Here is a 57,671-nt window from a genome sequence, read left to right as displayed (position 1 = left end):
AAGATCTGCATCTCGAATCGTCGACAGACGATGGGCAATTACGAAGCTCGTGCGGCCATTCATCAATTCCTTCATTGCCCGTTGAATATAGACTTCCGTCCGCGTATCCACGCTGCTCGTCGCTTCATCCAGGATCAGAATCGCTGGATCGGCGAGGATAGCCCGCGCAATCGTGAGAAGCTGTTTCTGCCCTTGCGAGATATTCGATGCTTCCTCATTCAACACCGTATTATAGCCGTCAGGCAGCGTACGAATGAAGAAATCCGCATGCGCTGCTTTTGCCGCACGAATGATCTCATGCTCGGACGCACCTTCTCGCCCATATGCGATATTGTCACGAATTGTCCCGTTGAACAACCACGTATCTTGCAGCACCATCCCGAACATGCCGCGTAAATCACCACGTTTCATCTCCCGGATATCTACGCCATCGATCGTGATCTTGCCATCATTGATTTCATAGAAGCGCATGAGCAAGTTGATGAGCGTCGTCTTCCCTGCGCCCGTCGGACCTACAATCGCAATCGTCTGCCCTGGCAACACATCGATGTTCATGTCTTCGATCAGTACCTCATCCGCCTTATAACCGAATTTCACATGCTCGAATTTCACGATACCTTTCGGTTCATTGACAAGCGTTGGCTTCGCCACTTCTGGCACCTCTTCTTCTTCATCCAGCACTTCGAATACCCGCTCCGCCGAAGCAATGGTCGACTGGATAATATTCGCGATATTCGCCGTCTGAGCAATCGGTTGTCCGAATTGTCTAGCATATTGAATGAAGGCCTGAATATCCCCGATTTCGATAGATTTCTTCGTTACCAGCACCCCGCCGACCACGCAGACCAGCACATAACCAATGTTCGTGATAAAGCTCATCAGCGGCATGATAATCCCTGAAATAAATTGAGCGCGCCATCCTGAACGGTACAACCCCTCGTTTATTTCCTCAAATTTCGCTAAGGACTTCTCTTCGCGTCCGAAAGCTTTGACAATGCGATGCCCGGTGTACATTTCTTCAACGTGACCGTTGAGTTCACCCAGCGATTTCTGCTGTCCTGCAAAATAAACCTGTGACCGCTTCGCGATCATGATCGTTACCAAGAAGCTGAGGGGCAGCGTAATGACCGTAATCAGCGTCAGCAGCGGACTAATCGTCAGCATCATCACAATGACCCCAATAATCGTAATGATCGATGTAATGAGCTGCGTCAAACTTTGCTGCAGCGTTGTACTAATATTATCGATATCATTCGTAACCCGGCTTAGAATCTCACCATGCGTGCGACCATCAAAATATTTGAGCGGCAGCCGCGCTAACTTATCATTCACTTGTGCCCGCATATCAAATACGATTTTCTGCGACACACCCGCCATAATATATTGCTGCAAATAGGAGAACGCAGCACTCACAATATAAAGGCCTGCCAAGATGAGTAGAATGTCCCCGATATACGTGAAATCAATCGAAGCACCCGGTACGTGGTTTAATTTGCCCATCAGTCCTTCGAACAATTTGGTCGTTGCATTCCCCATGATTTTCGGGCTGACAATGCTGAAGACCGTACTCAGGATCGCCGTGATCAATACCGCAATCAACTGATATTTACGCGGAGCCATATATCCTATTAATCGTTTTAATGTGCCTTTGAAATTTTTGGCTTTCTGTACGGGCATACCCATGCCCATACCGCCACCCATCGGGCCGCGTCCGCCATGCTTCTGGCCTCGAGTTTCCTTACTCATGCGATCTCCTCCTCTGACAGCTGTGAGGATACAATTTCACGATAGACATCCGACGTATCCAAGAGCTCACGATGCGTACCGATGCCTGCAATGCGTCCTTCTTCAAGCACAATAATCTGGTCTGCATCCATGACTGTACTGACCCGCTGAGCCACGATAAGTACCGTTGACTCCGTCGTCTCCCCACGAAGCGCAGCCCGTAACTTCGCATCGGTCTTGAAGTCTAATGCGGAGAAACTGTCATCGAACAAATAAATCTCTGGTCTGCGAACTAGTGCGCGTGCAATTGCAAGCCGTTGTTTCTGACCGCCCGATACGTTCGTCCCGCCCTGTGCAATCAAGGAATCGTAACCATCGGTCATCTCACCTATAAAATCACTCGCTTGTGCAATAGCAGCGGCATGCCGCACCTCTTCATCCGTCGCATCCTCTTTTCCGTAACGAATGTTCTCGGCAATGGTTCCTGTGAAGAGCACGGCTTTCTGCGGCACAAATCCGATCTTCGAACGCAGTTCGCTTTGAGTCAATTCCTTCACATCTACTCCATCGATCACCACAGCCCCGCTATCGACATCATAGAACCGCGGCATTAGACTTAGCAGCGTTGATTTCCCTGAACCTGTTCCGCCAATGATCGCAGTTACTTGCCCTGGAGCTGCACGGAAAGATAGATTCGATAATGCTGGCTGCTCGGCCCCTGGGTAACTGAATGTGACATCATTAAATTCGATATATCCACGACGTCCATCGGCGCTTCTACCTTGCGCAGGATCTTCGATCTCCGGCTTCATATCGAGCACTTCATTAATCCGTGCTGCGGATGCCGAAGCACGTGGTATCAAGACGAACATCATCGATACCATCAATAGCGAGAACATAATCTGCATCGCATATTGCAGGAACGCCATCAAATCGCCGACTGCCATATGCCCCATGTCGATACGTCTGCTTCCGAACCAGATAATTGCAATTGACGAGAAGTTCATGACAATCATCATGACTGGCATCAGAAAAGCCATGATCCGATTGACACGGATCGCCGTATTCGTTAAGTCCGCGTTCGCATCGCGGAAGCGTTCCTTCTCAAAGTTGATCCGGTTGAAGGAACGAATAACCCGAATCCCTGTCAATCCTTCACGCAATACAAGGTTCAAGCGATCGAGCTTCTTCTGCATCGCTTTGAACAAGGGAATCCCGCGACTCGCAACTGCGAAGATGGCTAGGGCTAAGATTGGAATAACTACGGCGAGCACCCAAGTTAAATGCGCATCTTTGGAAATGGCCATAATCAGCCCCCCGATACACATCATCGGAGCCATCACCATCATACGCAGAATCATCACGAGCACCGTCTGAACTTGCGTAATATCATTCGTCGTCCGCGTAATAAGCGAAGCCGTACCAATTTTGTCGAACTCCTGCAATGAGAAATTCTCGACATGCTTAAACACTCTGCTGCGCAGCTGACGGCCATACCCCGACGCAACGCGTGCCGATAAATAACTAGCCGTAATCGCACATAAACCTCCGCCCGCAGCAACGAGCAGCATGAATCCGCCTATGCTCATAATGTAATTCGTATCGCCTTTAACAATACCCGTATCCACAATGTCCGCCATCAAGGTTGGCAGGTACAATTCAGATAGAGACTGCAGGAACACGAGCATCAGCACAAACACAATAGGAAGCCAGAACGGCTTCAGAAATCGAAACAACTTGAGCATGCATGGTCATCTCCTAGATCCACAATATTTCGTTATTCTATTTATTAGATGGTCTAATTATATACACGTAAATATTTTCATGTCAACCAACAATCCCACACACTATTTGGAATCAAATTGGACATGAAGATTTGAAAAATATTATATAGGTTGTATACTGCTTCTATATTCTATTCCATCCATTAGATCGTTTTTCGTGAGAGAGGAGCAAGTGATATGAGCCGATTCACTATTAGAGAACCTTGGGTTCGCGAACGTATTCAGGCAGAGCAAGCAAGACCGGCAGATTCCACGTCTGTTACCGAATTGCTGCGCCAGACAGCCTCTTGGCTGCAAAGTAAAGGATCCACCCAATGGAGCGGACTGCTCACGGGTGAAGATGTCCATGGCACCTCCGATGCCATTGCACGGGGCGATGTGTTTATTTTCAGAGATGTCGAGGCGGGCAAGCTGGCAGGTGTCGTTATCCTTCTCACAACGCCAAGCCCTTGGGATCTAGAGCTATGGGATTCCGTAGATGATCACAACACAGCAATCTATCTTCACCGACTGGCGATTAATCGGGATTATGCGGGAACAGGACTCGGCGAAGCCATGATGCGGTGGGCAGCGAACGGCATACACTTCGAGGGTAAAGATCGCATTCGCCTGGATTGCATTGCAACCAACGAGACCCTCTACCAATTCTACAGCAGCCTCGGCTATGTGCACCAAGGTACGCATCCGAATGGTTTTCATTGCTTCGAACAGCATTTACCCACCCTCTAATCATCCTATCCAAAAGACCCGGAGTAACCGTTTGTCACACGATCCCGTGACAAGCTCATACTCACGGGTCTTTTAACTTTGTAGCCTATCTCAGCATTAACCCATTTCCTTGAGCCGGAATATATATGTTATACAGACCAATGCCTATGTGCACAAAAAGGAGGACTGTATGATAACGATCAGTCTTTGTATGATTGTGAAAAATGAGGCGTCGACCATCGGCAACTGTCTGGAATCCGTCCTCGGCATTGCCGATGAAATCAATATTGTCGACACCGGCTCAACGGACGGAACAAAGGACATTGTTCGCCAGTACACAGATCGCATCTTCGATTTCGAATGGATTGATGATTTCGCGGCTGCCCGCAACTACGCCTTCCAACAAGCCACCATGAGCCATATTCTATGGCTTGATGCAGATGATGTACTGCTCGAAGCAGATCGGCAGAAGCTCCTGCAGCTCAAGCAATCGTTAGATGACGACATCCACTCCGTCACGATGATCTATCACTACGCTTTTGACGATCATGGCAACGTCACTGTCGAACTTCGAAGAAATCGGCTCGTGCAGCGACATTGCAACTTCCAGTGGCACGGTCCCGTGCACGAATATTTGGCTGTTCATGGCAAAACGTTGAATAGTGACGTGATCATCACCCATTGCCGCGTGCATCAGCACTCGGATCGCAATATTCGAATTTTTGAGAATCGGCTGGCTCGAGGAGAGCAATTCTCCTCTCGGGATATGTACTACTATGCCAATGAGCTGATGGATCATCAGCGATATGAGCTTGCCGCACAGCAATACCATCAATTTCTAGATACGGGAGCCGGTTGGGTTGAGGACAACATCTCTTCTTGCCTGAAGCTCGCTGACATTTATCATCAACGCAATGAAGAGCAACTTGAACTTCAAATGCTCTGGAAATCATTCGATTATGCCCCGCCGCGCGCAGAAGCTTGCTGTCGTCTAGGCGCATACAAGCTACACCATGACGAGCTCACGCAAGCCATATTCTGGTATACCTTAGCCACCAAATTAACGAAGCCTGAGAGCCTTGGATTTTTCGATGATGCCTATTGGACTTGGATTCCCCACGTTCAGCTATGTGTCTGTTATTATCGCCTCGGTAACTTCGAACTTTCTTATGACCATAATGAGGTGGCAAGGCATTATCGGCCGAATGATGAGAGTATTCGGAATAACAAAGCCATTTTGGAGGATCTCTATGTCCACAATTAGCCCCCCTGCCCCGACTCGCAAGAAATTGCGCATTGTCCAAGTCGCTCCCGATTATTACCCGGTCCCCCCGCTAAAATACGGCGGTATCGAACGCGTCGTTCATACCTTGACCGAAGCGCTAGTCGCAGATGGACATGAAGTCTATCTCTATGCCCCTGCCGGGAGCAAGACGCAAGCCAATCTGATTACCTACGAACATACCGATGCGAATACGCAGTCGATCGCTGCATTCGTCGCCCGGACGCTGCCTTCCTCTGTTGATATTATCCATGACCACACGCATAAATCCGCCGTCGGCATGACACGGCTGCCCGTCCCGACACTCTGTACCTTCCATGCTACCGTCCATAACCCCGTGGATTTCCCTGTCTACGTTAGTCAACACTCCCGTCTCGTCGCGGGCACCGATCAAGGCGAATATGCCTACAACGGTCTTCCTATCGATGACTATCCGCTAGCCGACCCTGCTATGAAGCAGGATTACTTGCTGTACTTGGGCGTGCTCAGTTGGCACAAAGGGATCTTACAAGCCATTGACATGGCGGAGAGCACCGGGCATCGACTCATGATTGCGGGTCCCATCTTCGATGCAAGCTACTACACGACATATATCGAGCCCCGCCTTAAGCGGAATCCGAATTTACAATATATTGGCGAGGTCGGCGGAGAAGATCGCATTCGTCTGTTGCAACAAGCGAAATGCATGTTATTCCCGACCTGCTGTGAGGAAGCCTTCGGTCTCGTCATGATTGAAGCCATGGCTTGCGGGACACCCGTCCTGGCTCTAGCGAACGGGGCAGTACCCGAAGTACTCACAGGCATGCCTGAACTGATCTGCCGATCCATCACTGAGATGCAAGATCGCCTGCGTGAGAGCTGCTTCCCTTCCCCAGAATCACTGCGTGATTACGTGGAACAACATTATTCCAGCACCTCAATGGCCGAGCGTTATCTGGAGCTCTATCAACACGCCATTCATCAATATATGAATGAGCCCGGCGACCTGCAAGTGCTTCATTCTGTATTTGCTACTACGGATGAGAAGATAGCTGCCTGCGGGCGTCTTGCGCACACCTATTATGAGTTCAGTAACCTGGATATGGAACGGAATTATGTCTACCAAGCCTTTGAGCTTGATGCGCCTCGTGCGGAGTTCTGCTGCCGGCTCGGATATCAGTATCTGAAGAGAAACGATCTGAATCAAGCAAGGTTCTGGTATGAACTCGCTCTAAACATCGATCAAATCTCCATCTCTGATAACAATGATGATCCAGAATATGAAGCATGCCGTACTTGGCTGCCGCATCTCCAACTATGTGTCATCAACTACCGGCTCGGCAATCTTGCCCAATCCTACGCGCATAACGAGGCTGCACGGGCCTTTAGTCCGCTAGATCAATACATCCTGAGCAACAAAGAGCTCCTCGAGAATGAACTCAGAAGCATGACCGCAAATACTTCTGCCCCGCCCGTTGCTGAAGCAGATAAGCCTAGCCTATCTCCGGAGGAGCCATCCATCCTTGAATCGCTCGGCCCTGAAGTCGAAGTCGATCTACTTAATGATCGAGGAGAACTCTTTACATTGGCGTTGAAACTGCCTGGGTTTATTGAAGAAACGCTGTGTGCACAAGGGAGCTGGGAGCCCTTTCTTATTCGCAAAATATGTGAATATATGCAGCCTGACGGTGTATTTATCGATATTGGTGCGAACATTGGCTATCATACGTTTTATCTTGCAAGCGAGTTTCCTGAGGCGACATGCCTATGCTTCGAGCCACACCCAACGTTGTATCAGCAGCTTGAGGAGAGTATTCAATTGAATGCTTTTAACCATGTTCAAGCTTTTGAGCTGGCTGTCGGGAATACGAAGGGAAAGATCGATTTCTATATGCAGGATGATTCCTGTTACAATCGAGGCATGTCAGGGATTCTATATCATTCCGAGATGGGGGACGCCGTGGAACGTGTTCAAGTGAACATCACGACACTCGATCAACAATTAGATCAGGCAGCGAAGAAACGTGTGCAGGTCATGAAAATCGATACGCAAGGCCATGAATTCGAGGTCATTTGTGGAGCACTCGATACGATCAGACAATCGAAGCCGGTCATTTTCCTGGAATACCACAGCTATGCCCGCTATAATCTGCATGCCATCATGACGTTGTTACCTCATTACCAATGGTTCAAAATTCAGCCTTGGACAGGGGAAATGGTGACGCTCGATGAACCCGATCCGGCGGGGTATCAGAATGATTATATCGCGATTCCGAAGCATCGCTGCAATCTATCAACATAACGTCCGAGTAAGGCTGGTCATCCTCATTTATTTTTAACTTTGCATCCTCCTTCCGTCTTGTTATGATGGAAATAACTAACATGGACTTTCGGAGGATCAATTCATGCGACTTATTCAGAACGTTACGACGACCTGGAACGAGTGGAATCGTAACATCCGCCTATTCTTTATCGCCAATATCTTATTTCAGATCGGCACGGGCATGTTCAGTGTTCTATACAATTTATATATTCAAGCGCTGGGTTATCAAGATGATATGAACGGGACGATTGTCAGTGTTCAATCCTTAGCTACAGCGCTTATCTTTATTCCGATCGGTCTCATAAGCGATCGTACAAGCCGTAAGTCGCTATTGATCACCGGCGCTCTATTCACGGGGATTAGCTTCATGGGCCGCGCCTTCGCAAGTGGGGAGTCGGCACTCATGATTTATGCCGTATCTGCCGGATTATTCATGGCCTTCTTCCAGATTATCGCGATCCCTTTCCTCGCTGAGAATGCGGGCAAAGAACAGCGGCTCAAGCTGTTCAGCTACTACTCTTCGATGGTTCTCGCAGCACAAGTGGTTGGCAGCATCGGTGGAGGACTCTGGGCTGACGTACTCCAATCTGCGGGAGTCAGTAAGATCTCCAGTTTACAGATTGCACTCTTGACTGGTGGCGTTGCGAGCTGCCTTGCCTTTATCCCGCTTCTGTTGGTCAAGGATTCCGTGAAGCAGCAGGCTGCCATGAAGCCAGATCCGTCTGCCTCGGTTGCAGTTCCACCCGCTCCGCGTGGAGATTGGAAAACGATCAGCAAATTTACCACCGCCCAACTACTCGTCGGATTTGGCTCTGGGCTCGTCGTGCCTTATTTGAATCTCTATTTCACCAATCGATTCGCCGTATCCCTGACCGCCGTCGGTATCCTCATCTCACTTGGACAAGTGATGACGATCATATCGATGCTGATTGGACCGTACCTGGCACAGCGTGTGGGACAAGTGCGCGCAGTCGTCTACTTCCAGATGCTGTCTCTGCCGTTCTTGCTGCTCACAGGCTTCACGAATATCTTCCTCATTGCATGCATCAGCTTCTTATTCCGGCAAGCACTGATGAACGCCGCGAATCCGATTCAATCATCGATTATGGTGGATCGCATCTCAGATGCACGGCGCGGCATCGCGAACTCCATGACACAGACCGCCTTCATGCTCGGCTGGGCTACGATGGGTCCTGTGCAATCGCACCTGCTCAGCACCTACGGCAAGTATTGGGGATACGTCGTGACCTTCTGCATGACGGGCGTGCTCTATATCTGCGCTTCGGCCTTGTATTACTTCATGTTCAGAGAGCGCAAGTCTGAAATAGCGAAGTCCCGCAATGTTCCACGCCTGCCCACTGCATCGAAATAATGCCGCAACACCACGTTCCTATATCCGTTTTCACACAAGACAAGTCGCTTGTTGAACATACGAAAGACCGCCTTCCAGGAAGGCGGTCTTTGACAATGATTTACATGATCACACTGTCGAACGACGCAAGAACAAATACGACAAGGCGGCGAAAATAATCGAGAATGGTATGGTGCGAATCGCTAGGTCCATCGCTGTTTTGTCCGCGAACCACTGGAACACGGCCATCCAGTCCCCGAAATACGTCATATAGAATGAGAATAAACTGCTAAGCAAGAACAATACGATGAATAACGTGAACGTTCCTACTTTTCCGAATCGACGATGGTAGCATGCAATAATGAATCCCCAAAAGCTCAACATGAGCATGATGAAGAAGAACACCAGGAATTGTTGCAAGTAGCTGCCCGCGTACAGATAAGGCAAATGGAAAAATCCTAGCTTCACGCCCCAGCCGGATGTGGCCGCCTCGATCCAGGAGAGCAATGACAGTACGATGGAGAAGACGAAGCTCAGTAGGGTTAATGTGCTCGCTGTGCCGGTGAAATAATCCGATCTCCGCACCCCAAGTCCGAGCGCGAATGGAATCGTCTGAGGTACCACAACAATCCCCGCGACAAGCATATAAACGAAGATAGACATCACCCCGCCGGAGTAGAAGCCCTTCTCCTCTTGGATCAAGCCACCAATGAGTAAATTAACAGAGAAGGAGCCCAGACATATTATCCATGGTAAATACAAGTAGCCAAGTTTATCACGAAGATGCATTTTCATTACACCTATCGAACGATTCATTATGCCTCACCAGCCTTTCTTACCGATCCGCCTGTTAAATAAACAATGAGCTGCTGCAACGATACTGGCGTAATGGTTAATCCAAACGATTCTGCCCGTTTGCGATCCTCCGTGCTTCCGGCTCCCATCACGGTTGCCGTAAGCAGTCCGCCGAAAGGCTCGCGGTGAATCACTTTTCTCCCTCGAATGAACTCCTCCACTTGCGATGTCGTTCCTGCCACAGAGATCGCCTGCCCGCGCAATACTTCAGTATCTTCATTCAGGATCAGCTTCCCTTGGTCGATCACCATCACATGCTCGAGTAGCTGGCTGACTTCGTCTATTAAGTGCGTCGACAGCACCACAGTACGTGGATATGCCGCATAATCTTGAATTAATTGATTATAGAATAGCTCCCGTGCAACGGCATCGAGTCCCAAGTAAGGCTCATCGAAGAACGTAAGCGGCGCACGGCTCGCGAGGCCTACAATAATCCCCACCGCTGACAGCATTCCCCGAGACAATTTCTTCACGCGCCGTTTGAGCGGCAGCCGGAACTCTTCGATCAATTCATGAGCAAATGCCTGATCCCAATTGGGGAAGAACATGGCAGCAACCTCAAGAACGTCAATAACACGATAGTTATCGGGATACTTCTGACTTTCCTTAATGAAGCAGATTTGGCTTAACACACGATTATTCTCATAGGGCTCTTCGCCGAACACCTTCAGCTCCCCACTCGTCTTGAATTGCTGCGCCGTAATCATATGCATAATCGTCGTCTTGCCGGCTCCGTTCCGTCCGAGTAGACCATAGATTTTGTTCGCCTCAATCGTGAACGTCACATCCTTGACGGCTTCGAAATTACCATATACCTTCGTTAATCCCTTTACTTCGACTATACGACTCATGATCCTTTCCTCCCTGTACGAATCATCTCTGCCAACTGCTCGCTTGTAATTCCGAGCTTCTCAGCCTCTTGCATCATAGCAACGACATACTGTTCATAGAATTGATCTTTCCTTTTCTCCACTAATTGCGCGCGTGCACCTGTTGCTACGAACATCCCGATCCCTCGCTTTTTGTATAGAATACCTTGATCTACAAGCAAATTGACGCCTTTCGCAGCAGTAGCCGGGTTGATCTGATAGAACGTAGCAAATTGGTTCGTTGACGGCACCTGCGACTCTTCAGGCAATCTTGTTTCAATAATGTCATCCTCGATCCGTTCTGCGATCTGCATGAAGATCGGACGACTGTCATCCATCGATATCATTTTTATCACCACCAAGTTGGTTCATTACTCATGTAACTAACTATATAAGTAATCAACTCTTTTGTCAATCCTATTTTCCAAAAATAGCCTTAAGTAGTTTGAAAACAAAAAAGAAACCTTCCTTTGGTGACACGGAGGTAACTCTACCCCCATCACTAAAGAAAGGTTTCTTTGTTCTTATTGGTTATCCCTCGATAGTCCAAGCAATATCCGCCATAATCGGCAAATGATCCGAAGGGAATTTACCTGCTAGATGATCGCCTAGAATGCCAAACGTCTGCACCGATACCTGTTCATTGACGAAAATAAAATCAATCGGCGAATCGAATTCAAACGTTGCGTTACGCGTATGCTGGAGCTCTCGAGGGAACATCTGCGCCGCCATCGCTTGACGATCAAATCCGTGGAACGTGAAGTCTGGGCCAAAGTGGCGGTACGCGGACACTACGGAAGCATCCCGCAGCTTCAATAGGCTTCCGTCTTCCTCGCACATGATGCGATACGGCAACGAAGAAGAAGTACAATTGAAGTCACCTGTTATGATGACCGGATTCGCTCCTGCCACTCCTGCAGCCCGCTCGCGCAGCAGATAAGCGCTCTGCTCTACAGCAACAACGCCAACATGGTCAAAGTGTGTGTTCATATGTACGAATTCTGCACCGTCCTGCCGATCGCGGAACTTCGCCCACGTCGTTACTCGTGTGCAAGCTGCATCCCACCCCATGGAACCCGGCTGCTCCGGCTGCTCTGACAACCAGAACGAACCGCTAGTGAGCAGCTCGAACCGGTGCTTGCGGTACAGGATATTAACGAATTCCCCTGCCTTATCACCGTCATCTCGCCCTACGCCTACCAAACCGTATTCCGGAAGCAACCGCTCCAAATCCTCAACCTGATTCAGCAGTACTTCTTGAAGGCCTGCAATGTCTGGACGATGGAAACGAATCATCCCCGCCACCATATGCGCACGCGTCGACCAAGCATTCTCGTCTTGATCCCCATATGCATTACGGATATTGAACGACATACATCTCATTTCGTGCACCAACGCTTGTTCCTTCATGCCTCTTCACCTCATTCATATACTTTAGAAAAAAGAATGATTCATCATATAAAAACAATTCCAATATTGTTACTGTATGCCTCCTCACCAAAAAGTTCAAGTGTGCCTCTTGCACCGTTAACGAAACAGTGTTACGATGTTTGCGTAACATTGTTTTACTGATGCGAGTGAAGGAGGTTTACCCCGATGGAAGACAATCTCATATCTAAAAAAGACCTGCTGGAGCTCACTGGCATTTCCTATGGTCAGCTATATCGATGGAAGCGCAAGGACCTCATCCCTGAGGATTGGTTCATCCGCAAATCTACATTTACGGGACAAGAGACCTTTTTTCCCAAAGATAAAATATTGGATCGGATCGATAAGATCTTGAACCTGAAAGACAATGCATCGCTCGATGATCTCGCAGATCTCTTCTCCCCCAACTTGACCGAGATGGCCTTGTACAGCGCAGACCTGAAGAAACGCAGCATTGTATCTGATGTCTCGTGGCAGCTGCTCACAGCACAGTTCGGGGAGGCAGAAGTACTCACCTATGAGCGATTAATTGCCCTTTATGTCCTGAATCAGATGCTGCAGACCGGTGAAATGAGCCTTGATGAAGGCCGCATTCTACTGCAGGTACTGAATGATCATTATAAGAAATTCGATGGAAAGAGCTGTGACCTAATTTTTATCCGCAAAATGGGGGTTGCGACATTCCTGCTCATCTCAGGCAGCAGCGAAGTGTACCTGGAGGACCATGCCAAACTCGTCCAGCGTGTCGCCCTATCCAACTCCATCGAAGCGCTCAAAACACGATTAACTGAATAGGAGGAAGGTATATGCATGATTATCCAAGCGGCGATATCCAGATCAATGGCATCGCAAGCTCCAACGGTGGCAGCTTCCGCCAAGTCTCCATCGATGGCATGGGAACAATCCACGGCGACGTGACTTGCATGGAATTCAGCTGCAACGGAACCAGTAAAGTCGAAGGAAATTTACGTTCAGAACGTGCCAACATCAACGGCATTGCGAAAATTCAAGGCGCTGCTCATTCCGATAAGCTGCGGATTGATGGCAAGGTTACGATTCAAGGCAAACTCACAGGGGAAGACATCCAGATGAACGGACATATCAAGATCCATGGCAATTGCGAAGCCGAACGATTCGATTCGAATGGTATCTTTATCATTCAAGGCATGCTGAACGCTGATATCATCGAGATTACTGCGCAAGGCGGTTGTTCGGCGCATGAAATTGTGGGCGAACAAATAACGATTAAACATGCAGGCTCTCAGTTCATGACGAAGCTGCTCAGCGTCTTCATGAACACGCATGTCACGGCAACGACCATCGAAGGAGACTACATCTCGCTTGAGCATGCTACAGCAAGTGTCGTCCGCGGCGGCCGCATCAGCATCGGTCCCGATTGTATTATCGAGCGCGTCGAATACAAAGAAGAACTTCATATTCATCCTAGCTCCAAAGTAAAATATTACACCCAGATCTAACGGGAATTCTGACAAAAGGAGGCGAAACCAATGAGCAACAATAACGTTCGAGATCTTCGTATAACGGGCTCTTCTAGTGCCGCAGGCGGTTACTATCGGAATGTCAGCATAACAGGCGAGGTTCAGATTTCCGGTGATATTAGCTGTGAAATCTTCCGCGGCACAGGCGATACGAATGTATCGGGTGCATTCGAGGCCAAAATCACCCGCATCACAGGGACCACTGTCGTGAACGGTGATATCGCAACCGATCGCTTGACTGTCCATGGTGAACTTAAGGCGATGGGCAACGTTACCCTGAACGATGCCAAAATCGGCGGCCATGTCATCGTCAGACAGAACTTAACGAGCGAAGAGATTAAACTTCATGGCCTCATCAGCGTCGATGGCGATTGTGCCATTGACCACCTACGCGGCAAAGGGGCATTCGAGATCCAAGGACTGTTGAACGTTGGCCAAATGGATCTGGATCTTTATTGGCCGTCACGAGCGCGTGAAATCGGCGGTGAACAGATTAACGTGCGTAAACCGCAAGGTATGGCCAGTATGCTGAAATCGCTGCTCGACATCTTCAAAACGCAGCCGGATTCGCGATTAATCGCAGACAGTATTGAAGGAGATGACATTCACCTGGAGAATACGTCCGCCAAAATCGTCCGCGGCAATCGCGTCACTATCGGCAGCGGCTGTGTCATTGAACGGGTGGAATACCGCAGCAGCTACCAACAGGCGCCCGATTCTTCGGTGGAGCAATGCATACAGACATAGATGGCTTCCCAGTAAAGCCATGAACAATATATAACGTGGAGGAATAACCCGTGGTTAAAGGAAAAAATAATTTGGGGCTTGTCGTAACAGCCCTACTGCTCGGCATTCTCATGGCCTCGATGGATAACACCATCGTATCGACGGCCATGGGCACCATCGTCTCCGATCTTGGCGGCATGGATAAATTCGTATGGGTCACCTCGGCCTATATGGTGGCGGAAATGGCCGGTATGCCCATCTTCGGCAAACTGTCCGACATGTACGGACGCAAACGGTTTTTCATCTTCGGACTCATCTTCTTCTTAGCGGGCTCGATTCTATGTGCAACCGCTGAGACCATCACACAACTTAGTATTTACCGTGCTATTCAAGGGATTGGCGGCGGAGCGCTCGTCCCGATTGCGTTCACGATCATGTTCGATATTTTCCCTCCCGAGAAACGCGGTAAAATGGGGGGATTATTCGGGGCCGTCTTCGGTCTATCCAGTATTTTCGGACCGCTGCTTGGTGCATTCATCACCGATACCTTCACATGGCATTGGATCTTCTTCATCAATGTGCCGCTTGGAGTGGTTGCCCTGCTGCTTGTCGTGCTCTTTTATCACGAATCGCATGAACATTCGCGGCAGCAAATCGACTGGGCAGGGGCTACGACATTGGTCGGCTCCATTATCTGCCTCATGTTCGCGTTAGAGCTCGGAGGCGGTACGTATGCATGGGATTCAACGGTTATCTTAAGCCTATTCGCAGGGTTCACAGTCTTATTCATCATCTTCCTCTTCATCGAACGTACTGCCAAAGAACCGATCATCGCGTACTCGATGTTCAAGAATCGATTGTTCGCGTCTAGTACGATCATCGGTCTGTTCTCCGGCGCGGCGTTCATTGCGGCGGCGGTCTATATTCCGATCTTCGTCCAAGGCGTGACAGGCGGTACAGCCACGAACTCCGGCATGATTCTGCTGCCGATGATGCTCGGAACGACGGTCTCAGCACAAGTCGGAGCCATGTCATCGGTCAAATTTGGGTATCGAAAGGTCATGGTCGTATTCATGCTCATCTTCCTGATCGGGATCGCGCTGCTTACGACGATTACGACGGACACTTCTCGTGGCATGATCACGTTCTACATGATTATTACAGGACTTGGGCTCGGTGCCTCATTCTCCGTCCTTGGGATGGCGGCGATTCATCATTTTGATGCATCACAGCGCGGTTCCGCGAATTCTACGATTGCCTTCATCCGGTCCCTCGGCATGACGATCGGTATTACGATCTTCGGCATGGTGCAAAAGAATGACTTCACGAATGGCCTGAAATCCGCGTTTGCCGGAATGGGTTCGGCGCCGCAAGGCATGGATATGCTATCTGATCCACGAGCGATTCTGTCGCCAGAGGCAAGAGGCAGCATTCCGCCAGAAATTCTGGAAAAAGTCACACATGCGCTCTCTTCATCGATTGTACAGACATTTATGTGGGCACTCATTCCGACTGTCCTCGCGCTGTTATTCACCTTCTACATGACGAACGATCGCATGAAGAGCTACCAAGAGCAGGCCGCGGAAGCGAAGGCGGAAGCGGAAGCGAGAGCAACAACCAGCTCATCATCATAATTGAAGACAAGAAGGCACTCCCCAGGGTTCCATATCATGGATCCTGGAAGGAGTGCCTTTATTCATGTCACCTGGATCGATTACAGATCAAACCGCGGGAATAACACATTGTTCTCCAGATGCACATGCTCGAACGTCATCCCTTCCAACTCTTCCAAGCGGGCATAGGTAATCCGGTAGGTCGTACAAGCGTGCTCTGGCGGCGTGAAATCATTCGTGACGAGACGGAGCTGCTTCAGCAGGTTCCCCGCACCATCATGCTCGCCTTCCAGTTCTGCCACGACTGCCCGTGCATCTGCATGCGAGACAGCATTCGCATCTTCTTCTGCTCGAATGATGCTTGGGAAGGAAGTCTCCTCTTCCTTGGCGATATGCGCCTCAAGCTCTGCCCGCAGCTGACGGAATAGCTCTGCCATCTGAACAAGATGCGGTTGATCCCCGCCATGCACATGATAGACGCGCTCCACATTCGCAGCGATCTGTGGCAGTTGGACTCGCAAATATTGATGATGCTTCTTCACAATATATTCAATCAACGCCCGTGAGGACATGTACTGCCAATCCATCCCGATTCCTAGACTTGGTGCAGCCTGCTTCATCGTATTCAGCTGCTCAACAACGGCCGCCGCATCCAATCCACGTTCTTCAGCTGCTTCTTGGATCGGACGGTTGCCACCACAGCAGAAATCAATCTTGAGCCGCTTGAACACATCACTCGCAGCTGGATATTGCAATACCGCATCACGAACGGTCATTTCTTGTGTAATCATAAGGAATTCGCCTCCAGTTCAATAGATCTTGGTTCATGCAAGATCATCATACGACGGAAGACAAAGGGCCATCGTGATCTCAGTCACTCTGGCCCCATTTTCATAAAATCATTTCATAATAATCATTCGCACTAATAACACGGAAACCGCAATCTTCATAAATGCCAAGTGCGCGCGCATTCTCTACTGCCACTTCGAGTTCGAACCGTGTCTTCCCTTGTTCGCGCTGTAACATGTTCATGAGCTCGACAAGAATACGTCGACCATTCCCTTTCCCCCGTTGGAGCGGATTCACACAGAATCCATAAATAAAGGCGCTGCCTTCCTCGAAGGTAAGGCCCAGCTTGCCGATCGGCTGACCCTCAGCTTCTGCGATGTACGTATATTCCAGTGGGCTATTGAAGGTACGTTCTACATAATCCCGCGAATCCGCTTCCTTCATATCGAATCCGTCAACATTAAGCTGAACCAACAGCTCTTTATCCGCTTCTCGCGCAACGCGAAGTTGGACGTTGTTCTCGCTCATGCCACGAACATGAAAGCCACTAAGATCCGCATCCGTTCGCTCACAACGCATCCAGTGCTCAGATACCTTATACTTCGTGCCCCGCGCGACCAGGAATGCTTGCCCCGCAGTAGAACGATGATGATTAATGAAGAGAATATTGGCGAATCCCCGCTGTCTGCACTCCTCCACTGCCGCATCCACAAGCTGTGTGAACATTCCCCGTCTCCGGTAGAGTGGATGAACCATTCCGCTAATTTCTGCCTCCGAAGATTGGAAGCTATAAATGCCTAAGTACCCAACCAGATCGCCATTCTCATAAATGAGAAAATCATTCGTCTCTTGTGTGGGCCGCGTCTGTAAGGATACCCAGTTCAATTTCAGCTTAATTCCATCCAGCGCATCACAGATGTCCGCCAATATGCGGATGTCATGCAATTCTTGCTCGGTCAATCCTTGCCTTTTCCGTATTTCCATCAGGTAAACCCTCCCATCTATTCCCTATTCTACACCTATGGTCAACCCCTTCTGGATTAATCGATGCCATAGACCACAAAGCTTCCCATTGAAAAAGAAGGCTTATCCTAAGCGATATAAATCGCTTGAAGATAAGCCTTCTTCGCTATCCCTCTATACACGCCCAACCGAATTCCCCGTCACGAGCGTCACATAAATCCGTTCATTCTCCACGGATTCGCCTTGCAGCAGCTTAATCAATTGTTCTGCTGCGAGCGCGCCCCATTTTTTCTTCGAATAGTTAATGGTCGCAAGACGAGGCTGCGTATATTCCGATAGTTCGATGTTATCAAACCCGACGATATGAATGTGCTCCCCAATGCGATATTCCGTTGAAGCTACATAGTTGTAGAACCCAATCGCCATCTCATCATTCAGACAGAACACCGCAACAGGTTCTGTATACGCATCGATAATCATCTTCGCCGCATGCTCCCCTGCGGATTTGTTGAAATCGCCGTCGATCACGATATATTCCACCTTCGGGTGGCGATCGAGTGTCTGCTTCGACGCTTGGAGACGTTGTCTAGCATCATAAGATCCCTTCGGACCGTTCACGATATAGATCCTCCGATGCCCCTGTTCAAGCAAATATTCCGTCGCTAGCATTGCGCCTGCCTTATTATCCAACAGCACTTGATTCACGTTCGGATGGCTCAGCTCACGGTCCAGCACCACGATTTTATGTCCACGATCTGCGTACTGCAGCAGCTCTTCACTATTGAACTGCTCATCCAGAATGATGGCACCGTCAATAATCCGCTCCGGCAGCATCCGATGAGATTCCTTTCCACTGCACACGACCAGATCATATTCCTTATCATTCAGAACTTCTTTAATGCCTTGCAGCAGACCGCCATAGAAAGCACCGCTGAATTCAGTTAAGAACACACCGATAATTCGGGACTCCTTCTTCTTCAGAGATCTGGCCGCCGCATTCGGAACATAATTTAATTCTTTGGCGATCACCAGGATTCGAGCACGCGTCTCCTCGGTTACCTTCGGATTCCCATTCAGTGCGTAAGATACCGTTGAGACGGAAACCCCTGCTTTTTTAGCGATATCTTTAATACTGACCAATACATTCGCCCCTATCTATCAAACCTTCCGACTTCACTTAAATTAAATATACCACAAAAGATTGGCGATCACAGTGGACCGCCAATCCGAGCTACATCAATACAATTGTATTCACTTCGGCTTGCTCAGGAGCAGTCGCTCCAGCTAATGTAAAGAAGTGATGAAAAACAATGTGAATACCAAAAAACAAGGGGTATAATAGAGGTATACTACGATTCTTAAATGAAATGTCATCGCTAATGGAAGAGGTGTTATGATGTTGAAATCTCTATGGGACAAGGCTATGAAGAAGGGATTCTCAGTCGAATTGGACCATCCGCCCAAGAACAAACAAGAGTTCCTAGATGAAATTGAACGTTATTGTAAGAAAGAGAATGTAACCTATACGTTTATAGAATACAATAGACCTGCCGTAGTCACGATCGACCAAGTCGTCTATCAATGCCAAGTTGAAAACGCTGGAAGAGCAGGCTTTGTGCTCCATTTCAAAGAAATATAATTTACAAAACGAGCCTTAGAAGAGAAGCTAACGGCTCGTTTTTTCATTGTCTGGGCCTATCATGGATTCTATACATGATTGTGCCTACACTTGCATTGCAATCCCCATCTATAATGGATACTCGCATGATAGAGGTCCGAATTTCGTCTCCCCCGCCTGTTTTAGCGCCAAGTTAATGCAAGAATCCATGATAGCTCTAATATAGACGCGATTTAGGTTATAGTTAATGCTAAAATCCATGATAGCAGCCAACCTACACTGAAGGAGCTCGCTCTTTCACCTTCCACGCACTGCACATCCTGCCGTCACAGCACATATTACTGCGCCACGATCCAATCCACGCCAAACTTCTCAAGCGGTTTGACCCAATCCTTCGGCATATGAACATCGCTAATCACCGTATTCATATCTCGCCATTCCGCAATACGATAGAGCTGGGTAAGTCCTATTTTGCTGCCATCGGTCATGACAATGGATTGCCTGGAATTGCCCATCATCTTACTGACGAGCTGCCCACGTTCTGCATCAAATGCGGTAATCCCCTTGCCCAGCACCATCCCATCGATGGAAATGAACGCCTTATCCGCATGGAACAGATCCACAATTTTCTCGGCGATGGAGCCGGTTATTCGAGAATGCCTCGAATTCACTTTGCCCCCAATCAGATAGATTTCGCCATTGAATAGTTCCTTATTCTTGTATTCAATCAGCTGATGCAGCGCTGGAATCGATATCGTTAGCACCGTCAGGTTATTCTTATTCATCAGAAAATCAATCATCGCAAGCGGCGTCGTCCCGTCATCAATAAAAATGACGTCATTATCCTCCACCAGTGCGGCCGCAGCCTTCCCAATCATTCGTTTCTCCTCGGCATAAATCACTTCGCGTTTGAGATAGGAAGGTTCTTCGCCGAGGAGGTTAATCTTCACCGCGCCCCCGTATACCCGCTTCAACCGGTTCTCGAGCTCCAACTCCTCCAAATACCGACGAATGGTCTCCGAGGACACCCCTAACTTCTGCACGAGCTCAAATGTCTTAACCTGTCCCTCTGCGTTCAACTGCTCTAATATGATTCCTTTACGTTCTTCGCCAATCAACGACAACTGCGAATCCCCTCCGTCATACAACTTATCTCTACACATTATAACTTTAGAACAACGGCTTCGCTATCCAGAACATGAAGAAGGGCGATGCAGGTATTGCACTCGCATCGCCCTTGGCAGACTTATCAATTGTCTACAAGCTTTTCGACTCCACACAACCAACAGCAGATACAAGCCGCTCCATATCGCCGGGATAGACTTCGCCAATATTGCCGATGCGGAACGTGTCCGCGTTGGAGATTTTACCCGGATAGATGACGAATCCTTGAGCTTTGAGCTCCTTATAGAAGTCTTCGAACTTGAACGATGCGTCTGGATAATAGAATGATGTAATGATCGGAGAATGCATTTCATCCGCCAAAAGTGTCTCAAATCCCAGATCCCGCATACCGCGCACAAGGGTCTGCTGATTCTGACGATAACGCGCATATCTTGCTGCAACGCCGCCTTCTTCCTCAAGCTCCAGCATCGCTTCATCAAATGCTCTCACAACATGCGTCGGAGATGTATAGCGCCATTTGCCGCCATTCTGCTCCATATGACTCCATTGATCATACAAATCCAGCGAGAGTGAACGCGCCTGACCTTGGCAAGCCTGAAGCCGGTCGATACGTGCGATGACAAATCCGAAGCCCGGAACCCCTTGAATACACTTGTTCGCGCTGCTGATCAAGAAGTCGATACCGATCTCAGCCACATCCATCGGCACGCCGCCAAAGCTGCTCATCGCATCCACGATGAACACTTTATTGTGCAACTTCACAATCTGGCCCGCCTCCGCAATAGGATTCAGAATCCCCGTGGTCGTCTCACAATGGACCATCGCTACGTGGGTAATCGAAGGATCCTGCTGAAGCATCGATTCCAGATCATCCAAATCCGGAAGAGAGACTTCGCCGCTGTCGAGCACCACCACTTGAACCCCTAGCACTTCAGCCATCTGAACGATCCGTTTACCATAAGCACCATTCGTCAAGACGAGCAATTTGTCCGTGCTGCCCAGTGCGCTTCCGATCACCGATTCCACGCAATACGAACCGCTGCCTTGCAGTAACACGGCAGAATATTCTTCAATACGCTGCGTTGCAAGTGCAACAAGCCGGCGGCGAATGCTCTGTACCAGATCATTATAATCGCGATCCCATGTGCACCAGTCCTTGAGCATCGCAGCTTTGACCCTCTTGCTTGTCGATAACGGACCTGGGGTGAGCAGCAAATACGGATTATCATCTAACAGTTCAGTATTCATATAGTTACGCTCCTCGATTATGAAATGATGGATAGCATCGGTCTGTAACTAAACCAACACCTCAACGGCCTCAGCTTGGGTAATACGTTCGTTAATACGGTCGATTAAGGCTGGAAATTCTCCGATATGCTTAATCACATAATGCGCGCCTGCGGCCTTGAACCGCTCTTCAACCACTTGCATCCGAGCTTCCAGTTCTTCTGCCTGCATATTTGCTACTTCTGCCTCACTCAGCCCTAACTCGCTGCCGCCTTGGATCACGCCTACACTCCACATGCCGGCATTCACGCCTTCCAACACATCGCTGATTGTATCCCCGACTTTGACCATCGCTCCCATCGGATAGATGCCGAGCAGTTCCGCGTTGCGGTAGCACATCCAAGGGTAAGGTCGTCCTGCGAACACATCATTTGGTGTGACGAGTGTATCTGGGAAATAACCTTTGCGTTTCGCTTCTGCCGCGACGATATCCATCATTTCTGCCGTATATCCCGTCGTTGAACCAATCTTAAGGCCACGTTCTCTGAGGTTCGCAACGACTTCCAATGCTCCCGGTACCGGATCGGTATAACGTGCTAAATCTGCGAACAACATCGGCTCAAAATCAGCGTATAGCGCATCGACATCGGCTTCCTCCGGCATTCTTCCGTAGCGCTCCTGCCACAATCCCGCAATACGTTCCATCGCGAGCAGCGCCTTAATATGATCACGCTTCAGCATGCCCATCGGCCCACGCGCTTCTTCGGCTGTAATCTCAATCTCCCACTTCTTAAATACATTGACGAATACAAGCAATGGAGCAAAACAACCATAGTCCACCATCGTCCCTGCCCAGTCAAATATAACGCCTTTTATTTTCCCTTGATACGGTAATGCCATCGCCACACACACTCCTTTTAAATGATTAGATTCGCCCGAAAAACAATTAATACCTATTTTATTAATTTTATTTAATTGTTTTTAGTTGTTTTCACTTGTGTTTATGATCAAATCATAAGACACCACTAGGGTAGTGTCAATTGCCTACAGCCATATTTACGTAATATTCATAATGCCTTGTCCTGGCGCTAAATAACCCCACAAAGTGGTGCTTTGCTGGGGCCCCGAAAACAAAATCCCCTCCAAGCCGCTCACAACGCATAAGAAATCCAATGCGCGTGGTCTGTCAACTTGGAGGGGATATACCTAGGAAAATGATAAATTTTACCAATATTTTGTCAGGTTAATGGAAGGTTTTTTATTTTTAGGTGAGAAAATGTCATGAAAGTAAAGAAGTGTATATCAAAAGTAAGAAAATATCTATTTAGCACGCATGAATCTGTCTCATAGTATTAACTGTGAAGAGGCCTCTTGGAGTGAATGGGCGCCCGGGCAAATCCCATGTACTCGACTTGTAACAACGTAACTATCATTTCAATCTAAGAAATGGGGATGAAAAATGAAACGTAGTCAGGGGCATCAAAGACGAATTTCGTTGTTGTTACTATTTGCGCTAATCTTCTCGATTGTTTTTTCGATTCATCCATCGGTAGCGAAGGCAGAAGGGGATACGCCGCCAGAGGCTACGCAGCCCGGGGATCAACAGACGTTACCCGAAATTCCTAGTCAGCCCGAACCACAACCGGAGCCTTCACCAGACCTTGAGCAGCCACTCGATACCGAAGCCGTTGCTGCCGCTGCGACGGGATATTTTCCACCCAACACCGCAGCATCTGGAAATGTGAAGAATATGGCCTTGTTGTATACGGGATATTACGGCGGTCGAACGACATACGAGGGAAAAGAACTCGGCACATATGACAAAAATACATTATTGCCTTATGTTGCGCACTACAACAGCAGTAACACGATGGACGACACTTTTTTCGACTCATTTCTGTTCCTAGGAATCAATACCCCCGATTATAGAGATTTCGGCGATACAGCGGACTCTGCCAAGTGGACCTATAAGACGGATTGGGAGTGGTACATGAACCGCCTGTTCACCGCCAATCAACAACTCGATGCCCTGAATCAGGCCACCCAACAGGTTGCGACCACACTCAACCAACCAAGTTATAAATCCAAAGTCTATATTATGATTCCTTACCCCAACAGCGAAATCACCAATTTCGGCGATGTCGATAATGACGGCATCAGCGAGAACCTGAATGCGAACCCGAGCAATCTGACCAAGGTCACCAAGTGGTATATCAATACCGTACGAAGCAGATGGAACCAGGCCAATTACAGCAACCTTGAATTAAAAGGCTTCTATTGGTTCCACGAAGATATCGACGTGTACAATCAGGGTGAAGTGAATGCGGTTAATAACACAGGTAACTATCTGCACACCCTTGGCTTAAAATATGCCTGGATTCCGTATTTCGGCGCGGGGCAAAGCAACAACTCGCAGAACTACACCTTTGATTTCACGATTCAGCAGCCTAACCACTATTTCGTTCCGAGTTCAGACTATTCGAGAATGACCGCTGTAACCAACCAAGCTACAACATACAATAAAGGCATTGAGATGGAATTTGACGAAAGGGCGATGCACGACCTCGATTTCAAAAACCGGTTCGATAATTACTTAAAAGCCGGCGCTGAATACGGATATATGACGGGAGCGATCAAGGGCTGGTACCAAGATATCTTCGCGATTTATAACTTCTATAAAAACAAGAACAACAGCGGCATTAACGGCATTTATGACGGTAGACAGATGTATGAAGACATCTACAAATTCACCAAAGGGACGTACACAATTCCGGGCAATTTGGCAACCGGTAAAACGGCCGTTGCCTCTACGAACCAGAGTTCTTCCAACACCGCGGCCAAAGCCATCGACAATTTGCCAGGTACGAGGTGGTCAAGCCAGCAGTATTCAAACAACGAGTGGATCTACGTCGATCTCGGGCAAGCGTATAACGTGAACCGGGTCAAATTGAGCTGGGAGTACGCGTACGGAAAGAGCTATAAGATCCAAGTATCGAACGATGCAACCAACTGGACGGATGTCTATACGACAACGACAGGCGACGGCGGCGTCGACGATATCGCCTTCGCCCCTATAACGGGAAGGTATGTGAGAATGAGCGCAACGGAACGGGGAACGATGTACGGCTACTCCATTTATGAGTTCCAAATATTCGGAGATAGCGTAGGATCTGGCTTAACTGCCAATCTAGCATTGAACAAGACGGCTTCGTCATCCACCTATCAGGATGCCACCTTGACGGCAAACAATGTGGTAGACGGCAACGGAACGACGCGATGGTCCAGCACATTCGCAGACCCGCAATGGATCACGGTCGACCTCGGGCAGACGTATAACGTGAATCGCGTCATACTGAATTGGGAGCTCGCCTTTGGCATCGGCTACAAAATCCAAGTGTCCAACGACGCATCTAATTGGACGGACGTGTACACCACGACAACGGGCGACGGCGGTATCGACGACATCTCCTTTGCTGCGGTTAACGCGAGATATGTCCGGATGTACGGGACGCAAAGAGCCTACTCCTTCTACGGCTATTCCTTGTACGAATTCCAGATTTACGGCAAACCGAATCTAGCGCTGAACAAATCAGCAACCTCCTCTTCCAACGAGACAGCCGCATACACGGCCGATAAAGCGGTAGATGGCAGCCTGACGACCAGATGGTCCAGTCTATATTCCAACCCACAATGGATCTACGTCGACCTCGGACAACAGTACCGCGTCAATAATGTCAAGCTAAACTGGGAGTTTGCTTATGCGAAGGGCTACAGGATTCAGTTGTCGAACGATGGACTCAACTGGTCGGATGTGTATGTGACATCGGAGGGCGATGGCGGCATCGACGACATCTACTTCGAACCGTTAAATGCAAGGTATGTAAGGATGCTCGCGACAAATCAAGGCACCGGCTACTGGTATTCCCTTTATGAATTCGCAGTATACGGCAGCTGATCCACTCGCAACGCGTAAAACCTGATATCGGGTTCTTACCCTAATAACAAAACCAGCCCATGCACGATACACTGTGCTGGGCTTTTTTTAGCTTGTACCCCGTCCCTCTGTATTCATCCAATGGTGCCGCTCGCAAGGCTTCGTTCTACATCGTCTGACCATTATCCACGGTGATGATCTGGCCCGTCAGTGACTTCTGCAGCAGCATAGAGACGATTGACTCCGCAATATCCTCCGGTGTCGATATCCGCTGCAGCAAGATGCTGCCTGCCAACTGATGCATCTTCGCCTCATGGCCTGCCCACCATCGTGTGTCGACTGCGCCCGGGGCAATCGCATTAACGCGGATATCTGGCGCAAGCGCATGGGCGAGCGACTTGGTCAGTCCGTGCACGGCTGCTTTGGATACGGCGTAAGGCAGCGAGGAGCCAAGCCCTGTCGTTCCCGCGACGCTGCCGAGATTCACGATCGCACCCTCTCCATTCTTCTTCATATACGGAGCCACAGCTCTCACCGTATAGAACATCCCTTTGACATTCACGGCGAGCAGACGATCCCACGTCTCATCCGTCACGGCATCCAGGTCGCTCATCGGAAGCTGCGCCGTAATGCTCGCATTGTTCACGAGATAATTTACGTTCCCGTACTTATGCACAATGTTCGCAATCATCTGCTGCACCTCTTGCTCATTGGATACATCCGCTTTGACGGCAATCGCCTGACCCTGATTGTCCCGGATCACTTGGACGGTTGCAAGAGCCTCCGCTTCCGATCTGGAATAGTTCACCGCGACGATGGCCCCTTTTCTCGCAAGCAGGATACTTGTTGCCCGACCTACGCCTGTTCCTCCACCCGTTACTAACACCACTTTATTTTGCAATTCCATCGAGATTCACCGATCCTTTCCTTTCGTTGCTGTCCTTCTGTTACCATCGTACTGCCCCCTAATCTCGTTGTATAATTGTTAGATATCATACTGACTATTAATAAAACTGATACTGGGAAAAGAGGGATTGTCATGGAAAGTCCCGAGCTTCGAATTTTCCAATGCGTTGCCGAGGAATTATCCTTCTCTAGAGCAGCTGATCGATTAGGGTACGTGCAGTCCAATATCACACTTCGCATTCAAAAGCTGGAGCAGGAGCTCGGCGTCCCCCTATTCGAACGCACAAACAAAGGGGTTACGCTCTTGCCTGCGGGCGAGAAGCTGCTTCACTACGCGAACCAAGTGATTAACTTACTGGAAGAAGGTAAAAAAGAAGTAGCTGCGACGCCAGCCCAAGCTGTCCTGCGGATCGGGGCTACACAGACCTTTGCCGCTCAGCGCCTGCCAGTTCTGCTTAGCCGATATAACCGCGACTTTCCGCAAGTACAGATATCCATGAAGACTGGTAATCAAATGGAGTTGCTTCGACATGTCGCACATGGCGAGCTCGATGGTGCGTTCATTAGCGATCAATTCCATGATGAGCACGTCGAAGCCGTCATGAACTGGGAGGAGGAACTCGTACTCATATCGTCATCGAGTGATTCTCATCCGCTGGAACAACCTATTATTGTTAATGCTTTTCCCGATTGTCCATATCGACGACGCTTGCTTGAATGGTTCGATCAACAGGATCAACAGCCTGTGTCTGTCATGGAATTCGATACGCTGAACGCCATTCTGACAGGTGTCAAAGAAGGCATGGGCATCTCTTTATTGCCGAAGAGTGTCGTCCCGCCAGATGTGAGTTGTATTCCTCTACCTGATGGATTGCGCCACGTCGGGATTCAATTTATCGTCAAGCGAACGGCGGCAAAGCCTGAGGCACTTACAAGCTTCATTCAGATGTTGGAAAAGGACAAGTAGCAAAGGCACGTTACGAGGTATTAGAGTTTGCTGCCGTTTGTTACGGATAGATCTCATGAGGATATGACTTCATCCATCTCCTATCTTGGATATTTGCAGCAACTTTCGGACTTTGCATCCTACTTCGTACGCTATCATGGAATCTCGCACTAACTTTCCATCATTTCGCTAACCTTGGCGCCTATTGGGTCGTCTATCCTGCTAGGATCCAACATAGCCCCGAAATCGTGCAGAAACACACCTCCTATCGTGGATAGAATCCATTGTAGCGTGTACTTACTTACGGCCCCCAATACCTCTCCTCTGCTATACACAAAAAAGGCGGTACCCACGACTTCCATCGTAGATACCGCCTTTCTATTCATGTATGGATCTGCGGGCGATCCAACCGGTACAGCTTCGCATACCGCGGCTCCCGCATCAACTCTGCGTGCGTACCTCGCATCGCAACGCGCCCATCTTCGATGAAGATAACTTCGTCCATCAGCTCCACGCCCACCAGATGGTGCGTGATCCAGAGCAGCGATTTGCCTTGCAGCGCACGGAAGATCGTCTGCAATAGATCGCGCTCCGTGCGCGGATCGAGGCCCACCGTCGGCTCGTCGAGGATGACGACGGGCGTGTTCTGCAGCAGCACGCGCGCGAGGGCGATCCGCTGCCGCTCGCCGCCGGAGAACCGCTGCCCGGTCTCGAGCATCGGCGTCGCATACCCTTCCGGCAGCGATGCAATGAGCTGATCCAGCTTGACCTGCCGGGCCACCTGCGCGATCTCCTCATCCGAAGCATCCGCGCGCCCGAGGCGAATGTTGTTCGCCACCGTCGTATCGAACAGATGCGGCCGCTGATTCAGCACCGAGACAACCGAGGCAATCTGCTCCCCATAACGAGACGCGGGAACGCCATTGATATGCACATGCCCGCTATTCGGCACCAGTGAGCCTTGCACAAGCTTGAGCAGCGTCGATTTCCCTGCGCCGCTGCGGCCGATGATCGCCACGCGCTTCCCTTGCGGCAGATCAAGCTGGATATCCTCTAGCGTCCAATTTGAAGCCTGCGGATCGGCAGCGTCTCTTGCCAGCTGCTCCGATGATGGATAACGATAACAGACATCTGTAAGCTGAATATACGCAGCTTGCCCCGCAAGAAGCGGTAATCCTGTCGCAGAAGGATCAACTCCAAGGTCCCCGCCGTCATCTCTCATCTCATTCAGACGCCCGAGCGAATCGCGATACTGCGGAATCTTCTCAATCGCCTCCGAGACCGGCAGAAATGCATCCATCAGCGGGAAGACGACGAGCGTAAACGCTGCGATCAGCGTAACAGTGAACGACCCCTCCGCCGCTTGTTGCCCCGACCAATACGCCATCGAGACGACTGCGAGCCCCACGATACACTGCGCAATGAACATACGTACGCGTGCTAAGCGGCTGAGTGAACGCTCAATCGCCGCTACTCGCTGTTCATCCGCTTCATAGGCTGCGGCAAATTGCGCAGCACGCCCGCTAATCATCCAATCGCCCATGCCAAGCACGGCGTCCGTCAGCTTACGGTATAACCGGCTGCGTTGCTGCTTCATCTGCTCATGCCGTGAATGCGTGATCCATAACGATACACCTGGCAGTACGAAGACGAGAACGAACAAATACAACCCCATCAAGAACGCGAAGCCGATGTCGAACCAACCTAGCAAGACGACTACAGCAATATACATGATGAGTGCGACTACCGTCGGAAATACGGTGCGCAAATAAACATTTTGCAAATATTCGATATCGTCCGCGAGTACCCCAAGCACATCCCCCGTCCGGTACCGCGAACGGATGAACAAAGCTTGCGGTTCGAGCATGCGATACAACCGAACCCGCATCTTGGACAAAATGCGAAGAATCGCATCATGCGAAGCCAGACGTTCTACATAGTGAATAACTGCGCGACTGATCCCGAACGTACGCACTAAGACAACCGGGACATAGACGAGCAGAATATTTTCCGGACGGAGTGCCGATTTCGAGATCAAGAAGCCGGACGTGAACATGAGCGAGCTCGCTGCCAGCACAGTCAAGAGGGACAGTGCAATGACCATGGCGAACCGCCATCCGTGTTGCCGAACGTAAGGACGGAACCACGATTCTTCTCTCACGATATCCCCTCCATTTCTGCTGTCATCAGTCCGTAATAGACGCCGCGCTGCGCAAGCAGCTCATCATGCGTCCCCATCTCAGCTAACCGGCCTTGATCCATCACCAGGATGAGATCCATATCCGGCATCCAATGCAATCGATGTGTCGCGAGGAACACGAGCTTACCCGCGAACAGCGGAAGCATGGTCTCCTTGATCTCCATCTCCGTCTCAATGTCTAGGTGAGCTGTCGGTTCATCCAACAGAATAACCGATCGATCACTTAGAAAAGCCCGTGCCAGTGCAACCCGCTGCTCCTGCCCGCCGCTGAGCTGCCGACCGCCATTTCCGATCACCTCGTTCATGCCATGCGTAAGCTGAGCCACCAGTTCTTGAAGTCCTGCGGCCGCAGTGGCCTCCGCCACCTCTTCATCCGAAGCCTCTGGACGATAGAAGCGCACATTATCTGCGAGCGACATATCGAAAATATACGGGTGCTGCGGAATATACGTCGTCTCTCCGCGCCATGCTGCATCATGTAGCCCCGGGATGTTCACGCCATCCAATCGGAACGTGCCCACATTCGGCTGCAAGAAGCCGCCTAGTACATCGATGAGCGTCGATTTGCCTGCGCCGCTCTCCCCGATGATCCCGATGCGCTTCATGCCTGCAATCTCAAGCGATACGTCCTGCAAGGAACTTGGCCCTTCCACTTCATGCTGAACATTCACATGCGATAACGACAGAACGCTGTCCTTCGTCCATGTGAATCCTACCGGAAGTACCGACACTCCAACCTTCAGCCCTTCCTCCGCAATCATCGCTTGCATGGCCTTCCCGGCTTCTTTCCCTTTGAGCGTCGCATGATAGTCCGCTCCGACCATTCGCACAGGCAAGAAATATTCCGGCGCAAGGATCAGCACGAGCAGCGCAACCTCAAGCCCCATCTCGCCATTAATGAGTCGCAGCCCTAAGCTGACCGCCACCGAAGCAACCGACAGCATTGTGAAGAAATCCAACGCAAAAGAAGAGAGAAATGCCATCCGCAGCGTCTTCATTGTCGCGCTGCGATAGCGATCACTCACCTGTTCAATTGTATCCCCATGGGATCGACTACGGCCGAGGAACTTTAGCGTCTCGAGTCCGCGCAAGGAATCGACGAAGTGATTCGATAGCTTCCGGTAGGTCTCAAGCTGCTTCTCGGTATGCTTCTTCGTCGCAAGCCCAATCAAGATCATGAAAGCGATCAGAATCGGTAACGTCACAATCAAGATAAGTGCCGCTGTTGGATCCTTCACGAAGATAAAGAGGACAATAAGCGCTGGCGTAATCGCCACACCCATCATCCGCGGAACGATCAGCTCCAGATAGGTGCGGAACTGCGTTATGCCGTCGAGCACGAGCGTCACGAGGTTGCCCGTTCCTTCCTTCTTCGCGAACCGAGGGCCAAGCTCGAACAGCTTCTGCAGCAGCTGTTGCTGCAAATCTCTGCCCGTTGTCTCCGCGAACCGATAGGCTATCTTCTGCATCGCAAGACCCGTGATCTGCCGCAATATAAAAGCAAACAGGAACATGGCCATTTTGCCGTACTGTTCCTGCAGCGGTTGGCCAGCGAACAAGGCGGAGATGACCTCCGCCAGCCATGTCGCCAGCAATATAATAGACACACTTTGAACAAGGGTCAGGAAGGCCGTCAGCGCAAGCACCGACTTTGCCCCCTTCAATCCCATTATGTCTTTTCCCATTAGTATTCCAAGTGCTCCTTCTCGTGAACCCGTTTATGAAATACGAAGTAACTCCAAATCTGATAACCTAATACGAATGGCAGCAAGGTTAACGCTACAATCGTCATAACTTTAAGGGAGTACGCTCCCGATGCTGCATTATCAATTGTTAAGTTGAACGCTTGATCAATCGAACTAATCATAACACGTGGGAACAATCCAATAAATACCGATGCGACCGACAACACGATCACCGCACCTGTCATCCCGAACGCCCAGCCGTCTTTTTTTACTTTCATGAAGTAACCTGACAACAAGAACGCAATGAGGCCAACGACGCCGACCGCTGCAAGAATGCCGCCGCGAACTTCGAACACATCCGTCATTGTATATGTCATGATCCCGAAAGCTGCAAGCAATATCCCAAGTGGAATGAGCAGCATCTGTCCGAGCTTACGCGCTCTTACTTGCAAGTCTCCCACCGTACGCAATGTTGTAAACATCAGACCGTGCACGAGGCACAACATTACGACCGTTAGACCGCCAACGAGCGTGTACCCGTTCACCATATCGAACAAGCCAGCTTTCATTTCCATCTGTGCGTCAATCGGAAGCCCTTTGATCAAACCTGCGAAGACGACACCAAGCAATAACGGCGGCAATAAGCTGCCGAGGAAAATAACCCAATCCCATGTCTTTTTCCACTTTTCATGTTTGACTTTACCCCGGAATTCGAACGCGACCCCGCGCCCGATCAGAGCTAGCAATAGGAACACAAGCGGTGTGTAATATCCACTGAACAAGGTCGCATACCAGTTCGGGAAAGCCGCGAACATCGCGCCCCCTGCAGTAATCAACCAGACTTCATTCGCGTCCCAGAAAGGACCGATCGAATTGATCAACACGCGTCGCTCTCCATCCGTTCTTGCGAGCAATTTCGTCGACATCCCGACACCGAAGTCAAACCCTTCGAGGAAGAAGAACCCAATGAACAGCACCGCCACTAGAACAAACCAGAGATCATTAAGTAAGTGCATGTTGCTTCTCCTCCTTCACAACTTGATCGAATGGATCATGGGAATGTTCATCATGGTGATCATCCGGCGCATAAGGCCCTTTGCGAATCACTTTGATGAATAGATAGACAAGAATAATCGCCAGAATCAGATAAATAGTTGAAAAAGCAATGACCGAGAACAGAATCTGCCCCGCACCTACGCTCGGTGAGATACTGTCTTCCGTACGCATTAATCCGAAGACCGTCCAAGGCTGGCGCCCAATCTCCGTCATAATCCATCCGAACGTATTCCCGATGAACGGTAACGAAATGCCTAAGACCATCAAACGCATGAACCATTTGTTCGGCTGCTCCAGCTTCTTGCGCCACGCCAGGAACGTACCATATAGACCCATAAGAATCATCAGGGATCCCGCTCCAACCATGATGCGGAAGCTCCAGAAGGTTGTGCGTACCGGTGGAATATAATTCCCCGGACCATAAGTCGCCTCATATTCTGCTTGCAGTTCTAACATCCCTTTAACTTCACCGGAAAATTTACTATATGACAAGAAGCTCAGCAAGTACGGAATCTGAATCTCCATCCCATTCTCTTGCTTCTTCGGATCGATGGTCGCGAAGACCGTCCAACCCGCGGGATCGCCACTCTTGCCCCACAAGGCTTCACTGGCAGCCATTTTCATCGGTTGCGTATGAATCAAATATTGTGCTTGTTGATGCCCCCACAGCGCCACACCGACAGAGGAAATCAGACCAATAATAATCGCAATATGGAAAGACTTCTTGAAAAATTGCACATCTTGACGCTTCAGCAGCTTGTAAGCACTAATCCCCGTAATCAAGAATGCACCTGTTGCAAATGCACCTAATACCGTATGCGGAAACTCTACGAGCAGCTGGCCATTCGTGATCAGGGCCCAAAAATCATTCATCTCCGCGCGGCCATTCAGAATTTGAAATCCAACTGGACGCTGCATGAATGAGTTCGCAAGCAAGATCCAGAATGCGGAGATAATCGTACCGATGCTAACGAGCCAAATGCAGACCAAATGTACCTTTTTCGATAGTCGATCCCATCCGAAAATCCATAGACCAATAAACGTCGATTCTAAGAAAAACGCGAGCAAAGCTTCGATCGCCAGCGGCGCCCCGAAGACGTCTCCGACGAACCTCGAGTAGTTTGACCAGTTCATCCCGAACTGGAATTCTTGCAGAATCCCCGTAACAACCCCAACTGCAAAGTTAATGAGAAATAATTTACCCCAGAATTTCGCCATGCTTCTGTATTCTTCCTTGCCTTTAACGACGTACATGGTCTGCATAATTGCAATCGTTAACGCAAGACCAATGGATATCGGTACGAAGATAAAGTGAAAGATTGTCGTCGATGCGAATTGTAATCTTGCCAGAAATACAGCATCCATCCGTTCATATCCACCTTTCGATAACATTTTAATTTGGAGGCGAAGGCTCCCCGCCCCACTTCCTTCCTGTATTCTGTCATGGCCTCGAATATTCTAATGTGATTTTTATCACATTATCTCGCGCGAATCCGTTTTCGCAAGGGAACATTCCCGATTTCGTCACACAATGCCCTGAAAAAGACAGAAAAGAAGGTCAAATGCACTTGCATTCAAGGCAGCCCGTCCAAAAATAAAAACTTCATTTTATCATAACAAAACCCGAGTGCTAGGCCTGCCTTATAAGCATGCCTTACACCCGGGTCTCTTTTTTCCATCTTATGCTGAAGATTTCTCCTCAATATCTGCATGTCCTGCGAGTCGATCCAGTCGAGCAATCTGATACCCGTATTCATAGCAAGCAGCTGCGACAATTGATAATCGGCGAGAGCCATCGTCGAAATGAATTTTCTGCATGACCGTCTGGAGGAATTTCTCGTTCTCGATCTCCATCTGTTCGATACTCTCCAGCTCCGGCTTCATTTTATCGTCTAATTTCAACAGGACTAATTCATGCGCTTTCTCAAGCAGCTCCAAATGTCTGTCGAAGGCTGCATTGATTTCCGGCGTTCGTGTGGATTGGAAGTAATGATTATCGATCGTCTCCAGCACTTCAAGCCCTTTCTGGAGCGTGTTCAGCATCTGTTTGTAGACAACAATCTGCCGCGATCTGCGATACTTGGCGCGTTTGATCTTCTTGATTTCTTCTTCGAACAAATTAAATTTATCATGCAAGGACAACATTTCCGTCTCGAGTGCATGGTATTCGGAGCGGAAAGAGGATTCTTTCATCTCATCGGAGATGGCGGTCCTAAGGAGCAGCGACATCCTATTAAAGACAGCATCTATCTGCTTCAAGAACTGTACATTCGGCTTCGGCGGGAAGAACAGAATGTTAATGACAAAAGCCGAACCAATCCCGACGAGCGTATGTAAGAATCGACTTAATGCGAAATCCCATTGCCCAGAAGCTTCCATCACGGCAATGACCGTCACGAGCGTCAGACCGATGGTCTCTTCCATTTTCATCTTCAGACAGATCATAATCACAATAATACAAGTTAAACCAATAATGAGTGGATCATTCGCGAATGCCATGCCGACGAGAAGTGCAATAGCTGCACCCAATGTATTCGTCTGAAGCTGGTCCAAGAAATAACGCCAAGAACGATAAATAGAAGGCTGCATAGCAAAGATCGCGGCAACGGCTGCAATAACAGGCGTCTGGAATCCAAGAAACATACTGATATATAGTGCCATCGCGACAGCAATTCCTGTTTTTAATACACGCGGTCCTAATGCCATGTCGCACCTCCTTCCCTCTGTCAACGTGCTGAGTTCTCTGTACAGCCTAATATTACATGGTGCATCAGCGCGTTGGCAAGTTATGAGAAAACCTCTATCGAGGTACATTCGACGATGAGCGACCGCGTTTAGAGGTGGTTTTTATCGCCAATGTGGTGAGAAAAGGAGGGCTCTCGCCCTCCATCTGCTGGTTCCCTACCTATAACATTACGACAGCTTCTCTTCCAGGTTGCGGAACTGGTTGTTGAACATTCTCGCGTAGACGCCCTCTTCTTGCAGCAATTGGTCATGTCCGCCCTTCTCTGCAATCGAGCCATGGTCAATGACCATGATCGTATCGGCATCTCGAATCGTATTCAGCCGATGCGCAATAATGAAGCTGGTCCGCCCCTGCATAATGTTCAGCAGCGCATCTTGGATATGCAGCTCCGTACGCGTATCGATACTGCTCGTCGCTTCGTCCAGAATCAAGATCGATGGCTTCGCCAGAATCACTCGTGCAATCGCGAGCAGCTGCCGCTGACCTTGACTTAGATTGCCGCCATTCTCCGAGAGTACCGTGTCATATTTCTTCGGCAGCCGCTGAATGAATACATCCGCATTCGCCATGGCAGCTGCCGCCCGAATCTCTGCATCCGTCGCATCCGGCTTGCCGTACTTAATATTATCCTTAATCGTACCCGAGAATAAGTACGTATCCTGCAGCACGAAGCCAAAAGCGCGTCGTAAGCTATCTCGCGTGTAATCCCGAATATCTCTGCCATCAATCAGGATACGCCCGCCCGTCACGTCATAGAACCGCGTAATCAGGTTCACAATGGTTGTCTTGCCCGCACCAGTTGGTCCAACGAGCGCCGTACTACTTCCTGGCTCCGCCTCGAAGCTGACATGACTCAGAATGGGCACATCCGGGCGGTAACCGAATTGCACATCTTCGAAGACGACATGTCCACTCGGATTCCGCAATTCAATGGCTCGCGGTGCATCCTCGGGCTCCTCCTGCTCATCCAGCACCTCGAAGACACGTTCCGCACCCGCTACACCCGATTGAAGCACGTTGAATATATTCGCCATGTCGTTGAGCGGGCGAACGAATTGCCGAGAATAGCTGATAAAGCCCGCAATAACGCCGACTGTAATCATCCCTTTCACAGCGAGCGCCCCACCGACCATCGCGACTGCGGCGAACCCGAGGTTATTGATCACGTTCATGATCGGCATAAGGAATCCTGACCAAATTTGCGCCTTAAGCCCAACTTTGAACAGTTGGTCATTCACTGCATCAAAGTCCGCAATAGCACGTTCCTCATGATTGAACGCCTTCACGACTTCAATGCCCGAAATCGTCTCCTCAATATGTCCGTTTAATTTGCCAAGCTGAACCTGCTGCTCCTTGAACAACACACTCGTCCGCCGTGCAATCGTCCGGGTCAGCAGATAGACAAGTGGCACCGTGATGAGACTCGCCAAGGTCAGAATCGGACTTAACACGATCATCATGACGAGCGAACCTACAATCGTAATCGCCCCGGACATCAGCTGCGTCGTCGATTGGGAAATCGTGTTGCTCACATTATCGATATCATTCGAGAGACGGCTCATGACCTCGCCATGGGACTGCCGATCGAAATAGGCGACAGGCAGCTTCTGCAGCTTCGCGAATAACGCGCTGCGCAGCTTCATAACGATCCGCTGGGAGACCCCCGCCATGAACCAACCTTGGAGAAGCGTCAGGACGGCATCTATGAGATAGGCCGAAGCGAGTACAATAATAATCACTTCGAGCAGATCAAAGTCTACATGGCCCTCTAGGCCCGTCATCGTATCGATCGATTTGCCAATTAAATACGGGACGAACAACATGAGCAAAGCATCGACTATCAGGAACATGAAAATTGTCGTCAGCCAGCGGCGTTCGGTTCCGACATACTGCCATAACCTTGCCAGCGTCGCCTTGAAATTCTTCGGCTTCACGACAGGTCTCCCCGCTCCGCGTTGGCCGAAGCCGCCTCCCGGACCGCCTGGCCCCGGTCTTGCTGCTGCCGCTGCTGTACCTGCAGCGCGGTCTGAGCCACTATTTTGCGGCATAATGATTCATCTCCTTTCCCAATTGGGATTGGAATATTTCTTGATATACCGTACAATCGGCCATCAACTCATGATGCGTCCCTTGCCCAACGATGACGCCGTCCTCCAGAACAATAATCCGATCCGCATCCATGACCGATGTAATGCGCTGTGCGATCAGCAGACAGGTAAGTCCTGCTGCGTATTGCTTCAACCCCGCCTTAATGCGGGACTCGGTCGCGACATCGACGGCACTCGTACAATCATCGAGAATGAGAATGTCCGGCTTACGGACAAGTGCCCTTGCAATAGACAATCGCTGCTTCTGACCTCCCGAGAAATTGACGCCCCCTTGCCCGATTCTAGAATGATACCCTTCGGGCGATTCCGCGATAAAATCATGCGCTTCTGCAATCCGCGCAGCCGCTTCGATCTCTTCTTGTGTCGCATTTTCCTTGCCGTATTGAATATTTTCGATTACAGACCCCGAGAATAGTACGGTTCTCTGCGGTACAATTGCAATCGTCTCACGCAGCTTCTGCGGATCCATTTGACGAACGTCAACGCCATTGACGCTGACCGTACCGGATGTTGTGTCATAGAATCTCGGAATTAGATGAACCAAGCTGCTCTTCCCCGATCCTGTCGAGCCTATGATCCCGATCATCTGACCAGGCGCACAGGAGAATGAAATCTGCTTCAACACCGGGTCCCCCGATGTCCCCTCATACGCGAACGTCACCTCGTCGAAATCGATCCGACCGCGCTGATCGGCTTGACCTTCTACCTTGCTGTCCCACGTCATCGCATTCCATGTGGAGAACACCTCGCCAATCCGCTCCGCGGAAGCCTTGGCACGTACGAACATGTTGAAGATCATCGAGATCATCATGAGAGAGAACAAAATTTGTGTCATATAGTTAATGAAGGCGATAATATGGCCGACCTGCATTTGCCCCTGATCCACGCGCAGGCCTCCGATCCAGAGCACCGCAATAATGCCGAGATTCACGGTAAGCACAATCTGAGGACTGAACACCGACATGACGCGCATCGCCGTCGTCGACCGGGATTGAAGCCCTTGGTTGGCTTGCTCAAATTTATCGACTTCCACATCGAAACGGTTAAACGCTTTCACAACACGCACGCCGGAGAGGTATTCGCGCATCACGCCATTAACCTTATCCAGCGCCTGCTGTACCTTCACGAAGAAAGGAAAGCCAATTTTCATATTGAGTAAAATAAATACAGCCACGAGTGGAACTACCACGATTAAGACCACGGACAGCTGCATATTGAGCCGCACCGCCATGATCAGACTGCCAATGCAGACGAGCGGCGCTTTGACGAAAATCCGCATCAAGCCGTTGACGAAGTTCTGCACTTGTGTGACGTCATTGGTCAGTCTCGTGACGAGCGAAGCGCGATCGAACTGATCCATATTCTCGAAGGACAGACCTTGAATTTTACGGAATAAATCCGCTCGAAGCTCTGCTCCGAACCGTTGTGATACCCTGGATGATATAACGCTGCGCAGCGACGCAGTCAATGCGCCGAACAACGTAATCATGAGCATGAGGCTGCCCAAACGCAGTACAACATTCATCTCACTATTCGCTACGCCGTCATCAATAATTTTCGCCATAATCGTCGGTTGGAGTAAATCGCATAACGCCTCAATCATGAGGAAGAACACCGCAATCCCGAACAGCTTCCAATACTTTCGAATATAAGGCTTAAGAAACTTCATACGTCTCTCCTCTCCAATGTAGATTTCTATCCATAGCACAATAAATAAACCCTTCCCTTCCACGATACTCCTATATGTTGGAAAAGTAAAACGTCCATAACGACTCTTTTAACGTGTTACTATACCGACCCTCACACAGGTACACCGCATAAAAAAGACCTTGCCGCAGCAAGGCCTTTGTAATCCGAATCAACTTTTTACGCTGAGCTAACCTCGTTCAGACCTATGATGAAGTACTATGTTTAACTGCATAATTATCAAGCTTCTGCAGGAATGTTCCAATTCGTCTTTCGGAACGAATCGCCCATCGTAAATATTTTTTGTTCAGAGGGAATCTTGGGAAGGGTGATAGCACGAGGTATGTTGTGAATGGGAATCGCAACCATACTCGAATGAGTTCATAATCGTGTTTACTTAGTTTTGCGACCTGACGGTAACCGTTCAGAATCGCCTTGGCGATCGCGAAATCCCAATGATAGTCCTTGCATGAATTATAGATGACGCGATACAAATCAAAGGCGCGTAAATCAATGTGTAATGTCTCGAAATCAATGAGATGCGTTCCTTTGACATTACAGATAAAATTGCTAGGGCCTCCATCACCGTGGCTCAGAACACCGAATCGACCAGGCTTTTTGCAGTACTTACGATAATTGCTATGTCGCAGCAATCTCCTCGCTTGATTCGAGTAACGTAAAATTTCTGCACCATGCTCCTGCACAAATGAATTAATCGAAGGTCGAAATTCATTCCGCTTCGCTTTTTTTATCTTTTTTTTCAGAAATTTGTGCTGCGCTAGGAGCGTAGATTTCCAGGTCCCAATTCGGCTGTATTTCATCCCACCAAGGATTTCATCCTTTCCAGATTCATGCATTCGCGCCAATGCTTCACCGCAAGCTCGCATATCTCTCAATGATGTGGGGGATGGTTCTCTACCCGATAGCCAAGGCGTTAGCACGAAGGGTTTACCTTTTGACGAAAGAACATAGAGCTTACGCCCTTCTCGCGTTTGCGGATTACGCCAAGAAATCAGCACGCCACGCTTCCTGATCCGTTGCAGCACCTGATCCGTCCATTTCAGACGTGCAAGTCGTTTGGGCATACGCTTGAGACTGAAGGACTGATGGTCACAGGTGATAACGCGATAGATCCCTTTCCGGATTTTCTTCATACGACTGACCTCAAGCCCAAAACCATCTGCGATGTTGAACATCCGCTCATTCATATTAAATCACCTTCGTCATATTCAAAAATAGCGATTTGTACTGACGGGCAATTGCACGCCAACGATAACGCTTCGCTGTGAGTCGAGCGTTTCTAATACGTTTCTTGGTCTTGGCTGGTTTGTTCCACATCGATGTGATTGCTTTAGCGATCGATTTGCTATCAACGGATCGTATAATCTGAGCATTCTTCGCATTTACGAATTCACTTAATCCGCCAGATAGGGTGGATACGAGGGGGACACCGCTAGCCATAGCTTCCAGGGCAACCAGACAGAATGATTCTTTCTTGCTTGGTACAATAACAGCACCATAAGAAGAATACATCGCAAGGACTTCTTCGTTCTTTCTGTTAGGGATCCAGTGTATGTTCTTCGAAATCCCTAGACGTCGTGTTAGGGCACGTGAACTTTTCATCGATTTCCCTTTCCCAACGATGGTTAGATGTACATTCTTGTGCTCACGTGACAATAAAGCAATGGCTCTGATCAAGGATTTGATGCCTTTATCAGGAATTAGTCTTCCAACATAAAGCAATTCATGAGATGAACCCTTTAGTTTTCTCCTTCTCCTGACGCTCTTCACACCATTAGGAATAACACTGATCTTCCCCCGACTGCTTTTTGGATATAAATCCTTAATCTCAGCTGCCTGCCATTTGCTCGGGACGACAATCTTTGCCGCACTGCGAATTAATTGGGTCTGATTCTTCCCATGACTGGAATGAATCCCTTTGGACGCAAGAGAATGGCAGGTATACACGAGAGGAATACTGAACTTGCTTGCCGCCGCCCTTGCAGCAGCTGCATATTCCATACTGTGAACATGAATGAGGTCTGGCGGGTCAGAGGTTGTCGAAGTGGATAATCTTAATAGGGGTTTGGGTTTGAACGAACGAGAGGACATACGGTAATATTTCTTATTTTTCGGAATCCTAATGACACCAATTTTGCCATTCGCTCTCGAACTATCAACCTGATTCTTGCCATCCTCACTCGTACATAACACCGTCACATCCAAACCTGTTTTGCTCAATTTCCGGGTCAATTGTGTGGCAACAATTCCTAGCCCGCCAACAATTCGAGGGTGATATTCACTCGTCATGACCCATAGTTTAAGTCTACTTCTGCTGCCCATAGGAATCCTCCTATAAATACTTTCGAGTATTTTATGCTCTAGAAACAAAAATGTACGAATTTTCTATCCATAAAACACTCTAAAGTTTAGGAAAGACATCATTGTTCATTTAGATTGAAAAAGAACGTCATTCATGGATCGAGAACGCCAAAAGATATAGAGTGCTGCCCCTCCACTATACAGCGTTATACCAAGTGCTAGTTGAAATATATTGGATACATGATACGTCATCAGCGAATTCATCCCTAAAGTAACTGCTAACATGAGTATGAACAAAAGGATCATATCGACGATCAAAGGTCTTAATCGTATACCTACCCTACTCAACTTTAATGCCCCAATATTCCAGCTTACGGTAACAAGCTCCAAACACAGAATGCCTACTGAAGGTCCAGCATAACTGAACCCAGGTACGGCTACCAGAAAATACTGAATGGGGATTGCTATGCAAATCCCTACGATAAGGCCCACAAGAGGTACCTTTTTGCGTTCCTGTGCCCATAACATACTCGTCGTTAATTCTCGTAATCCAACAAGTAGCGGTACAGCTGCCAGATATCGTATAGGCTCCGACGCTTCGTATGTACCGAAGATATACCATGAAATGTACTTACTGTACGTGAAGATGAGAATTCCCGCTGTACAACCCCACACCCATCCAAGCTCAAGCGCACAACGGGTTCGTTCATAAAATTTTGCTACCTGTCCCTCTTTCCAGTCGCTGACAATCTTCATTGTTAAGGTATGGGATAGCGCTGCTGTAACGATCGTCGGCATATAGACAACAATCATGGCCATCCCCGTAATGACCCCAAAGATCGATGTTGCTTCCGATGCTGTAAAACCAGCTGCTTGCAGGCGATTCGGAATGATGATGGCATCAATACAATCAGACAGTGGAACTAGAAGCCTCGTGAATGAAATGATAAGGGAAGTATGGAGAATCCAGGAGAACATGGAATTCCGATCTGTACGATGCTGGTGCGGATAACCTTTATCTAGGCTGTCTTGCTGGACAAACCTGCAAGCAAATATTAATAGCAAGAATGAAACTAATGCCGCCAAGAAAGTACCTAGGATACCGCCTCCTACGGCAATCGGGGATCCTTTAGGGAGCAAAAGAATAACGATTACCACCAAGGCGCCCATTCGGACGGCTTGTTCGATGAGTTCAGAGAACGCAATGACGCTATAGCGCTCTAATCCTTGTAAATAACCCCTTAACAAGCTTAGCAAGGGGACAACAAATAGTGCGGGTGCAATGCAGCGTATTGCGAAGTGGAGATTTGGATTGCCAAGAAGCTCGGCAATTTGAGGTGAAAGCAAGAACGTAACATAACTAATGATCCCACCCAGACCAATTAATAGCAGGGAGATTCTTCTGAACCAGAACCATCCCTGTGCAGGGTCCTTCGCTGTAAGCATGGCCAGCACCGTTGGGAATCCGCCAACGATCACCATCAATGCTAGGCCATAATAAGAATATGCAATTTGGTAAAGCCCGATACCTTCTGCACCAACAAGTCTTATTAAAGAGATCCGCCCGATGAGCCCCATTATCTTCACAATAAATATAGAGCCGGTCCTTATTGCCAGTTGTTTCAACAGCAGCGGCATGGTCTCACTTCACCTCTATTTCCTACTCGTCCTCATTATCCTATGACGATGAAGTTAGAGGTATGTCCAGTCGAGGCCCAAGTCCGCGAATTGCTTTAATCCCGAATGTGAATCAGAATGTATTTGGTATGCCTATCCCAGCCTAAATCGAAAGGTACGCGATAACGATCTGCTGTATGAGAATTGACAAGTGGATAACCTTGATTATCATAACCAACCACCACGGAGAAATGATCTACATCCCCATGCATGACAAATCCGATTAAATCGCCAGGCAACAGCTGTGACACAGCTCCATGAGGGAACTTTTCCGTTGGTTTCACGATGTCGCTAAATAAACCGCTGGCAATCATTTTCCCATACCCGGATCGAATCAAGAATTGGTGGAATGAATCCGTTCGGATCCAAGATTCACTCCCTTCTTTGCCATACAAATAACGCCACTTGCTTGTCATTGGGAGCCCGCCGCCTTCCTTGGGATCGCCGATCACTTGCGAAGCGAAATTCGTACAGTCCCCACCTACCGTGGTGTAATCTTTATAGCTTCGGTTATATCGATGACGGTTTCCTGCCCCCCATGCGATTCCTGCATATTTGTTGGCATAAGCAATTGCACGTTTGCGATTGTATTTGCTACCAGATGGAATGTCCTGATGATTAGGAACAAAAGGGAGCGCGGAACCATCTGAGGTGATGGGGATCAATTTGGGATTTTCTTCAAGAGGGTCTAAATACCACTCCTTATACAATAACCATCCGTGACCATTTTTCTTTAGTGTCAGCGCATGCCTTGTCCCTATGCCAAAAGATTGTGAAGGAGCATACGATTGTAAATAAAAATAACTAAGTTTCAAGGATTGAACGAGTGATATTCTGGCCAAATCTCCATCGAATTGAATCCGGGTGATGCGGATATCGGACTTAGCATCGATAAATCGTATCCCCCTTTTCTCCCCCCAAGTATGAATGTATTCTGCTCGCTTGAGTTCTTGACGCATCGCATAATCGCTGGCTTTATGTCCGTGAACATAGTGCTGCTCGATTTGGACCTGATGATTATGTATGAGTAAATTCGCCCGAAGAGCGTACAATTCATTTAGAAAAGAAGTAACGTTACGTTCCTCGTCGGAAATCGCTACCATCTTCCTAGGTTCCATGGAGAAAGAAACACAAACAAGAAGGAGAAAGATCATCCCTATTCTGAATCTATACTTGTACACTTACTTCCTCTCCCCTATTCGCTTGAAAATTTCACGTCTTTTTAGCCCGTGCAACGCTAACACTGCGACTGCCCGTTGTACAACAAGGGCACCCGTTATGGGCGCCCTTGTTCATCTAGAACTCCGATAATTCCTTAAAAGACTTGATTTTTCCGTGCGCATGCGGAGTTTGCTTACGGATTTTGTCGGCATTTTCACGACGATGTTTGGAAGTTGTCATAATTACAATTCCTCCTTCGAGATGAACTTGCTTAATCGATCTTCAAGAATGTCTCCAGCGGCAAAAACCGATTCACAACAAGTGTGCCCAAGTGATTGCGTGATGAAGTTATCGGAGCACGTCACTAATATGCGCAGAAAAGGGAATCAATATGTCATTCGAAGCAACAAATTTGGTATGCTAACACTATGAATCATTCCTATGTAAAAACAAGACGAAATGAGGCCCATTCCTGTGATGTTCGACCCTACTGTATTCGAAAATTTAAAAGTCGCTATAGAAAACCAAGTCTACGATCTAGATAATCTGGACGAAATTATCCGTGTCACAGACCGGGTCGACCGTCTGGAGCTGTCCGTCATGGCACGAGAATTTTCACTTCAATTCGTACTCATCGATCATCCGGATATTACAGCCGAGATCCGGCTCGACACTTCGCTGAAAGATCTTGCTGCTGAAATTCTAGAAATGCCTGGCGAGACGCCGGCTTGTACACTTCGCATACGATTCTATATGAAAATCGAGAATCCTGATTCCCAGTGTGAGCGTATTGCTGAGGTCGTGCGGAAGATCTGGGAGCCTGAGCTGCCGACCGTGCAGACACTAAGCTTCGAATATGGGCAAAACCGCCCTATATATCGAAATACCGTCGAGCTGCGATTCAACCGCCGTATTAACGAAGACCAGATGGAGGATATTCCGAATCTGCTGGATCATATACTGCAGACGCTAGCGAAGCTGGGGAAGATGTGAGCGATCTTATGCCAAAAATGCTCAACACCGATCAAAATAATATTTGCCCGTAGCCTTCACCTCTATTAATATCCGTTGGGCTTCCTTAGGGCTCTTCACCACAATGATCTTGGTATGCTCGGCATGATCCTTAAGCTTGGCGAGGATACCAGGGCGCTTATCCCTGCGGAAGTTCCATCCAAATTTGATAAAGGGCCAATCGATCGACTCGGGGCATCCTTCGTTCATGTCCACCCTTGTCTTCCCGTGATATTGAATTCTGCGCTTAATGACGCGATACGTGGTGATCCACGGAGATAAATCGAAGAAAAAAACAACATCCGCTGCTTGCAGTCGGATGTCTAATGTTTTCCCATATAACCCATCTATGATCCATGCATCATTCGCGACCAAGATTCGATTCAACGCAGCAAATTCTTCGGTTGGCGTCGGTACCCAACCAGGCTGCCAATAGTACAAGTCCAAATAATGAATCGGTAAATCTAATATTTGTCCAAGCTCGCGCGTGAAGGTTGATTTACCTGAGCCGCTGGAGCCTATGATCGCAATTTTCATCGATATATCCCCTTACACATCCGCCGCGCAGCGGAAGCCCATATGCCCCGTCGAGCTATCCGGCGTATTCGACGAGCGCGCCGCAACACGGTAGCGGTTGCAATACGATTTGTGGCACATATGTGAGCCGCCGCGGATGACACGAGCTTCCCCGCGCGCAGGTCCCTTTGGATTCAATAACTCGCTATGCTGGTAGGTATCTGGCCGGAACCAATCCGCACACCACTCCCACACATTTCCCGAGGTATTGTAGAGTCCGTATCCATTCGGCTTAAATGCGCGTACCGGCGCCGTCCCAGCATAGCCATCGGATGCCCGATTGATTTTGGGGAAAGGTCCCTGCCAAATGTTGCACTGGTGTTCGCCATCCACCAGCAGTGAATCGCCCCACGGATAACGCCGCTGGACTAGCCCGCCGCGCGCTGCGTATTCCCACTCGGCTTCCGTAGGGAGACGTTTGCCAGCCCACGCGCAGTACGCCTGCGCATCATTCCACGACACATGGACGACCGGATGATCCCATCGATCTTCAATGGAGGAATCCCGGCCTTCCGGCTTCGCCCAGAACGCGCCGTCCACCTTCAGCCACCATGGCACGGACTGTACCGCACTATCGACCTCTTGCTTCACTGTCTCCGAGACGAATTGATAGAACACGAATGACCAGCCGAACTGTTCGGCTTCCGTCCGGTAACCCGTATCCTGCACGAAGTCGCGGAATTCCGCATTGGTTACTGTACAAGCATCCATGTAGAACGGATCCAGCTTCACTGTATGCACAGGCCCTTCCCCGTCTGCCGCGAAGCCTTCTGCATCGTTCGTCCCCATCAGGAACTCCCCGCCTTGAAGCAGAATCATCCTGGATGTATTCGCATGCTTCTTACACGTGCCCGAATCTTCCATTGCCACTTGGGATACAGCAATTTCATCATTTCCCACACCTGCAGCGTCTCTTCGGACAGAACAGCACGCGCCTTTTGGTGTCGTCATTGCGTTTCCTCCTTTTGGTACACCTTCGAATGTATCTTTTCCCCATTGTCCCATGTTCCGCATACACGAGCAACCTCTTTTCCACGCAAAAAGGAGCTGCATGCCGCAGCCCCTGCTAATCTTCCTTTTATCCCTATTTCATCAATGATTCTTCTCAAGAAACAAGATGGATGTTATGCTCCCGTTGTACGTACAATTTCACACAAATCCCGCAGACAAGGATCATGAGGATCGTCGTCAGGATACTTCCCTCCACACCAAATGAACCGCCCGATATGAGCGAATTTCCTTCTACGAGGATGGACAGGATAGGCTTGGTGTCCGTACCGGATACCGCAAACCCATAGACATGCCCCTGGAAGAAGTTCCACGCGAGGTGGAATCCGATAGGGAGCCATATCCCGCCCGTCATGACTCGCGTTAACGCGAAGAAAACACCGATCAGAAAAATATTAATCATTGTAAAAGGTGTACTCCAGATCCCCGGGTTCGCCCCATGCAGCAGCGCGAAGATGATCGAAGAAACCACAACGCCCCAAGTAACGCCATATTGATGCTCTAGAAGACCTTGCAAATAGCCTCGATTGAACACTTCTTCGGAGATCGCTACCAAGGCGAACAATCCTACACCTGCAAGAACAGAAGTCCACGTATCTGCATCCGTATGTATCGATTGGAATTTCACGCCACCACAGAACCATATCGCGATCGCTCCAATACTGATGAGCAATATGCCGAGTCCAATGCCTTGTAGCGCACATGTAATCGAATGGGATTGACGTAATCCAAGCGACCACCCCTTACCTCTCTCGAACAGGAGAAACATCAGAATTACAGAGATCATCATGCTTATCCCTGATATGATGATTAGCTTCCATTCCGGGATGCTAGATTGCGCCCCCAAGACCAGGCTGCTCACCATCCCGCCTAATCCCATAAAGAGTACGAGCGAAAGAAGTACTTTTCCAAGAACCATAAATCTACGCAATCGAACCAGCTCCCATCAAATATTTGAAACAATTTAACTACATTTCCAATTATAGACTATTTGTGGACAATTTTACTTTATTTTTCCATAAAAAAAGACGCCCCTTCAAAAAAGGAACGCCTCCCACTACAACAACTACATATCCTGCGCGACCAGCTTCTCCTCCGCTACTTTCTTCGACAGAATCTCGTTTTTGAGGAAGAAACAAACGACAAACGCAGCAACAGACATCACTAACGCGATCATATATAAATTCTGGAATGCCCCTGCGAAGACCGTCTTCGCCTGAGCCGCGATATCCGGCGCCAAATCCTTCGGAATGCCGCCAGTCGCGATCTTCTCCGCTGTGCCAGCTGGAAGATTCAGCGCGCTTACCCCATTGGTGATATGTGAAGCCAACAGACTGCCGAACAAGCTCATCCCAACCGTTGTACCTAATGCTTGGAACAGCTGCACCGTCGAGAGGGCAATCCCGCTCTCGTTCTTATTCACGGATTCTTGTACGATCAGATTATCCCCCGCGAACAATACGCCAAGTCCTGCACCCATAATGACGAAGTAGATGATAATGGCAGCGATGGATGTATCCACGCTGATTTGCGACAAGAAGAAGAAAGCAATAATCGGCAGAATAAATGAAACGATGAATACATTCCGATAACGCAATTTCGTCAGCGTAAAGCCGTTCAACATACTCATTGGTATAGCACCGAGCATGAACGCCATCGTCAAGTATCCCGCTCCAGTCGGCGATAGCCCCATAATGTTCTGCGCATAGAACGGGAAGGAGGCGAAGCAGCCAATCAAGCCGAGACCAACGATAAACACAAGAGTCGATAACACCACAACGTTCCGATTCTTGAACAAGTGTAATGGAATGATCGGTTCCTCGACTCTCGATTCAATCCAGATGAGAAGACTAATCATTAAACAGCCGAATACGAGTAAACCGACAATAACTGGAGAGCTCCAAGCATAGCCTTGCGTATCCTTCAGAACAGGCGTCAGGAGCAGTGATACCAGCGCCGCGAGGAGCACAACCGCCCCGGCCCAGTCGATCTTCGGCTTCCCTTCCCTCCGGTTCTCGCGGAGCCCTCTAGCCATAAATATCGCTGATACAATCCCAATCGGGATATTAATTAAGAATACAAAGTGCCAGCTTAATTGATCCACGATTACGCCGCCCACCATCGGGCCTAACAGCTGAGGCAGGAACATAATTGGTCCGATCATGCTTTGAATTTTGGCCCGTTGTTCGAGCGGATAGGTATCGCCGAGAATAATCATCGCGAGCGGCATCATGCCACCAGCACCAATCCCTTGAATCCCCCGGCCGATCAGCAGAACGTCCATCGAAGTTGCAAGTCCGCTAATAATCGATCCACCGATAAATAACCCCATACAAATCATATAAATACGCTTGCGCCCAAATAAATCAGCCAGTTTGCCGAGAATCGGCATGAATGCCGTCATCGTAAGCATGTACACCCCTGCAACCCAACCGTACAGCTGCAGCCCATGCAGATCACGAATGATCGTAGGCATCGCCGTCGTGACAATCGTCTCATCGAGCGCTGAGAAAATGATGCCAATGAGCAGTCCGATCATAATCAAAGTCTTGTTATTCTCTTTCACCGTTCCACCTCTATCTCTTGTTCTTACAATGCCGATCTGCCTAACATTCTTCCATGTTGGCACTGCTTCTCTATTGTACTGCGCCGATGTGAATCCACCTCGGTCTCGAGACGGAAATTCCCCTCCTACTGCAAATGGATTTTTCATTACATTCATTTTCCAAATGTTTGTATAGAACGCATTCATTATTGACAAAATAACCCTAAATTTGAATAGAAAGGCGTGTATGCATCATGGCGAGAAACAGAAAATTGGTACCCGAGGCGCAGCTTGCGCTAGCCCAAATGAAAATGGAGATCGCACAGGAACTTGGCATTTCGCTGCCTGAGGACGGTTATTACGGCAAAATGTCTACGAAAGATATCGGCACGATTGGCGGAGGCATGACCAAGCGGCTTGTACAGATGGGAATGCAATTGTCGAATCGATAAGTCGGAATGCAGATGTCAAAAAAGACCTCCCCTGGGTTGAACGCCACCGTCCATCCTCCAAGCGAGGTCTTCTTGATGTTACGAGTTATTTCATCGATACCGATTGCTTCGCACCGCGTACCATCACGACATAGCATAATACCGCAAGCACGCCAAGTAATGCGATAATGAGGCCCATTGGCACCGCCGTATGACTGCCTGCGATACCAACCAATGGCGCCATAATGCCGCCAAATATCGTCGACATCAGCCCAATCAATGCCGATGCGCTACCAGCAGCCTTGCCTTGATTCTGCATTGCCAGGGTGAAGGTCGCCGTCGATACGATCCCCACGCTGGATACGACGAAGAATAGCGGGATGAGCAAGCCCATGATTCCGATATCGAGCAGAATCATCACGAACAGCAGAATGCCTGCGATACTCGCTTGTCCTAAGCCATAGTGAAGCAGCTTCGTCTCACTAACGCGACCCGCAAGGCGTCCGGTCACTTGGCTCGCAAGGATAATACCAATCCCGTTGATCGCGAAGATCAAGCTGAACATCTGCGGTGTCACCCCGTAAATCTCCTGCAAGACAAACGGGGAGCCTGAGATATACGCGAACATGGCACCCAGCACAAGCCCCTGCGACAAGGCATAGCCCATAAACACACGGTCCCGGAACAAAGAACCGAAGGAACGAAATGTGCCTGTAATCCCGCCTTTCAACCGGCGGTTCGACGGCAGTGTCTCACGGAGACCGAAGATGACACCCAAGAACATGAGTACACCGATCACACACAATACAATAAATACACCACGCCAAGAGGTAAACTTAAGCAATAGACCGCCCGAGATCGGTGCGATAATTGGCGCTACGCCATTCACGAGCGACAGCATCGCAGAGAATCTCGTCATTTCGGAGCCCGAGTACATATCTCGGACAACCGCACGCGAGATGACAATCCCCGCCGCACCGCCTACCCCTTGAATGAACCGAAGGACAATGAACGACTCAATTGAAGGCGCGAGCACACAGATGATGGATGCCACAGCATAGATGATCAACCCCACCATCAGCGGATTACGTCGTCCCCACAGGTCACTTAACGGGCCTATAATCAATTGCCCGAAGGAAATGCCGAACATGCAGGCGGTCAAGCTCATCTGTGCGAATGACGCGTTCGTACCAAAATCCTGCGCAAGCTCTGGCAGCGCAGGCAAATACATATCGATTGTAAGCGGCGCGAAGGCAGATAACCCTCCGAGCAGTAGAATAATCCATAATCGAGCGAGACGTCTGGGTGAATCCGCTATAATCGTCTCGTCTGTTGCATTTTTCATTTCTAACACTCCATTATCTAGTTACTACGATTCCTGTAACTATTATAATTACAGATTGCCAAATGATCAATCTTTATATATGCTAGACGCCTGCGCGTGTAATCCAGCTAACGAACTACAAGAAATGGTCAGCAAGTTCAAAATATAATCGAAAACGAGCTTCAAAAAAACCGCCTGACAGCGCAGCATACTACGCATTGTCAGGCGGTTTACTTATGTTCCTATTTATGATCAGACTCCGATTCGACTACCCACACGGCAATGGCTGAATAATTATCATGGTCGACCTGTGCATGCTTCACGATACGCTCTTCCATGCGCGACAGCCACTCTGCTGGATTCTGAGACTTCATATAGTCAACTTCCATCTCCGGTTCAATGACGTACTCCCACCATCCATCCGTACATAGCAGAAAAGCATCACCCGGTTGCACCGCACAAGGCTTCAACAAGACTTCCCCCCGTAATTCAGCTGCCATGCCGATGCCGCACAAAAGCTGGCTGCGATCCTCGTGGAATCGAATATCCTGCAGCATAATCTCACCGCGATCCACAAGCGATTGGCAGACACTATGATCCCTTGTGTGTTCGATAATCCGTCCTTCACGCAGATGATATAATCTTGAATCACCAACATGTCCCCAGAGCACGGTCTCATCCTGGCGACACAACGCTACAACCGTCGAGTTCATCCCCGACAGTGTATGAATATCGTGCTGTGCTCGTCTCACTTCATCATGCGTGTGTAGGAGCACCTTCGTTAAACTCGCATGACTTAGCGGCTCCACAGCCGCAAAAGCCGTCGCAAATGCACTCGTCACAATGGAAGAAGCTACTTCCCCTCCACGGTGGCCGCCCACGCCGTCCGCGACGACATAGCACCCCTTGCAATCTCGTACCCATTCCAACAAGCTGTCCTCATTCTGTGGCCTTCCACCCGCACTCGACCGTGCTGCAGATATCCATCGCAAAGGGCAACCCTCCTATTTCGAACTCCGCCAATATAATACCTTATTAGTCGGATGTCACATTTATGTCATTCGTGCTTATCGAACGACAAATAAACCTTCAAAACCACAACTTAACGTGATCTTGAAGGTTCCTGGTTCCTAGGATGCGAATACTCGCTTCATTCCTTTAGCAATCTCATTCATACAATCCTCTGCCTGCGGGTATTGACCCATTTTATCCATAAACGCGTGATCCATGCCGCTATATTGCATACAGCTCGTCTTCACGCCTGCACGCTCTAGCTTCCTGGCATAAGCTTCATTCTCTAAACGCAGGTAATCGAATTCCGCCGAGATGACGAGGGTTTCCGGCATCCCGCTAAGATCTTCTGCAAGTAATGGGGATAAGTACGGGTGCTCTACATGCTCGTTACCTTGCACATAGACATGCTCCAGCATTTTGGTCGAGCCGCCCATGCCCATGATCCCTCCCACGATCAATTCCTGATGATTATTGATGGTATATTGATCGATCGTCCATTCAAAGTCATCTGTTGTCGTGCCTGCCATATTCGTGGTTGGATAGATCAACGCTTGATACTTGATCATGTTCGTCCCTTGATCCCGATCCTTCATCGCACAGACCGTTGCCAAGTTGCCTCCTGCACTATCACCGCTAACCGCGATTTGTTCTCGGTTGACGCCGATCGATTCTGCGTTCGCATAGACCCACTTCACAACATCGAAGCAATCTGTCAGACCCGCAGGGTATGCATGCTCTGGCGCGAGGCGATAATCCACACTCACAACCACTGTTTCAGCACGTTCTGCGATCACTTTGCATGGATTCTCGACCACATCAAGCGTACCGCCCATGAATCCACCGCCATGGAAGAAGATCATCGCAGGCACTTGTCTGCCTGCCGCAGCAGCTGGTGTATAGATACGAACCGGAATCTCGATATCGGTGCCTGGGATCATTCTGGCTTCCGTACGAATGTCCGTCGTCGTGACGTCGAAGTTTTTCCAACCCATGAATTCACGCATCTTGAGCGCGAAGCTGACCATATCCATTTGACTTGGATCCGGAAATTCCGCACCAGCCATCGCTTTTGCAGCCTCTGCATTGATTTCGTACACACGCGGATCAAGCTCGCCAACCGCATCTGTATCCGGTAGCTTTTTAATGATGACTTCCGACCCTTTCCGGTCCACCACTTCCGTACGTTCCTGCAAGGACTTGACCCATTGTTCATACGTTTCGTTCTTCACCATGTTCGCCATCTCCTTTATATATCTCATAAACATCTGAATGATAACGCTTTCTAATATTCTTAATTATACAACCTCTATACAGCCAGAACTTCCTCTTTTTTATGCAAAATAGGGCTGATTTTTATGATATTTAGACAATGTAAAGAGACGCCCTCAAATCATAAGCATGACTTTTGAGACGTCTCTAACAAACGTGACTACTCGTTCAAGTAGGTCATTACACGGCTTTGAATCAATTTACTAACTTCGTCCGCTGACTTCGAACCGTCCATGAAGGTCTTAAACTCATCGCTAATAATTGTACTGATCTTCGGATCCATGGCCGACGGTTTGCCTGTATTATCTAACATAGATTTCATCTCATCCACGTGACGCGCGAAATCTTTCGGGTCATTGATTTGAATAGCCATTTTCGATGTGCCATCGGCGACCTGCTTCTTAATCTCTTCGAATTTGGTGTTCACAAGTTCTTTGAGCATCGGGATTCCGCTTAGCTCTGGAGATTGCTGCATTTCAGGCGAGAGCATAAACTTCATGAACTGCCATGCTTCATCCTTCGCACCGGATTTAGCATTAATCGAATACGAAGCTATCGGTTGGAATGGTAGCCCCGATGATGTCCCTGCTGCTGTCGGAGGAAGAATGCTCTTCCAGCCTGGCGTGTACGAGAATGCCGCCAACATATCGGGTGTAATATAGGTGTTCTGCACGAACATCAATTTGTCCATACTGTCTATACCTCCATCATAATTCGTGATGAACCCCTTATCGTATAGGCCTTTGACATGCTGCATCATTTGTCTAAATTCATCGGAATCAAAGTTCGCCGTCTTCTTATCATGCTGTACGTAACGCTCGTAATCCGCCTCCACGATGGAATAGAGCAGCTCGCCCTTCGGACCATTTGTTCCTAACGCATACACTTCATCACTAGAAGACTTCTTGATCTTATCAGCAATATCGAAGAAATCATTCCATGTCCACTTGGCGTCATCCAGCTTCACATTCGCTTGCTCAAGTCGTTTGGTATTGACCATCATCGTGTTCACGAAATAACGTGTCGGCAATGCATACAATCCGCCGTTAATCTCGGTTGCCTCCCACAAGCCTTCGAAATAGTCTGATGTCTTGAATTCATTGTCCTTCTTCATCATCTCATGGAGATCAACGACTGCACCCTTATTCGCATAGACACCGAGAGATAGACCTGATGTATCCATGATATCGGGGCCTTTCCCGGATAACACCTCCGTATTCAAACGTGAAATGAATTGGTCATATTCATCGCGTGTCATCACTTGTCCTGTCGCCATGCCGCCACCGTCATTTTTCTTCTCTTCCGGTCCATATTTCTTGATCTGAATATCGATATCCGGATGCTTCACTTCGAACTTCTTCTCGGCCTCCTCCAAGAATCGGGTCGATCCGGCAGTCCCTATAACAACGATCTTTTTGCCGTCTTCAGACATTTTAGGCCCCGCCTCGCTACCTCCACTGCATCCTGCTAACATGATAAGACTTGCTAATCCAATGAATCCCCATTGCTTCATCTTCATCATAAGTTCTCCTCCATTTTCTCTTCATTTCACCCGAACTTCATTGCCATCTTGCAATGGTTCGCTAGTCTCGACGATGATGTCATCGTCCGAATTTAACCCTTGGGATATAATGACCTTATCTTTCATTTCTGCACCAAGCCGCACCCTGGCCTTCTCAGCCACATAACTGTTGCCCAGCGGACTTTTCTTCGTACGGACAATCAACAAATACGAACCATCGGAATCCGTTTTTAGACGTTTTTTCGAAATGACCATTCCTTTCTCGCCAAGAGGTTTCGATTTGCTCACGCTTGCGGACTCCCCGCCGTGCAGCTTCGGATGATTAACCTCCATGGTAACTTTCATCTTCGGTCCGCTATCCTCCTGGCTTCCTTCACTGGATCCTCCACGATCTGCATTTGGAGCCCCCATCGTCGTGTCATCGCCAGAATTGCCTCCATCACCTGAACCCGAAGCCGCGTCGCTAATATCCGCTACTTTCCCTTGGACCGAGATCTCCTTGCCGCCCGATTGCTTCACTACCACAGAGATTTTCTCATCTACAGCTAAGATGGAAGCCTCCGCTTCCGGAACGGTGAACGAGAATTGATAGCCTGCGGATGCATTCATGACGCTAGCCAGTGCCTTGCTCGCTGCTGCTTTGTCACCTTTTCGGGCGTTCACTTTTTTGACAATACCGTCAAAAGGCGCTGTGACTTGACTCTTCTCCCCAAGCTCCTTCTCCATCCGGGCGATCTTCCGTTGTGACAACGTCGTATTCAGACGATCACTCTCTAGATCACGTTTCGCCTTGTCGATCGCAACGGGATCTCCTGTGAGCTGTGCATCAATAAAAGCCTGCTGCAGCGCCTTTGTTCCGAGTCCAGCCTGCTGCAGACGCGTACGCTCATCCGCAATTTGGTCCTTCAAATCCGTCGCATCCAAGGTGAACAGCACTTGTCCACGCTTGACGTTATCGCCTTCTTTTACCTTGACACCTGTAATCTCGAACCCGGTATCGGACATCACATCCTCCCGTTCTTTGGGCTGTAGTGTCCCTTTGCCAGACAATGACACCTCGAGCTCCTGTACCGATGCGCGCTCCGTCGTCACCTTAGGCAGCATTGCTGCTGATATCGTATTGCTCAGAAACGCTAAGATGGCCATAACACTTAAGAAGATGACTGCAATGGTAAGGATCACCTTATTCCTCCGTGCCCCCATACGTTATTCCTCCTACCTTTTTCAAAATCGATTTATCCCTTAATACCCGACATCTCGATCCCTTCCACAAAATGCGGCTCTGCGTACAAGAACAGCAACACCATCGGAATCATGTACAGCGTAGAAGCTGCGAAGCTAACACCGAAGGCTCCCTCCTGAATCCTGGTGAGGAACAGTGACAATGGTTGAAGCGCTGCATCTTGCAAGAAGATCAACGGCTGCTCGACCATGTTCCAGTAATCCGCGAACAAGAGGACGACGAGTGCCGCAATCCCAGGTCGAACCATCGGAAGAATGATCTGCAGAAAAATTCGTAGCGTGCTCGCACCATCAATTTTCGCCGCCTCCATATAACCTGCCGGTATATTCAGCATGAACTGCCTGAGCAAGAACACGCCAAACTGCGCGAATACGCCCGGGAGAATGATCGATCCCATGTGATTGAGCAGACCGAGACGATCCACCATCATATAGTTCGGCACGAGCGTTACCTGGAACGGCAGCATCAAAGCAATCAAGTAAATGAAGAATAGTGGATCTCTACCCGGAAAATTTAGCTTCGCAAAGGCAAAGGCAGCCAGAGAAGCACAGATTAACTGCCCCACAATGATCGGAACAACCAGCCCAACCGAATTCCAGAACATCCGTAGGAATTCCGGCGTTTTCAATAACAATGTAAAATATTGATCAAAGGATACCCAATCGGGTATAAGCTTCAGCGTGACCCACGTATTCATCGATGTCTGACCTAACGATTCGTAGTTGGCTGTAATCTCATGTTCTGTCATGAAGGAATTAATCACCGTCAGCAAGATCGGCGTCACGAGGATCAGAGCAAGCGATGCTAGGAACAACGTTCGCAAAATGGGTAACGCACTGGATAATCTAAGATTTCGCATGTTGTCTTCTACCTCCCCTCTCTTATTCCATGAAGGAACGGAATCTGCGTTCAACCTGGAACAGAATGCCGACGATGCCGAGAATCCCAATTGCCATCATCACCGCCGCTGCGGATAACTTCTCCATATCGAGGGAGACGAACATGTTATTCATGTAATGTTGAAGGAAGTAGATCCGCTCGTGCGGGTAATCGCCTGCGAGCAGATAGGTCTCCCGGAACACCTTGAAGGAATTCAGAATGGACATCAAGATGACAAGAAACGTGGTTGGGATCAGGTACACCAGGGTGATCCCGAAGAACTGCTTCACCTTCCCTGCACCCTCCAAATCCGCCGTCTCATAATACGAAGTCGGAATATTCTGAAGCCCCGCAAGGAACAAAATGACGTTATAGCCAAGATTCTTCCAGATATACATCAGAATCACGACCGTCCCGGACCAATTCGACTTCATCCAATCGATGCGTTCAACGCCGAAGTACGATAATACGGAATTCAGTGCCCCGTTCCAATCGAAAGTAATCTGCCACAAGAGCACGATCGAAGCGACAGGAACGACGAGCGGAAGCACATAAGCG

49 protein-coding genes (2 of these 49 running past the window's edge) are annotated in these 57,671 nt (G+C 49.0%); 13 read left to right on the top strand and 36 right to left on the bottom strand.

Translation table 11 applies throughout. The features are described from left to right. Together ACFQZR_RS07015 and ACFQZR_RS07010 are read right to left on the bottom strand one after the other, a co-directional pair. Nucleotides 1-1,746, bottom strand: partial view of an ABC transporter ATP-binding protein gene (locus ACFQZR_RS07015; protein ID WP_379344272.1) — the 5' portion only. 132 nt of this gene lie to the left of the window's left edge; 1,746 of the gene's 1,878 nt are visible here — the first part of the coding sequence; its start codon is at nucleotides 1,744-1,746; its stop codon lies beyond the left edge, outside the window. Beyond that, entirely contained in the window at nucleotides 1,743-3,470 is a 1,728-nt protein-coding gene (locus ACFQZR_RS07010; RefSeq protein WP_379344270.1) for an ABC transporter ATP-binding protein, read from the bottom strand. The genes ACFQZR_RS07015 and ACFQZR_RS07010 overlap by 4 nt, the downstream gene beginning before the upstream one ends. Nucleotides 3,471-3,686: 216 nt before the next feature. Here ACFQZR_RS07010 and ACFQZR_RS07005 point away from each other — a divergent pair, with 216 nt between their 5' ends. The 4 genes from ACFQZR_RS07005 (at nucleotide 3,687) to ACFQZR_RS06990 (ending at nucleotide 9,173) form a co-directional block, all read left to right on the top strand. Then, nucleotides 3,687-4,238: a GNAT family N-acetyltransferase gene (locus ACFQZR_RS07005; RefSeq protein ID WP_379344268.1), complete on the top strand. Its 552-nt coding sequence runs from the start codon at nucleotides 3,687-3,689 to the stop codon at nucleotides 4,236-4,238. 169 nt (nucleotides 4,239-4,407) lie between these two features. Continuing rightward, nucleotides 4,408-5,481 (top strand): tetratricopeptide repeat-containing glycosyltransferase family 2 protein, encoded by a 1,074-nt coding sequence (locus ACFQZR_RS07000; protein ID WP_379344266.1) that lies wholly within the window; start codon nucleotides 4,408-4,410, stop codon nucleotides 5,479-5,481. Continuing rightward, a complete protein-coding gene (locus ACFQZR_RS06995; protein ID WP_379344264.1) occupies nucleotides 5,468-7,780 on the top strand; it encodes an FkbM family methyltransferase in 2,313 nt (770 codons plus the stop codon). Before ACFQZR_RS07000 ends, ACFQZR_RS06995 begins: the two co-directional genes overlap by 14 nt. Before the next feature lie 103 nt (nucleotides 7,781-7,883). Continuing rightward, nucleotides 7,884-9,173, top strand: coding sequence for an MFS transporter (locus ACFQZR_RS06990; protein ID WP_379344262.1), 1,290 nt, complete (start codon nucleotides 7,884-7,886; stop codon nucleotides 9,171-9,173). A 108-nt stretch (nucleotides 9,174-9,281) separates the two neighbouring features. Here ACFQZR_RS06990 and ACFQZR_RS06985 read toward each other — a convergent pair whose 3' ends face one another. The 4 genes from ACFQZR_RS06985 to ACFQZR_RS06970 all read right to left on the bottom strand — a co-directional run bounded on the left by ACFQZR_RS06985 (nucleotide 9,282) and on the right by ACFQZR_RS06970 (nucleotide 12,286). Next, on the bottom strand, nucleotides 9,282-9,947 hold the full coding sequence (locus ACFQZR_RS06985; protein ID WP_379344260.1) for a hypothetical protein: 666 nt from the start codon (nucleotides 9,945-9,947) through the stop codon (nucleotides 9,282-9,284). A gap of 20 nt (nucleotides 9,948-9,967) precedes the next feature. Then, entirely contained in the window at nucleotides 9,968-10,858 is an 891-nt protein-coding gene (locus tag ACFQZR_RS06980; protein WP_379344258.1) for an ABC transporter ATP-binding protein, read from the bottom strand. Beyond that, nucleotides 10,855-11,223 (bottom strand): GntR family transcriptional regulator, encoded by a 369-nt coding sequence (locus ACFQZR_RS06975; protein WP_018754566.1) that lies wholly within the window; start codon nucleotides 11,221-11,223, stop codon nucleotides 10,855-10,857. The genes ACFQZR_RS06980 and ACFQZR_RS06975 overlap by 4 nt, the downstream gene beginning before the upstream one ends. A gap of 184 nt (nucleotides 11,224-11,407) precedes the next feature. After that, the gene (locus tag ACFQZR_RS06970; RefSeq protein WP_379344256.1) at nucleotides 11,408-12,286 is read right to left on the bottom strand and encodes an endonuclease/exonuclease/phosphatase family protein; all 879 of its coding nucleotides are present in this window, start codon (nucleotides 12,284-12,286) and stop codon (nucleotides 11,408-11,410) included. A gap of 186 nt (nucleotides 12,287-12,472) precedes the next feature. Between ACFQZR_RS06970 and ACFQZR_RS06965 the strand changes: the two genes are divergently transcribed. From ACFQZR_RS06965 to ACFQZR_RS06950, 4 genes are read left to right on the top strand one after another with little or no spacing between them, the layout of a single operon-like run. After that, nucleotides 12,473-13,099, top strand: a complete 627-nt coding sequence (locus ACFQZR_RS06965) for a YhbD family protein (protein ID WP_379344254.1) — start codon at nucleotides 12,473-12,475, stop codon at nucleotides 13,097-13,099. Between the two features lie 11 nt (nucleotides 13,100-13,110). Beyond that, nucleotides 13,111-13,782 carry a polymer-forming cytoskeletal protein gene (locus tag ACFQZR_RS06960; RefSeq protein WP_379344252.1) on the top strand — a complete coding sequence of 224 codons (672 nt, stop codon included), beginning with the start codon at nucleotides 13,111-13,113 and terminating at the stop codon, nucleotides 13,780-13,782. 30 nt (nucleotides 13,783-13,812) lie between these two features. After that, nucleotides 13,813-14,550 (top strand): bactofilin family protein, encoded by a 738-nt coding sequence (locus tag ACFQZR_RS06955; protein WP_379344250.1) that lies wholly within the window; start codon nucleotides 13,813-13,815, stop codon nucleotides 14,548-14,550. Between the two features lie 50 nt (nucleotides 14,551-14,600). Further along, nucleotides 14,601-16,163, top strand: coding sequence for an MDR family MFS transporter (locus tag ACFQZR_RS06950; RefSeq protein WP_379344248.1), 1,563 nt, complete (start codon nucleotides 14,601-14,603; stop codon nucleotides 16,161-16,163). An 80-nt stretch (nucleotides 16,164-16,243) separates the two neighbouring features. On the opposite strand, the gene ric is transcribed toward ACFQZR_RS06950, so the two are convergent. From ric to ACFQZR_RS06935, 3 genes are all read right to left on the bottom strand, one after another. Beyond that, on the bottom strand, nucleotides 16,244-16,933 hold the full coding sequence (gene ric, locus ACFQZR_RS06945) for an iron-sulfur cluster repair di-iron protein (protein WP_379344246.1): 690 nt from the start codon (nucleotides 16,931-16,933) through the stop codon (nucleotides 16,244-16,246). A gap of 100 nt (nucleotides 16,934-17,033) precedes the next feature. Continuing rightward, entirely contained in the window at nucleotides 17,034-17,915 is an 882-nt protein-coding gene (locus ACFQZR_RS06940; RefSeq protein ID WP_379344244.1) for a GNAT family N-acetyltransferase, read from the bottom strand. Between the two features lie 153 nt (nucleotides 17,916-18,068). Then, entirely contained in the window at nucleotides 18,069-19,034 is a 966-nt protein-coding gene (locus tag ACFQZR_RS06935; RefSeq protein ID WP_379344242.1) for a LacI family DNA-binding transcriptional regulator, read from the bottom strand. A gap of 253 nt (nucleotides 19,035-19,287) precedes the next feature. Between ACFQZR_RS06935 and ACFQZR_RS06930 the strand changes: the two genes are divergently transcribed. Continuing rightward, a complete protein-coding gene (locus tag ACFQZR_RS06930; RefSeq protein WP_379344240.1) occupies nucleotides 19,288-19,533 on the top strand; it encodes a DUF4318 domain-containing protein in 246 nt (81 codons plus the stop codon). Nucleotides 19,534-19,850: 317 nt separating this feature from the next. Here the strand turns inward: ACFQZR_RS06930 and ACFQZR_RS06925 are convergent, their stop codons facing one another. From ACFQZR_RS06925 to phnX, 3 genes are all read right to left on the bottom strand, one after another. Further along, nucleotides 19,851-20,636 (bottom strand): DeoR/GlpR family DNA-binding transcription regulator, encoded by a 786-nt coding sequence (locus ACFQZR_RS06925; RefSeq protein ID WP_379344924.1) that lies wholly within the window; start codon nucleotides 20,634-20,636, stop codon nucleotides 19,851-19,853. A gap of 133 nt (nucleotides 20,637-20,769) precedes the next feature. Further along, nucleotides 20,770-21,885: a 2-aminoethylphosphonate--pyruvate transaminase gene (gene phnW / locus ACFQZR_RS06920; protein WP_379344238.1), complete on the bottom strand. Its 1,116-nt coding sequence runs from the start codon at nucleotides 21,883-21,885 to the stop codon at nucleotides 20,770-20,772. Nucleotides 21,886-21,933: 48 nt separating this feature from the next. Further along, complete coding sequence (gene phnX, locus ACFQZR_RS06915; protein ID WP_379344236.1) at nucleotides 21,934-22,764, bottom strand: phosphonoacetaldehyde hydrolase; 831 nt, start codon at nucleotides 22,762-22,764, stop codon at nucleotides 21,934-21,936. Nucleotides 22,765-23,323: 559 nt separating this feature from the next. Here phnX and ACFQZR_RS06910 point away from each other — a divergent pair. Next, on the top strand, nucleotides 23,324-25,819 hold the full coding sequence (locus ACFQZR_RS06910; RefSeq protein WP_379344234.1) for a galactose-binding domain-containing protein: 2,496 nt from the start codon (nucleotides 23,324-23,326) through the stop codon (nucleotides 25,817-25,819). A 145-nt stretch (nucleotides 25,820-25,964) separates the two neighbouring features. Here the strand turns inward: ACFQZR_RS06910 and ACFQZR_RS06905 are convergent, their stop codons facing one another. Further along, entirely contained in the window at nucleotides 25,965-26,705 is a 741-nt protein-coding gene (locus ACFQZR_RS06905) for an SDR family NAD(P)-dependent oxidoreductase (protein ID WP_379344232.1), read from the bottom strand. Between the two features lie 132 nt (nucleotides 26,706-26,837). On the opposite strand from ACFQZR_RS06905, the gene ACFQZR_RS06900 reads away from it, so the two are divergent. Continuing rightward, complete coding sequence (locus tag ACFQZR_RS06900) at nucleotides 26,838-27,671, top strand: LysR family transcriptional regulator (RefSeq protein WP_379344230.1); 834 nt, start codon at nucleotides 26,838-26,840, stop codon at nucleotides 27,669-27,671. A 361-nt stretch (nucleotides 27,672-28,032) separates the two neighbouring features. On the opposite strand, the gene cydC is transcribed toward ACFQZR_RS06900, so the two are convergent. The 12 genes from cydC to ACFQZR_RS06840 all read right to left on the bottom strand — a co-directional run bounded on the left by cydC (nucleotide 28,033) and on the right by ACFQZR_RS06840 (nucleotide 44,531). Further along, entirely contained in the window at nucleotides 28,033-29,811 is a 1,779-nt protein-coding gene (gene cydC, locus ACFQZR_RS06895) for a thiol reductant ABC exporter subunit CydC (protein WP_379344228.1), read from the bottom strand. Further along, nucleotides 29,808-31,535: a thiol reductant ABC exporter subunit CydD gene (gene cydD, locus ACFQZR_RS06890; protein WP_379344226.1), complete on the bottom strand. Its 1,728-nt coding sequence runs from the start codon at nucleotides 31,533-31,535 to the stop codon at nucleotides 29,808-29,810. Before cydD ends, cydC begins: the two co-directional genes overlap by 4 nt. Continuing rightward, nucleotides 31,535-32,551 (bottom strand): cytochrome d ubiquinol oxidase subunit II, encoded by a 1,017-nt coding sequence (cydB, locus tag ACFQZR_RS06885; RefSeq protein ID WP_379344224.1) that lies wholly within the window; start codon nucleotides 32,549-32,551, stop codon nucleotides 31,535-31,537. The genes cydD and cydB overlap by 1 nt, the downstream gene beginning before the upstream one ends. Next, nucleotides 32,538-33,956 carry a cytochrome ubiquinol oxidase subunit I gene (locus tag ACFQZR_RS06880; protein ID WP_379344922.1) on the bottom strand — a complete coding sequence of 473 codons (1,419 nt, stop codon included), beginning with the start codon at nucleotides 33,954-33,956 and terminating at the stop codon, nucleotides 32,538-32,540. The genes cydB and ACFQZR_RS06880 overlap by 14 nt, the downstream gene beginning before the upstream one ends. A gap of 315 nt (nucleotides 33,957-34,271) precedes the next feature. Further along, nucleotides 34,272-35,297, bottom strand: coding sequence for an FUSC family protein (locus tag ACFQZR_RS06875; protein WP_379344222.1), 1,026 nt, complete (start codon nucleotides 35,295-35,297; stop codon nucleotides 34,272-34,274). Nucleotides 35,298-35,504: 207 nt separating this feature from the next. Beyond that, nucleotides 35,505-37,385 carry an ABC transporter ATP-binding protein gene (locus ACFQZR_RS06870; protein WP_379344220.1) on the bottom strand — a complete coding sequence of 627 codons (1,881 nt, stop codon included), beginning with the start codon at nucleotides 37,383-37,385 and terminating at the stop codon, nucleotides 35,505-35,507. After that, nucleotides 37,372-39,114, bottom strand: coding sequence for an ABC transporter ATP-binding protein (locus ACFQZR_RS06865; RefSeq protein WP_379344217.1), 1,743 nt, complete (start codon nucleotides 39,112-39,114; stop codon nucleotides 37,372-37,374). The genes ACFQZR_RS06870 and ACFQZR_RS06865 overlap by 14 nt, the downstream gene beginning before the upstream one ends. Before the next feature lie 223 nt (nucleotides 39,115-39,337). Then, complete coding sequence (locus tag ACFQZR_RS06860) at nucleotides 39,338-40,339, bottom strand: phosphotransferase (RefSeq protein ID WP_379344215.1); 1,002 nt, start codon at nucleotides 40,337-40,339, stop codon at nucleotides 39,338-39,340. A 1-nt stretch (nucleotide 40,340) separates the two neighbouring features. After that, the gene (locus ACFQZR_RS06855) at nucleotides 40,341-41,474 is read right to left on the bottom strand and encodes a glycosyltransferase family 4 protein (RefSeq protein WP_379344213.1); all 1,134 of its coding nucleotides are present in this window, start codon (nucleotides 41,472-41,474) and stop codon (nucleotides 40,341-40,343) included. A gap of 105 nt (nucleotides 41,475-41,579) precedes the next feature. Further along, the gene (locus ACFQZR_RS06850; protein WP_379344211.1) at nucleotides 41,580-43,091 is read right to left on the bottom strand and encodes an oligosaccharide flippase family protein; all 1,512 of its coding nucleotides are present in this window, start codon (nucleotides 43,089-43,091) and stop codon (nucleotides 41,580-41,582) included. A 95-nt stretch (nucleotides 43,092-43,186) separates the two neighbouring features. Further along, the gene (locus ACFQZR_RS06845) at nucleotides 43,187-44,248 is read right to left on the bottom strand and encodes an amidase domain-containing protein (protein ID WP_379344209.1); all 1,062 of its coding nucleotides are present in this window, start codon (nucleotides 44,246-44,248) and stop codon (nucleotides 43,187-43,189) included. 178 nt (nucleotides 44,249-44,426) lie between these two features. Further along, nucleotides 44,427-44,531, bottom strand: coding sequence for a DUF6254 family protein (locus ACFQZR_RS06840; protein WP_018754539.1), 105 nt, complete (start codon nucleotides 44,529-44,531; stop codon nucleotides 44,427-44,429). Between the two features lie 237 nt (nucleotides 44,532-44,768). Here ACFQZR_RS06840 and ACFQZR_RS06835 point away from each other — a divergent pair, with 237 nt between their 5' ends. Next, nucleotides 44,769-45,284, top strand: a complete 516-nt coding sequence (locus ACFQZR_RS06835; RefSeq protein ID WP_379344920.1) for a hypothetical protein — start codon at nucleotides 44,769-44,771, stop codon at nucleotides 45,282-45,284. A 21-nt stretch (nucleotides 45,285-45,305) separates the two neighbouring features. Here ACFQZR_RS06835 and ACFQZR_RS06830 read toward each other — a convergent pair whose 3' ends face one another. The 4 genes from ACFQZR_RS06830 to ACFQZR_RS06815 all read right to left on the bottom strand — a co-directional run bounded on the left by ACFQZR_RS06830 (nucleotide 45,306) and on the right by ACFQZR_RS06815 (nucleotide 49,608). Continuing rightward, nucleotides 45,306-45,839, bottom strand: a complete 534-nt coding sequence (locus tag ACFQZR_RS06830; protein WP_379344206.1) for a P-loop NTPase family protein — start codon at nucleotides 45,837-45,839, stop codon at nucleotides 45,306-45,308. Between the two features lie 12 nt (nucleotides 45,840-45,851). Then, nucleotides 45,852-46,829, bottom strand: coding sequence for a formylglycine-generating enzyme family protein (locus ACFQZR_RS06825; RefSeq protein WP_379344204.1), 978 nt, complete (start codon nucleotides 46,827-46,829; stop codon nucleotides 45,852-45,854). A gap of 154 nt (nucleotides 46,830-46,983) precedes the next feature. Continuing rightward, nucleotides 46,984-47,817, bottom strand: a complete 834-nt coding sequence (locus tag ACFQZR_RS06820) for a CPBP family intramembrane glutamic endopeptidase (protein ID WP_379344201.1) — start codon at nucleotides 47,815-47,817, stop codon at nucleotides 46,984-46,986. 135 nt (nucleotides 47,818-47,952) lie between these two features. Beyond that, nucleotides 47,953-49,608, bottom strand: coding sequence for an MDR family MFS transporter (locus ACFQZR_RS06815; RefSeq protein ID WP_379344199.1), 1,656 nt, complete (start codon nucleotides 49,606-49,608; stop codon nucleotides 47,953-47,955). A 77-nt stretch (nucleotides 49,609-49,685) separates the two neighbouring features. Between ACFQZR_RS06815 and ACFQZR_RS06810 the strand changes: the two genes are divergently transcribed. Next, nucleotides 49,686-49,883 (top strand): alpha/beta-type small acid-soluble spore protein, encoded by a 198-nt coding sequence (locus ACFQZR_RS06810; RefSeq protein WP_379344197.1) that lies wholly within the window; start codon nucleotides 49,686-49,688, stop codon nucleotides 49,881-49,883. A gap of 85 nt (nucleotides 49,884-49,968) precedes the next feature. Here the strand turns inward: ACFQZR_RS06810 and ACFQZR_RS06805 are convergent, their stop codons facing one another. The 7 genes from ACFQZR_RS06805 to ACFQZR_RS06775 form a co-directional block, all read right to left on the bottom strand. After that, on the bottom strand, nucleotides 49,969-51,207 hold the full coding sequence (locus tag ACFQZR_RS06805; protein WP_379344195.1) for a multidrug effflux MFS transporter: 1,239 nt from the start codon (nucleotides 51,205-51,207) through the stop codon (nucleotides 49,969-49,971). 221 nt (nucleotides 51,208-51,428) lie between these two features. After that, the gene (locus ACFQZR_RS06800; RefSeq protein ID WP_379344193.1) at nucleotides 51,429-52,178 is read right to left on the bottom strand and encodes a PP2C family protein-serine/threonine phosphatase; all 750 of its coding nucleotides are present in this window, start codon (nucleotides 52,176-52,178) and stop codon (nucleotides 51,429-51,431) included. 138 nt (nucleotides 52,179-52,316) lie between these two features. Continuing rightward, nucleotides 52,317-53,432: an alpha/beta hydrolase gene (locus tag ACFQZR_RS06795; RefSeq protein WP_379344191.1), complete on the bottom strand. Its 1,116-nt coding sequence runs from the start codon at nucleotides 53,430-53,432 to the stop codon at nucleotides 52,317-52,319. A gap of 197 nt (nucleotides 53,433-53,629) precedes the next feature. Beyond that, nucleotides 53,630-54,991 (bottom strand): ABC transporter substrate-binding protein, encoded by a 1,362-nt coding sequence (locus tag ACFQZR_RS06790; protein ID WP_379344189.1) that lies wholly within the window; start codon nucleotides 54,989-54,991, stop codon nucleotides 53,630-53,632. Between the two features lie 21 nt (nucleotides 54,992-55,012). After that, complete coding sequence (locus ACFQZR_RS06785) at nucleotides 55,013-56,194, bottom strand: efflux RND transporter periplasmic adaptor subunit (protein WP_379344187.1); 1,182 nt, start codon at nucleotides 56,192-56,194, stop codon at nucleotides 55,013-55,015. Nucleotides 56,195-56,226: 32 nt separating this feature from the next. After that, nucleotides 56,227-57,093: a carbohydrate ABC transporter permease gene (locus ACFQZR_RS06780; RefSeq protein WP_379344185.1), complete on the bottom strand. Its 867-nt coding sequence runs from the start codon at nucleotides 57,091-57,093 to the stop codon at nucleotides 56,227-56,229. A 22-nt stretch (nucleotides 57,094-57,115) separates the two neighbouring features. After that, on the bottom strand, nucleotides 57,116-57,671 hold the 3' portion of the coding sequence (locus ACFQZR_RS06775; protein WP_379344183.1) for a carbohydrate ABC transporter permease. It continues 308 nt past the right edge of the window; the window shows 556 of its 864 coding nt (coding positions 309-864); the start codon falls outside the window, past its right edge — the gene reads right to left on this strand; the stop codon is at nucleotides 57,116-57,118.

Origin of the sequence: Paenibacillus sp. GCM10027629, from assembly GCF_042676425.1 — a bacterium.
GTDB classification, from domain to species: domain Bacteria; phylum Bacillota; class Bacilli; order Paenibacillales; family Paenibacillaceae; genus Paenibacillus_K; species Paenibacillus_K terrigena.
This window is presented reverse-complemented; position numbering and strand designations above follow the sequence as displayed.

Coding starts and splice junctions, on each gene's coding strand:
- ACFQZR_RS07010 (WP_379344270.1), bottom strand. CDS start 3,470: ATGCTCAAGTTGTTTCGATTTCTGAAGCCGTTCTGGCTTCCTATTGTG.
- ACFQZR_RS07005 (WP_379344268.1), top strand. CDS start 3,687: ATGAGCCGATTCACTATTAGAGAACCTTGGGTTCGCGAACGTATTCAG.
- ACFQZR_RS07000 (WP_379344266.1), top strand. CDS start 4,408: ATGATAACGATCAGTCTTTGTATGATTGTGAAAAATGAGGCGTCGACC.
- ACFQZR_RS06995 (WP_379344264.1), top strand. CDS start 5,468: ATGTCCACAATTAGCCCCCCTGCCCCGACTCGCAAGAAATTGCGCATT.
- ACFQZR_RS06990 (WP_379344262.1), top strand. CDS start 7,884: ATGCGACTTATTCAGAACGTTACGACGACCTGGAACGAGTGGAATCGT.
- ACFQZR_RS06985 (WP_379344260.1), bottom strand. CDS start 9,947: ATGAAAATGCATCTTCGTGATAAACTTGGCTACTTGTATTTACCATGG.
- ACFQZR_RS06980 (WP_379344258.1), bottom strand. CDS start 10,858: ATGAGTCGTATAGTCGAAGTAAAGGGATTAACGAAGGTATATGGTAAT.
- ACFQZR_RS06975 (WP_018754566.1), bottom strand. CDS start 11,223: ATGATATCGATGGATGACAGTCGTCCGATCTTCATGCAGATCGCAGAA.
- ACFQZR_RS06970 (WP_379344256.1), bottom strand. CDS start 12,286: ATGAAGGAACAAGCGTTGGTGCACGAAATGAGATGTATGTCGTTCAAT.
- ACFQZR_RS06965 (WP_379344254.1), top strand. CDS start 12,473: ATGGAAGACAATCTCATATCTAAAAAAGACCTGCTGGAGCTCACTGGC.
- ACFQZR_RS06960 (WP_379344252.1), top strand. CDS start 13,111: ATGCATGATTATCCAAGCGGCGATATCCAGATCAATGGCATCGCAAGC.
- ACFQZR_RS06955 (WP_379344250.1), top strand. CDS start 13,813: ATGAGCAACAATAACGTTCGAGATCTTCGTATAACGGGCTCTTCTAGT.
- ric (WP_379344246.1), bottom strand. CDS start 16,933: ATGATTACACAAGAAATGACCGTTCGTGATGCGGTATTGCAATATCCA.
- ACFQZR_RS06940 (WP_379344244.1), bottom strand. CDS start 17,915: ATGGAAATACGGAAAAGGCAAGGATTGACCGAGCAAGAATTGCATGAC.
- ACFQZR_RS06930 (WP_379344240.1), top strand. CDS start 19,288: ATGATGTTGAAATCTCTATGGGACAAGGCTATGAAGAAGGGATTCTCA.
- phnW (WP_379344238.1), bottom strand. CDS start 21,885: ATGAATACTGAACTGTTAGATGATAATCCGTATTTGCTGCTCACCCCA.
- phnX (WP_379344236.1), bottom strand. CDS start 22,764: ATGGCATTACCGTATCAAGGGAAAATAAAAGGCGTTATATTTGACTGG.
- ACFQZR_RS06910 (WP_379344234.1), top strand. CDS start 23,324: ATGAAACGTAGTCAGGGGCATCAAAGACGAATTTCGTTGTTGTTACTA.
- ACFQZR_RS06905 (WP_379344232.1), bottom strand. CDS start 26,705: ATGGAATTGCAAAATAAAGTGGTGTTAGTAACGGGTGGAGGAACAGGC.
- ACFQZR_RS06900 (WP_379344230.1), top strand. CDS start 26,838: ATGGAAAGTCCCGAGCTTCGAATTTTCCAATGCGTTGCCGAGGAATTA.
- cydD (WP_379344226.1), bottom strand. CDS start 31,535: ATGGGAAAAGACATAATGGGATTGAAGGGGGCAAAGTCGGTGCTTGCG.
- cydB (WP_379344224.1), bottom strand. CDS start 32,551: ATGCACTTACTTAATGATCTCTGGTTTGTTCTAGTGGCGGTGCTGTTC.
- ACFQZR_RS06880 (WP_379344922.1), bottom strand. CDS start 33,956: ATGGATGCTGTATTTCTGGCAAGATTACAATTCGCATCGACGACAATC.
- ACFQZR_RS06875 (WP_379344222.1), bottom strand. CDS start 35,297: ATGGCATTAGGACCGCGTGTATTAAAAACAGGAATTGCTGTCGCGATG.
- ACFQZR_RS06870 (WP_379344220.1), bottom strand. CDS start 37,385: ATGCCGCAAAATAGTGGCTCAGACCGCGCTGCAGGTACAGCAGCGGCA.
- ACFQZR_RS06865 (WP_379344217.1), bottom strand. CDS start 39,114: ATGAAGTTTCTTAAGCCTTATATTCGAAAGTATTGGAAGCTGTTCGGG.
- ACFQZR_RS06860 (WP_379344215.1), bottom strand. CDS start 40,339: ATGAATGAGCGGATGTTCAACATCGCAGATGGTTTTGGGCTTGAGGTC.
- ACFQZR_RS06855 (WP_379344213.1), bottom strand. CDS start 41,474: ATGGGCAGCAGAAGTAGACTTAAACTATGGGTCATGACGAGTGAATAT.
- ACFQZR_RS06850 (WP_379344211.1), bottom strand. CDS start 43,091: ATGCCGCTGCTGTTGAAACAACTGGCAATAAGGACCGGCTCTATATTT.
- ACFQZR_RS06845 (WP_379344209.1), bottom strand. CDS start 44,248: ATGGAACCTAGGAAGATGGTAGCGATTTCCGACGAGGAACGTAACGTT.
- ACFQZR_RS06840 (WP_018754539.1), bottom strand. CDS start 44,531: ATGACAACTTCCAAACATCGTCGTGAAAATGCCGACAAAATCCGTAAG.
- ACFQZR_RS06835 (WP_379344920.1), top strand. CDS start 44,769: ATGTTCGACCCTACTGTATTCGAAAATTTAAAAGTCGCTATAGAAAAC.
- ACFQZR_RS06830 (WP_379344206.1), bottom strand. CDS start 45,839: ATGAAAATTGCGATCATAGGCTCCAGCGGCTCAGGTAAATCAACCTTC.
- ACFQZR_RS06825 (WP_379344204.1), bottom strand. CDS start 46,829: ATGACGACACCAAAAGGCGCGTGCTGTTCTGTCCGAAGAGACGCTGCA.
- ACFQZR_RS06815 (WP_379344199.1), bottom strand. CDS start 49,608: ATGAATGTAATGAAAAATCCATTTGCAGTAGGAGGGGAATTTCCGTCT.
- ACFQZR_RS06810 (WP_379344197.1), top strand. CDS start 49,686: ATGGCGAGAAACAGAAAATTGGTACCCGAGGCGCAGCTTGCGCTAGCC.
- ACFQZR_RS06805 (WP_379344195.1), bottom strand. CDS start 51,207: ATGAAAAATGCAACAGACGAGACGATTATAGCGGATTCACCCAGACGT.
- ACFQZR_RS06795 (WP_379344191.1), bottom strand. CDS start 53,432: ATGGTGAAGAACGAAACGTATGAACAATGGGTCAAGTCCTTGCAGGAA.
- ACFQZR_RS06790 (WP_379344189.1), bottom strand. CDS start 54,991: ATGATGAAGATGAAGCAATGGGGATTCATTGGATTAGCAAGTCTTATC.
- ACFQZR_RS06785 (WP_379344187.1), bottom strand. CDS start 56,194: ATGGGGGCACGGAGGAATAAGGTGATCCTTACCATTGCAGTCATCTTC.
- ACFQZR_RS06780 (WP_379344185.1), bottom strand. CDS start 57,093: ATGCGAAATCTTAGATTATCCAGTGCGTTACCCATTTTGCGAACGTTG.